The sequence below is a fragment of the Stenotrophomonas sp. HMSC10F07 genome, from assembly GCF_001807895.1.
Classification (GTDB): domain Bacteria; phylum Pseudomonadota; class Gammaproteobacteria; order Xanthomonadales; family Xanthomonadaceae; genus Stenotrophomonas; species Stenotrophomonas sepilia.
This window is the reverse complement of record NZ_KV791318.1, coordinates 1-54828: the sequence shown is the minus strand read 5'-3', so window position 1 is coordinate 54828 and position 54828 is coordinate 1. Positions and strand designations below refer to the sequence as shown.

Annotated in this window: 56 protein-coding genes and 1 pseudogene (1 of these 57 only partly in view); 19 read left to right on the top strand and 38 right to left on the bottom strand. The window is 67.5% G+C overall.

Going from position 1 to position 54828, the window contains the following annotated elements:
• Both yecR and HMPREF3114_RS01010 read right to left on the bottom strand, forming a co-directional pair.
• On the bottom strand, positions 1-231 hold the 5' portion of the coding sequence (yecR, locus tag HMPREF3114_RS01015; protein ID WP_053497767.1) for a YecR family lipoprotein. Its footprint begins 105 nt before the window's first position; only the first 231 of its 336 coding nucleotides appear in the window; its start codon is at positions 229-231; the stop codon falls past the left edge of the window.
• A gap of 182 nt (positions 232-413) precedes the next feature.
• Positions 414-989 carry an OmpO family porin gene (locus HMPREF3114_RS01010; protein WP_053497769.1) on the bottom strand — a complete coding sequence of 192 codons (576 nt, stop codon included), beginning with the start codon at positions 987-989 and terminating at the stop codon, positions 414-416.
• Between the two features lie 161 nt (positions 990-1150).
• Here HMPREF3114_RS01010 and HMPREF3114_RS01005 point away from each other — a divergent pair, with 161 nt between their 5' ends.
• The 3 genes from HMPREF3114_RS01005 (at position 1151) to HMPREF3114_RS00995 (ending at position 3476) form a co-directional block, all read left to right on the top strand.
• The gene (locus tag HMPREF3114_RS01005) at positions 1151-2146 is read left to right on the top strand and encodes a DUF2268 domain-containing putative Zn-dependent protease (protein ID WP_229766007.1); all 996 of its coding nucleotides are present in this window, start codon (positions 1151-1153) and stop codon (positions 2144-2146) included.
• A 212-nt stretch (positions 2147-2358) separates the two neighbouring features.
• Positions 2359-2631, top strand: coding sequence for a hypothetical protein (locus HMPREF3114_RS01000; protein WP_005420910.1), 273 nt, complete (start codon positions 2359-2361; stop codon positions 2629-2631).
• 158 nt (positions 2632-2789) lie between these two features.
• The gene (locus HMPREF3114_RS00995) at positions 2790-3476 is read left to right on the top strand and encodes a L,D-transpeptidase (RefSeq protein ID WP_053497771.1); all 687 of its coding nucleotides are present in this window, start codon (positions 2790-2792) and stop codon (positions 3474-3476) included.
• A gap of 15 nt (positions 3477-3491) precedes the next feature.
• Here HMPREF3114_RS00995 and arsH read toward each other — a convergent pair whose 3' ends face one another.
• The gene (gene arsH / locus HMPREF3114_RS00990) at positions 3492-4220 is read right to left on the bottom strand and encodes an arsenical resistance protein ArsH (RefSeq protein ID WP_053497773.1); all 729 of its coding nucleotides are present in this window, start codon (positions 4218-4220) and stop codon (positions 3492-3494) included.
• A 17-nt stretch (positions 4221-4237) separates the two neighbouring features.
• Here arsH and HMPREF3114_RS00985 point away from each other — a divergent pair, with 17 nt between their 5' ends.
• The 5 genes and pseudogenes from HMPREF3114_RS00985 to HMPREF3114_RS00970 all read left to right on the top strand — a co-directional run bounded on the left by HMPREF3114_RS00985 (position 4238) and on the right by HMPREF3114_RS00970 (position 7438).
• Positions 4238-4567 carry an ArsR/SmtB family transcription factor gene (locus tag HMPREF3114_RS00985; RefSeq protein ID WP_053497775.1) on the top strand — a complete coding sequence of 110 codons (330 nt, stop codon included), beginning with the start codon at positions 4238-4240 and terminating at the stop codon, positions 4565-4567.
• 1 nt (position 4568) lies between these two features.
• A pseudogene (gene arsN2, locus HMPREF3114_RS21335) lies at positions 4569-4988 on the top strand (arsenic resistance N-acetyltransferase ArsN2); the annotation flags it as partial.
• A 36-nt stretch (positions 4989-5024) separates the two neighbouring features.
• Positions 5025-5528 (top strand): arsenate reductase ArsC, encoded by a 504-nt coding sequence (locus HMPREF3114_RS21330; RefSeq protein WP_053497817.1) that lies wholly within the window; start codon positions 5025-5027, stop codon positions 5526-5528.
• A gap of 13 nt (positions 5529-5541) precedes the next feature.
• Positions 5542-6573 (top strand): ACR3 family arsenite efflux transporter, encoded by a 1032-nt coding sequence (gene arsB, locus HMPREF3114_RS00975; RefSeq protein WP_053497777.1) that lies wholly within the window; start codon positions 5542-5544, stop codon positions 6571-6573.
• 490 nt (positions 6574-7063) lie between these two features.
• Positions 7064-7438: a hypothetical protein gene (locus HMPREF3114_RS00970; RefSeq protein WP_053497779.1), complete on the top strand. Its 375-nt coding sequence runs from the start codon at positions 7064-7066 to the stop codon at positions 7436-7438.
• Positions 7439-7491: 53 nt separating this feature from the next.
• On the opposite strand, the gene HMPREF3114_RS00965 is transcribed toward HMPREF3114_RS00970, so the two are convergent.
• Positions 7492-8166, bottom strand: a complete 675-nt coding sequence (locus tag HMPREF3114_RS00965) for a hypothetical protein (protein ID WP_053497781.1) — start codon at positions 8164-8166, stop codon at positions 7492-7494.
• A gap of 136 nt (positions 8167-8302) precedes the next feature.
• On the opposite strand from HMPREF3114_RS00965, the gene HMPREF3114_RS00960 reads away from it, so the two are divergent.
• Positions 8303-8758 (top strand): YybH family protein, encoded by a 456-nt coding sequence (locus tag HMPREF3114_RS00960; RefSeq protein ID WP_053497783.1) that lies wholly within the window; start codon positions 8303-8305, stop codon positions 8756-8758.
• A gap of 123 nt (positions 8759-8881) precedes the next feature.
• Here the strand turns inward: HMPREF3114_RS00960 and HMPREF3114_RS00955 are convergent, their stop codons facing one another.
• The 5 genes from HMPREF3114_RS00955 to HMPREF3114_RS00935 all read right to left on the bottom strand — a co-directional run bounded on the left by HMPREF3114_RS00955 (position 8882) and on the right by HMPREF3114_RS00935 (position 11966).
• Positions 8882-9907 carry an NAD(P)H-dependent glycerol-3-phosphate dehydrogenase gene (locus tag HMPREF3114_RS00955; protein WP_053497785.1) on the bottom strand — a complete coding sequence of 342 codons (1026 nt, stop codon included), beginning with the start codon at positions 9905-9907 and terminating at the stop codon, positions 8882-8884.
• A 20-nt stretch (positions 9908-9927) separates the two neighbouring features.
• A complete protein-coding gene (gene secB / locus HMPREF3114_RS00950; protein ID WP_005407596.1) occupies positions 9928-10446 on the bottom strand; it encodes a protein-export chaperone SecB in 519 nt (172 codons plus the stop codon).
• A gap of 99 nt (positions 10447-10545) precedes the next feature.
• On the bottom strand, positions 10546-10983 hold the full coding sequence (locus tag HMPREF3114_RS00945) for a rhodanese-like domain-containing protein (RefSeq protein WP_053497787.1): 438 nt from the start codon (positions 10981-10983) through the stop codon (positions 10546-10548).
• Positions 10984-11040: 57 nt separating this feature from the next.
• Entirely contained in the window at positions 11041-11466 is a 426-nt protein-coding gene (locus HMPREF3114_RS00940; RefSeq protein ID WP_014035526.1) for a hypothetical protein, read from the bottom strand.
• Between the two features lie 32 nt (positions 11467-11498).
• Positions 11499-11966, bottom strand: a complete 468-nt coding sequence (locus tag HMPREF3114_RS00935) for a YiiD C-terminal domain-containing protein (protein WP_053497789.1) — start codon at positions 11964-11966, stop codon at positions 11499-11501.
• A 35-nt stretch (positions 11967-12001) separates the two neighbouring features.
• Between HMPREF3114_RS00935 and HMPREF3114_RS00930 the strand changes: the two genes are divergently transcribed.
• From HMPREF3114_RS00930 to HMPREF3114_RS00920, 3 genes are all read left to right on the top strand, one after another.
• Entirely contained in the window at positions 12002-12811 is an 810-nt protein-coding gene (locus HMPREF3114_RS00930) for a uroporphyrinogen-III synthase (protein ID WP_053497791.1), read from the top strand.
• A gap of 105 nt (positions 12812-12916) precedes the next feature.
• Positions 12917-13894 (top strand): uroporphyrinogen-III C-methyltransferase, encoded by a 978-nt coding sequence (locus HMPREF3114_RS00925; protein ID WP_053497792.1) that lies wholly within the window; start codon positions 12917-12919, stop codon positions 13892-13894.
• Between the two features lie 6 nt (positions 13895-13900).
• Positions 13901-15196: a heme biosynthesis HemY N-terminal domain-containing protein gene (locus tag HMPREF3114_RS00920; protein WP_053497794.1), complete on the top strand. Its 1296-nt coding sequence runs from the start codon at positions 13901-13903 to the stop codon at positions 15194-15196.
• Positions 15197-15347: 151 nt separating this feature from the next.
• Here the strand turns inward: HMPREF3114_RS00920 and HMPREF3114_RS00915 are convergent, their stop codons facing one another.
• Positions 15348-16643 (bottom strand): acetyl-CoA C-acetyltransferase, encoded by a 1296-nt coding sequence (locus HMPREF3114_RS00915; protein WP_005420942.1) that lies wholly within the window; start codon positions 16641-16643, stop codon positions 15348-15350.
• Between the two features lie 93 nt (positions 16644-16736).
• Between HMPREF3114_RS00915 and HMPREF3114_RS00910 the strand changes: the two genes are divergently transcribed.
• A complete protein-coding gene (locus tag HMPREF3114_RS00910; RefSeq protein WP_070488784.1) occupies positions 16737-17624 on the top strand; it encodes a hypothetical protein in 888 nt (295 codons plus the stop codon).
• A gap of 137 nt (positions 17625-17761) precedes the next feature.
• Here HMPREF3114_RS00910 and HMPREF3114_RS00905 read toward each other — a convergent pair whose 3' ends face one another.
• From HMPREF3114_RS00905 to glnA, 14 genes are all read right to left on the bottom strand, one after another.
• Positions 17762-18388 carry a superoxide dismutase family protein gene (locus tag HMPREF3114_RS00905; RefSeq protein ID WP_070488781.1) on the bottom strand — a complete coding sequence of 209 codons (627 nt, stop codon included), beginning with the start codon at positions 18386-18388 and terminating at the stop codon, positions 17762-17764.
• A 32-nt stretch (positions 18389-18420) separates the two neighbouring features.
• Positions 18421-18990, bottom strand: coding sequence for a superoxide dismutase family protein (locus tag HMPREF3114_RS00900; RefSeq protein WP_053497800.1), 570 nt, complete (start codon positions 18988-18990; stop codon positions 18421-18423).
• 93 nt (positions 18991-19083) lie between these two features.
• Positions 19084-20532, bottom strand: coding sequence for a nitrogen regulation protein NR(I) (gene ntrC, locus HMPREF3114_RS00895; protein WP_053497802.1), 1449 nt, complete (start codon positions 20530-20532; stop codon positions 19084-19086).
• A complete protein-coding gene (locus tag HMPREF3114_RS00890) occupies positions 20525-21586 on the bottom strand; it encodes a two-component system sensor histidine kinase NtrB (RefSeq protein ID WP_070488790.1) in 1062 nt (353 codons plus the stop codon). Before HMPREF3114_RS00890 ends, ntrC begins: the two co-directional genes overlap by 8 nt.
• A gap of 172 nt (positions 21587-21758) precedes the next feature.
• Entirely contained in the window at positions 21759-23804 is a 2046-nt protein-coding gene (locus tag HMPREF3114_RS00885) for a TonB-dependent receptor (RefSeq protein WP_070488778.1), read from the bottom strand.
• A 105-nt stretch (positions 23805-23909) separates the two neighbouring features.
• Positions 23910-24224 (bottom strand): hypothetical protein, encoded by a 315-nt coding sequence (locus tag HMPREF3114_RS00880; protein WP_053497806.1) that lies wholly within the window; start codon positions 24222-24224, stop codon positions 23910-23912.
• A 107-nt stretch (positions 24225-24331) separates the two neighbouring features.
• Positions 24332-25498 (bottom strand): murein transglycosylase A, encoded by a 1167-nt coding sequence (locus tag HMPREF3114_RS00875; RefSeq protein WP_070488787.1) that lies wholly within the window; start codon positions 25496-25498, stop codon positions 24332-24334.
• A 67-nt stretch (positions 25499-25565) separates the two neighbouring features.
• Entirely contained in the window at positions 25566-26312 is a 747-nt protein-coding gene (locus HMPREF3114_RS00870) for an N-acetylmuramoyl-L-alanine amidase (protein WP_070488776.1), read from the bottom strand.
• Positions 26313-26379: 67 nt separating this feature from the next.
• Positions 26380-26868 (bottom strand): hypothetical protein, encoded by a 489-nt coding sequence (locus HMPREF3114_RS00865; protein WP_070488773.1) that lies wholly within the window; start codon positions 26866-26868, stop codon positions 26380-26382.
• 51 nt (positions 26869-26919) lie between these two features.
• A complete protein-coding gene (locus tag HMPREF3114_RS21150) occupies positions 26920-27087 on the bottom strand; it encodes a hypothetical protein (protein WP_160313691.1) in 168 nt (55 codons plus the stop codon).
• 138 nt (positions 27088-27225) lie between these two features.
• A complete protein-coding gene (locus tag HMPREF3114_RS00860; protein ID WP_070488770.1) occupies positions 27226-27783 on the bottom strand; it encodes a hypothetical protein in 558 nt (185 codons plus the stop codon).
• 124 nt (positions 27784-27907) lie between these two features.
• Positions 27908-29338: an ammonium transporter gene (amt, locus tag HMPREF3114_RS00855; RefSeq protein ID WP_070488767.1), complete on the bottom strand. Its 1431-nt coding sequence runs from the start codon at positions 29336-29338 to the stop codon at positions 27908-27910.
• Between the two features lie 22 nt (positions 29339-29360).
• Entirely contained in the window at positions 29361-29699 is a 339-nt protein-coding gene (locus tag HMPREF3114_RS00850) for a P-II family nitrogen regulator (protein WP_004134334.1), read from the bottom strand.
• Positions 29700-30040: 341 nt separating this feature from the next.
• On the bottom strand, positions 30041-31450 hold the full coding sequence (gene glnA, locus HMPREF3114_RS00845) for a type I glutamate--ammonia ligase (RefSeq protein ID WP_005420964.1): 1410 nt from the start codon (positions 31448-31450) through the stop codon (positions 30041-30043).
• A 223-nt stretch (positions 31451-31673) separates the two neighbouring features.
• On the opposite strand from glnA, the gene HMPREF3114_RS00840 reads away from it, so the two are divergent.
• A complete protein-coding gene (locus HMPREF3114_RS00840; RefSeq protein ID WP_053499956.1) occupies positions 31674-32468 on the top strand; it encodes an undecaprenyl-diphosphate phosphatase in 795 nt (264 codons plus the stop codon).
• A 74-nt stretch (positions 32469-32542) separates the two neighbouring features.
• A complete protein-coding gene (locus tag HMPREF3114_RS00835; protein WP_005420968.1) occupies positions 32543-33367 on the top strand; it encodes an META and DUF4377 domain-containing protein in 825 nt (274 codons plus the stop codon).
• Positions 33368-33521: 154 nt separating this feature from the next.
• Here HMPREF3114_RS00835 and HMPREF3114_RS00830 read toward each other — a convergent pair whose 3' ends face one another.
• From HMPREF3114_RS00830 to HMPREF3114_RS00775, 12 genes are all read right to left on the bottom strand, one after another.
• Positions 33522-34133: a YbhB/YbcL family Raf kinase inhibitor-like protein gene (locus HMPREF3114_RS00830; protein ID WP_070488764.1), complete on the bottom strand. Its 612-nt coding sequence runs from the start codon at positions 34131-34133 to the stop codon at positions 33522-33524.
• Between the two features lie 10 nt (positions 34134-34143).
• Entirely contained in the window at positions 34144-36213 is a 2070-nt protein-coding gene (locus HMPREF3114_RS00825) for a tetratricopeptide repeat protein (protein ID WP_070488761.1), read from the bottom strand.
• 56 nt (positions 36214-36269) lie between these two features.
• Positions 36270-37259 carry a YheT family hydrolase gene (locus tag HMPREF3114_RS00820; RefSeq protein ID WP_050562730.1) on the bottom strand — a complete coding sequence of 330 codons (990 nt, stop codon included), beginning with the start codon at positions 37257-37259 and terminating at the stop codon, positions 36270-36272.
• 52 nt (positions 37260-37311) lie between these two features.
• Positions 37312-38103, bottom strand: coding sequence for a lysophospholipid acyltransferase family protein (locus tag HMPREF3114_RS00815; protein ID WP_053499952.1), 792 nt, complete (start codon positions 38101-38103; stop codon positions 37312-37314).
• 206 nt (positions 38104-38309) lie between these two features.
• On the bottom strand, positions 38310-39143 hold the full coding sequence (locus tag HMPREF3114_RS00810) for an MBL fold metallo-hydrolase (RefSeq protein ID WP_053499950.1): 834 nt from the start codon (positions 39141-39143) through the stop codon (positions 38310-38312).
• Positions 39130-40152 carry an NAD-dependent epimerase/dehydratase family protein gene (locus HMPREF3114_RS00805; protein WP_053499948.1) on the bottom strand — a complete coding sequence of 341 codons (1023 nt, stop codon included), beginning with the start codon at positions 40150-40152 and terminating at the stop codon, positions 39130-39132. Before HMPREF3114_RS00805 ends, HMPREF3114_RS00810 begins: the two co-directional genes overlap by 14 nt.
• Positions 40152-41171 (bottom strand): 3-oxoacyl-[acyl-carrier-protein] synthase III C-terminal domain-containing protein, encoded by a 1020-nt coding sequence (locus tag HMPREF3114_RS00800; protein WP_005420980.1) that lies wholly within the window; start codon positions 41169-41171, stop codon positions 40152-40154. Before HMPREF3114_RS00800 ends, HMPREF3114_RS00805 begins: the two co-directional genes overlap by 1 nt.
• Positions 41172-41176: 5 nt before the next feature.
• Positions 41177-41611, bottom strand: a complete 435-nt coding sequence (locus HMPREF3114_RS00795; RefSeq protein WP_005420982.1) for a hotdog fold thioesterase — start codon at positions 41609-41611, stop codon at positions 41177-41179.
• 10 nt (positions 41612-41621) lie between these two features.
• Positions 41622-43679 carry a phospholipase D family protein gene (locus HMPREF3114_RS00790; RefSeq protein ID WP_053499946.1) on the bottom strand — a complete coding sequence of 686 codons (2058 nt, stop codon included), beginning with the start codon at positions 43677-43679 and terminating at the stop codon, positions 41622-41624.
• On the bottom strand, positions 43676-44293 hold the full coding sequence (locus tag HMPREF3114_RS00785) for a YceI family protein (protein WP_005420984.1): 618 nt from the start codon (positions 44291-44293) through the stop codon (positions 43676-43678). The genes HMPREF3114_RS00790 and HMPREF3114_RS00785 overlap by 4 nt, the downstream gene beginning before the upstream one ends.
• 4 nt (positions 44294-44297) lie before the next feature.
• A complete protein-coding gene (locus HMPREF3114_RS00780; protein ID WP_005420985.1) occupies positions 44298-44774 on the bottom strand; it encodes a SixA phosphatase family protein in 477 nt (158 codons plus the stop codon).
• A gap of 49 nt (positions 44775-44823) precedes the next feature.
• Positions 44824-45453 carry a ParA family protein gene (locus HMPREF3114_RS00775; RefSeq protein ID WP_005420986.1) on the bottom strand — a complete coding sequence of 210 codons (630 nt, stop codon included), beginning with the start codon at positions 45451-45453 and terminating at the stop codon, positions 44824-44826.
• A gap of 123 nt (positions 45454-45576) precedes the next feature.
• Between HMPREF3114_RS00775 and HMPREF3114_RS00770 the strand changes: the two genes are divergently transcribed.
• Positions 45577-47061 carry an AAA family ATPase gene (locus tag HMPREF3114_RS00770; protein ID WP_005420987.1) on the top strand — a complete coding sequence of 495 codons (1485 nt, stop codon included), beginning with the start codon at positions 45577-45579 and terminating at the stop codon, positions 47059-47061.
• Between the two features lie 605 nt (positions 47062-47666).
• On the opposite strand, the gene HMPREF3114_RS00765 is transcribed toward HMPREF3114_RS00770, so the two are convergent.
• A complete protein-coding gene (locus HMPREF3114_RS00765; protein ID WP_014035497.1) occupies positions 47667-48302 on the bottom strand; it encodes a tetratricopeptide repeat protein in 636 nt (211 codons plus the stop codon).
• A 169-nt stretch (positions 48303-48471) separates the two neighbouring features.
• On the opposite strand from HMPREF3114_RS00765, the gene HMPREF3114_RS00760 reads away from it, so the two are divergent.
• The 3 genes from HMPREF3114_RS00760 (at position 48472) to HMPREF3114_RS00750 (ending at position 54019) form a co-directional block, all read left to right on the top strand.
• Positions 48472-52158, top strand: coding sequence for an indolepyruvate ferredoxin oxidoreductase family protein (locus HMPREF3114_RS00760; RefSeq protein WP_070488758.1), 3687 nt, complete (start codon positions 48472-48474; stop codon positions 52156-52158).
• Between the two features lie 181 nt (positions 52159-52339).
• The gene (locus HMPREF3114_RS00755; RefSeq protein ID WP_070488755.1) at positions 52340-52699 is read left to right on the top strand and encodes a helix-turn-helix transcriptional regulator; all 360 of its coding nucleotides are present in this window, start codon (positions 52340-52342) and stop codon (positions 52697-52699) included.
• Between the two features lie 33 nt (positions 52700-52732).
• On the top strand, positions 52733-54019 hold the full coding sequence (locus HMPREF3114_RS00750; RefSeq protein WP_053499942.1) for a type II toxin-antitoxin system HipA family toxin: 1287 nt from the start codon (positions 52733-52735) through the stop codon (positions 54017-54019).
• Here the strand turns inward: HMPREF3114_RS00750 and HMPREF3114_RS00745 are convergent, their stop codons facing one another.
• On the bottom strand, positions 54020-54634 hold the full coding sequence (locus HMPREF3114_RS00745; protein ID WP_053499940.1) for a DUF938 domain-containing protein: 615 nt from the start codon (positions 54632-54634) through the stop codon (positions 54020-54022).
• Positions 54635-54828: the final 194 nt, after the last annotated feature.

Sequence of the window (54828 nt, the reverse complement as noted above, 5' to 3'; positions counted from 1 at the left end):
CAGTTCGGCAGCGGGAAGGCCCCAGGTTGCACACTGGCGCGTTGCGGTCTGTTCGGCCGCCTGCCGGTTGGCTGGTGTCAGTTCGGGCGTCTTGCTCACCAGGGTCAGCACAACCCGGCCTTCCGAACGGTTGGCGCCTTTCAGATTCCATTCGGCGCTCGAACGCGCCTGCGCCGTTCCCAGCAGCAGCAGCAGTGCTGCCACAGCAGTGATCGCCTTCATCTTCATCATGTCCCTTGATCGTGATTGCGCTGGAATCCGCCGCGCCAGGCTCTGCAGGACCGCCCTGCGGCCCTGCACTCTACCGGATGCACAGAAAAGAAGAAGCCCGGCGCGAGGCCGGGCTTCGGTTGGCGTGTGGGAGAGAGAGAGAGTCACACGCCAGCACAACACGCTCTAACGACAGGCGTTTGTTACCAGGTGAAGCGCGGGCCCACGAACCACTCGCGGTCGCCGGCCTTGGCCAGCTTCACTTCGCCACTCAGGCCCCAGTTCTGGTTGAACTTGGCGGTGGCGCCGACGCGGCCGTAGAACTCGCCGTCCGGGTTGATACCGTGCTTCTTGGCGTAGTCCTCGTAGCCGGCCATCACGTAGCCTTCCACGTACGGGTTGAACGCGGTACGCACGCCGACTTCGGTCGAGTAGCCGTTGAAGTCCAGGCCGTGCTTCATGTCGAACTTCTGGTACGCGACACGGGCCACCAGGTCGGTGTTCGGTGCGATGCCGTAGTTGTAGCCGGCACCGATGCGCCACTGGTCGACGTCGTTCTTGAACTTGTCGGTCTCCTGCGCGCTGTAGTCGCCGAAGATGTGGAAGTTCGGGTGCACCGCCACGGAACCCTTCACCTTCCAGCCATCGGCGTCGCCGCCCTTGGCATCGGTGTTCACATAGCCGCCTTCAACGTAGTTGTACGACAGGCCATCGGTTGCCGATGCAGCGAACGGCAGGGCAGCCAGAAGACCCAGGGCGAGCAGCGAATTCTTGTTCATCGGGACACACCTTTAATTATTTTGGTTTCGTCGGCCGCCTCCCGGGAGGGGGAGAGAGAGGAGGCGGTCGACAGGTGTGAATTATCCGTTAGGGGGTCTAATCGACCCTGAATATTGAACTGACTGGTATATAAATAAGGCTGGCGTTCAGGGAACTCCTCATGCCGCACGCATCCATCGCGTCACTGCTGTTTCCGCTTCATGCCCGGCGCACAGTGCGGGCTTTGCTGCTCTTCGCCCTGCCGATGATGCTGCAGGTAGCCAACGCAGCCGAGCGTACCCGCCCTTCCGGGCGCATCGTGATTCAGACCGACGATGTCGCGCGCTTCTTCAGCGTGCTGGATGCAAGCGGAGGGAAGCCAAGTGCCGACGATCTGCAGCGCGGCTATCTGCATGCGGGTACGGATGCACTACGCAGCTTCACTGACAGCCGTATCGGCTCGATGGATCGTCTTGCCGATGCGATCCAGCACAAACCTGCGCTGTTTGCCAAAGCCCGTACCTGTGCGACGGCGCTGCCGGAGATCCGCGAGCGGGTTGCCAAGGCACTCGATCGGTTGGGCACGCTGCTTCCCTCCGCACGTTTTCCGCCGGTCACCGTGCTGGTGGGTCGGGGAAACAGCGGCGGTGTCACCACGCCCGACGGCGTGGTGATCGGACTGGAGGCGCTGTGCAACGCCGACTGGATGCAGCCCGACATCGGCGATCGTTTCGTGCACCTGATCGCCCATGAGTACGTGCACGTGCAGCAGCCCGGTGCGAGCGTCGATGTCGCGCAGCCCACCCTGCTCTATCAGACGTTGCTTGAAGGCGGCGCCGAGTACGTGGGCGAACTGATCTCGGGGCAACCGGCCAACGCGCATCTGCGTCGTTGGACGCAGGGCCGCGAATGCGCCCTGGAACGCCAGTTCGCCCGGGACAGCGCCGGTACTGATCTGACGCAATGGCTCTACAACGGAGCCGGCGACGAAACGCGCCGCGGCGATCTTGGCTACTGGATCGGCTACCGCATTGCCGCTGACTACGTTGCCCGCGCCGATGATAAAGCCGGTGCCGTTGCCACGCTGCTAGCGGTGCGTCCGGAAAGTGCGCCGGCACTGCTTGCCGCAAGTGAATGGCGCCCGGCGTGTGGGCCAGTGGAAAACGGGAAGGAATGAGGCCGTCTTCAGGCTGATGAATTGGGCGATTCGAGCAACCGCAAGGCCATCGCCTCTGTGCACATCAGCTCGCCTGATCTCACTCGTTAAGCTTTACTGATGAATACATTTCACAATCCTTCCACGTCTTCCAATTTCAGCTGAAAGCGCTTGTCAGCGTGGGGAACAAACGCCGCTATATTCCAGCTTCCCCAGACGAAGGAGGGAGTGCAATGAACCTGAACCCGCAACACATGAAGACGGCCCGCGCACTTGCTGTCGCGCTCATCGCCACCGTGAGCCTTGGCGCTTGTGCCACCTACAAGGACGAGTTCGCAACCATCAACTCGCGCCTCGATCAGCTCGATGTAAAGGTGCAGGGCGCTGCACAGAGTGCCGAGTCCGCCAACCAGTCGGCACAGCAGGCCAACCAGCGCCTGGACCAGATCGAAGGCCGCGTGCAGCAGCTTGAAAGGGCACCCGTCGGACGCAAGCCGCGCGGCTGATCGCTCCCTCACTGTTTGAATTGATCCACCTCTGTATCGGGAACCAGTGGCCCTCGCCGGCCACTGGCGTCCTTCCACCTCAGATCTGCATTGCCAGGAGCCGTCCCATTCGTACCTCCTCCTCCCCTGCACACCGCGCCCTGCACGCCACTCTGGCCGTGGCACTGGCCGTTGCATGCAGCGGCGTAGCCAACGCCAGGGACAAGGACGCACCCGCACCACCGGCGGCCGCCGTTGATGAACTTCCGCCCGACCAGAGCGTCTCCGAAACAGTGATCGAGCTGGCCGGCTGGGTGGTCGCCAGCAAGGACAATCAGGGTTATCCGTTCGCGATCATGGACAAGGCCGCCGCGCAGGTCCTGGTCTTCGGCGGCGACGGCAAGCTGCGCGGCGCCGCGCCGGCACTGTTCGGTTCGGCCATCGGCGATCATTCCGCACCCGGCGTCGCCAAGCTTGCCCTGAGCGCGATTCCCGGCCACGACCGCACCACGCCTGCGGGCCGCTTCATTGGCGCCTATGGCCCTTCCGACGATGCCGGGCGCGTGCTGTGGGTGGACTACGATTCCGCCGTGTCGATGCATCCGCTGCCACCGGGCAGCCCGAAGGAAAAGCGCGCCGAACGACTGGCGACGCCGACGCCGGACGACAACCGCGTCACCCACGGCTGCATCAACGTTTCGCCCGGCTTCTACGAACAGATCGTGCAATCCACGTTCCAGAAGGGCGGTGTGTTCTACATCCTGCCGGACAAGGATTCGATCGCGAAGACCTTCCCCGCGTTCGCGCAGAGCCGTGGCGATGCAAAGGACGAGAACAGCAAGGGCGCGCAGCGCGCGAGCAGGTAGCGCGCGTGCTGGAACTCAGGAAGCCGTAGCCCCTGCAGCCCGCGCCAATGCCGCGGCGTGCGCGTCGCCCTTGCGCTCGCTGTAGCGGTCCACCAGGTAGTCCGACCGGCCCCGCGTCAGCAGCGTGAACTTCACCAGTTCTTCCATCACGTCCACCACCCGATCGTAGTACGGCGAGGGTTTCATCCGGCCGTCGTCATCGAATTCCTGCCAGGCCTTGGCCACCGACGACTGGTTGGGGATGGTCAGCATGCGCATCCAGCGGCCGAGCACGCGCAACGTGTTGACGGTGTTGAACGACTGCGAGCCGCCGCTCACCTGCATCACCGCCAGCGTCCTGCCCTGCGTCGGCCGCACGCTGCCATCTTCCAGCGGCAACCAGTCGATCTGGTTCTTGAACACGCCGGTGACCGTGCCATGCCGCTCGGGGCTGACCCAGACCTGCCCTTCGGACCACTGTGACCATTCGCGCAGTCGCTGCACTTCGGGGTGATTCCTGTCCACGCTGTCCAGCATCGGCAGCGCATGCGGATCGAACACCCGGGTTTCGCACCCCAGGTGGCGCAGCAGCCGCTCGGCTTCCAGCGCCAGCTTGCGGCTGAACGACTGGGGCCGCAGCGAGCCGTAGAGCAGGAGAATGCGTGGCGGCCCCAGATCTGACGCGGCGAGCTGGTGATGATTGGGCTGGGGCAATGACGATTCCACCAGGTTGGGCAGGTCCAGGCTTGTGATTGGCTTATTCATTCGATTATTCTAGAAATATGGAAACGTCGAATGCAATCGCTGCCCTGACCGCCCTCGGGCATGCCACGCGTCTGGCTGCCTTCCGGCTGCTGGTGGAGGCCGGCCCGGCAGGGCGCATGGCGGGCGACATCGCCACGGCCCTGCAGGTGCCTCCAGCCACGCTCAGCTTCCACCTGAAGGAGTTGGTGCAGGCCGGGCTGGTGGAGAGCGAGAGCCAAGGCCGCCACGTCTGCTACCGCGCCAACTTCGATGCGATGAACGGGTTGATCCAGTACCTGACGCACAACTGCTGCGCGGGCTCCCCGGATGAACGGTGCGCGGTGAGCGAACCGGCATGCAGGTGCTGAGATGAAACCCGACCCGGTGATTCGTGCAGGCACGCGCGACGACCTGTGCTCCATCCGCGACCTTCTGCAGCAGGCGCAGTTGCCCGTGGCCGATCTGGAAAGCAGCGAGGTGGCGTTTCTCGTCGCAGACCTCGACGGCGTTCCCGTGGGTGCCGTTGGATTGCAGATCTTCGGCGCGTCGGCCCTGCTTCGCTCGCTGGTGGTGTCCGACGACCGACGCAATACCGGCCTTGGGCGCGCGTTGCTGTCAGCGGCCGAGGACATGGCCCGCCGCATGCAGGTCTGGGAACTGGTGCTGCTGACGACGTCGGCAGGCCCGTGGTTCGCGCGGCACGGCTATGCCGGATGCGATCGCGCGCAGATAGCGGAGGCGATCCGCAGCTCTGCCGAGTTCACTGGTCTCTGCCCGGCCAGCGCGCTTTGCATGTCCAAGCCACTCACTGACCACGGAAGCCACATGACCCGCAATGTCCTGTTCCTCTGTACCGGCAACAGCGCCCGCAGCGTGCTGGCTGAAGCCACCCTGCGGGCCTGGGGCGGCGATCGCTTCACCGCCTTCAGTGCCGGCAGCCAGCCTACCGGTCAGGTCAATCCATTCGCGCTCGCCCAGTTGCAGGCCGAAGAAATGCCCGTTGAAGGTCTGCGCAGCAAGTCGTGGGATGAGTTCGTGGAGGCGGCCCCGATGGATCTGGTGATCACCGTGTGTGACGCGGCCGCTGCCGAAGCCTGCCCCGTGGTGTTCGGCGACTTCATCCGCAGCCATTGGGGCCTGCCCGATCCGGCCGCCGTAGCAGGCAGCGATGCCGACAAGGCCGCAGCCTTCGCTTTGGCCCATGCCATCGTGAAAACGCGCCTGCGTGCGCTGCTCGCACTGCCCGAATCGGCGTGGTCTGAACGCGAAACGCTGCAGCACGCGCTGGACCGGATCGGCCAGTTGCTGCCGACCGACGGCGCGCAGTGACGGTGCCACTGCCATGAGCCTGTTCGAGCGACACCTGACGCTGTGGGTTGGGCTGTGCATTGCGATGGGCACGCTGCTGGGCCACGTCCTGCCCGGTGCTTTCGCGGCGCTGGCCTCCGCCGAAGTGGCCAAGGTCAACCTGCCGGTTGCGGTGCTGATCTGGCTGATGATCATCCCGATGCTGCTGAAGGTCGACTTCACTGCGATGCGCCAGTTGCAGCAGCACTGGAAGGGAATCGGCGTCACGTTGTTCATCAACTGGGCGGTCAAGCCGTTCTCGATGGCGCTGCTGGGCTGGCTGTTCCTGCGCCATGCCTTCGCCGACTGGTTGCCGCCGGGGCAGATCGACAGCTATATCGCCGGGTTGATCCTGCTGGCGGCCGCGCCCTGCACCGCCATGGTGTTCGTGTGGAGCAACCTGTGCCGCGGTGATGCCAACTTCACCCTGAGCCAGGTGGCGTTGAACGACGCGATCATGGTGGTGGCCTACGCGCCGGTGGTTGCACTGCTGCTGGGCCTGTCGGCGATCAGCGTGCCGTGGGACACCCTGCTGTTGTCGGTTGGCCTCTACATCGTGGTGCCCGTGCTGGTGGCCGCGTTGCTGCGGCGCTGGATCCTTTCGCGTGGCGGCGAGGCGAGGCTGCAGCGTGCGCTTCGACGGCTGGGCCCGCTGTCGCTGTCCGCCCTGCTGCTGACGCTGGTGCTGCTGTTCGGGTTCCAGGGCCAGCAGATCGTGAAGCAACCGCTGGTGATCGCGCTGATTGCCGTGCCGATCCTGATCCAGGTCTATTTCACTTCGGGCCTGGCCTACCTGCTCAACCGCCGCCTGGGCGTGGCACATTGCGTGGCCGGCCCGTCAGCACTGATTGGCGCCAGCAACTTCTTCGAACTGGCGGTGGCCACCGCGGTGGGACTGTTCGGCGTGCATTCGGGGGCTGCGCTGGCGACGGTGGTAGGCGTGCTGATCGAGGTGCCGGTCATGCTGTCCGTGGTGCGGATCGTGAACCGTACTCAGGGCTGGTATGAGAGACGCGAAGAGCACTGACACACCGGAGTGCGCCGAAGTCGATTTGCGTTCTTCGCCCCGCACTGTCGTCATCGGCCTGGTGGGGTGCCCGTACGCCACGTCATCAACTTCGACCCATGTCGCATATTCCCCATGCCGCTACGGCCGTTGCGGCGCCTGCGTCTGCGACGGCTTAACAGCATGCAAAAATGCCAAAAGCGTCTTTGATCCAGCGTTGAATGCAACTCTTCTGATTGGCGTTGCGCAGCGACGGCGGTACAGATGGTGGGCCGCCGGAAAATGGGTGGCCGGGCCTCGAAAACCCGTCAGATCACGAACGTTGTTTGCGCTTGCCAGCCGGCGTCACCCCGCGTGGCGCCGGCTGGCATTCCGTCTGCCGGCTATGGCGGGCGGAGCGTGGAGGCCTTGCGCCTGCCGGTCTTGTTCGTGATCTCCCGGTTTTCGAGCCACGTCTCCGCCCGCCACCTCTATGTGGCGGTTACCGTCTGTCCTGCACGGAGCCCTTGCCATGAGCACACCCGAATCCTCCCGACTACGCACGCAATACGTGCCCGCCAACGCGGACGCGCCTTCGGAAGCACCGCACCAGCAGGATCCTCTCGGTTTCATCGCCACCCTCGACCGCATCGGCAAGGGCGCCGCCGCCGACGGCCAACCCTGGCCCGAACGTCATCAGATGCCGGGCCGCCGCATGGCGCTGGCCGACGCGGATTGCGCATTGACCGGCCTGCGCGTGGCGCTGGAAATGCTGCTGGCTGCCGAGCGCGTGCGCCAGAACGGTCCCGACGAGGAGTACGTGGGCGACCGCGTGATGGAGGGCCTGATGATGGCCAGTCTGTCGCTGACCGCGCAGGTCAGCGCACGCATGCGGCCAGAAGGGTAACGCGGGAACATCGCCTGCCGTTGCGCCGGGCACGGCCCTGCGCGGGCGCGACATCACTCGCAGAGCGTGCTGTCTTCCTTCAGCGCGGCATCCTGCAGTGGCTGGCGCTGTTCGATCTGCTCACGCTGTTCCGCCGTCGGCTCGCCCAGCCACCACACACGGCAGCGCGCGGTAAGACGGCCGACCAGCTTCGCCTGCGTGGGTGAGTACAGCATCGCCAACGCGGTGCCGGGGCAGTCGTGGGCCTGGCAGGCGGTGTAGAACCACCACGGCTCGCCCTGCAGCACCAGCAGCTCGCCAGGGCCGCTGGGTCCGCTCAACAGGCGCTTGCGCAGCGACGGCATATCCTTGTCAGTGGATTCGGCGTCCTGCGTGCCCTTCATCAGCGCATCGAACGCGGCCAGCACCTTTGGGTCCTTGCGGCCGCAGTCGTCCACGGTACTGCCGCCGACCAGGGTGAAGAAGTGGGTCGCCAGCGGATTGTCCGCGCAGGTCAGTTCGCCGCCGGCGCCCGGGTCTTCCGGTTCGCCCTCGCTGTCCCACACCGCGGGGTCCACGCTGTCTTCGATGGACGGTTCCTTCTCGACCACCGTGGCCGTGGCGGCCGGTGTTTCGGTGGCCGGCGCGGGCGCTGCCGCAGGCGCGGCCTCGGCCGCCTTCTCCGGTGCCTGTCCGCAGGCTGCCAGCAGCGCGGCCATCATCGCCATCCCTGTGATTCGCATCTTCATCGCATGTCCTTGTCTGATCTGCGCTGCATCCACCGAATCGGCGGCCGCGTGATTCTAACCAGCGGCGCGCTAGGATGCGTCTGAAGCCTTCCCATCATCGCCAGGGCCTGGACGCATGCGCCGCACACGACTCGCCATGATCTTCTGCAGTGCCCTGCTGCTGGCATCGCCGGCAATTGCCCACGATGCAGAAAACGCGAAGCCTGCGCAGCCTCTCCCGGACGCAGCCCTGCCCGCACCGCTGGACCGTGTGCTGCGCAACTACGAGCAGGCGTGGCGCGGGGGTGATGCCAGGGCACTGGCTGCGCTCTTCGCCGAGGATGGCTTTGTGCTGCAGAGCAACCAGCCACCCGTGCGCGGGCGCACTGCGATCGAGGCTGCATATGCCGGACAGGGCGGCAGTCCGTTGCGGTTGCGTGCCTTGGCGTATGCGGTGGAAGGGAACACGGGCTACATCATTGGTGCCTACCGCTACGGCAACAATGTTGGGGACACCGGCAAGTTCACGCTGACGCTGAAGCGTGTGGGCGATGGGCCGTGGTTGATCTTCTCGGACATGGACAACACCAGCGCGCCGCCACGGGCGCGGTGATTGCTGCCACCGGGCGCCAACCAAGGTTGGCAGCTACCAAAAGCGGGTTCGGCAGTAGATCCACGCCATGCGTGGATGGGCCGCGCACAAAAAAACCCCGGCGCGTGGCCGGGGTTTTTCGATTCACTTGAACAGCGTGTCCGGGTATTCCGGTTTCTGTTCCCGCGCCAGCAGTGCGCGCAAGCCTTCTTCGGGGGTCTGCTCGCCATGCAGCACGGCACGCACACCGTCGGAGATCGGCAGGTCGATGCCATGACGGCGCGCCTGTCGCATCACTTCGTCGGCGGTCTGCACCGACTCGACCACCTGGCCGATTTCGCGCACAGCGTCCTGCAGCGTCTGGCCACGGCCCAGGGCCAGGCCCAGGCGGCGGTTGCGCGACAGGTCGCCGGTGCAGGTCAGCACCAGATCGCCCAGGCCGGCCAGGCCCATCAGCGTTTCCGGCTTGGCGCCGATCGCAGCGGCCAGGCGCAGCATTTCGTTGAGGCCGCGGGTGATCAGGCCGGCACGGGCGTTGAGGCCCAACTGCATGCCATCGGCCACGCCGGTGGCCACCGCCAGCACGTTCTTCATCGCGCCGCCCAGCTCGGCACCGACCATGTCGTCGCCGGTGTAGGCGCGGAACGCCGGGCCATGCATCGCCTCGGCCACCGCCTGCGCGAACTCGGGCACGTCGCCGTGCACGGTGATCGCGGTCGGCAAGCCCTGGGTGACTTCCTTGGCGAACGACGGCCCGGTGACGACGGCCAGCGGCACATCCTCACCCAGCACTTCGCGCGCCACTTCATGCAGGAAACGGCCCGAACCGGGTTCGAAGCCCTTGGTGGCCCAGGCCACGCCGGCACCGGCCGGTCGCAGCGGCGCCAGCGCACGCACGGTCTCGCCGAACGCGTGCGACGGCGTCACCACCAGGATCCAGGCCGCGCCCTGCACCGCCGACGCCAGATCGGTGGTGGCACGCAGGCTGTCCGGCAGCGGGATGCCCGGCAGGTAGCGCGGGTTCTCGTGGCGCTGGTCGATGGCCTCGACCACGGCCGCGTCGCGCCCCCACAGCACGGTCGGGTGACCGTGCCGTGCGAGCAGGCTGGCCAGGGCGGTTCCCCAGGAACCGGCGCCCAGCACGGCGATCTTGTCAGCGGGAGTGCTCATCCGTGACGTCGCGACAGGAATCAGGCGTTGCCGGCCGGCTCGGAGTCAGCCAGCGACGGTGCGTCGCCCTGCTCCTGGCGCTGGCGCAGGGTTTCTGCGTACAGGCCTTCGAAGTTGATCGGCTGCAGGAAGAACGGCGGGAAGCCGCCGGCCTGGATCAGGTCGCTGATCAGCTGGCGCACGTACGGGAACAGGATGTTCGGGCACTGGGTGCCGAGCAGCACGTCGATCGACTGCGGGTCCAGGCCGACCAGGCCGAACACGCCGGCCTGCTTCACTTCGGCCACGTAGGCGGTGCGCTCACCGGCCTGGCAGGTCAGGGTCACGGCCAGCACGACTTCGAAGGCGTTCTCACCCAGGCGCTGCACCTGCTGGTTCAGGTTCAGCTGCAGCTCCGGCTGCACCTGGTCATTGAAGATGGTCGGTGCGTTCGGCGACTCGAAGGAGACGTCCTTGACGTAGATCTTCTCGACGGTGAAAGCGGGGCCGGTAGCGGCATCGACCGGCGCAGCGGCGCCGTTGGTGATCTCTTCGGACATTTCCAGTAACTCCAATGAATGCAATGAAAACGATGGTCGAATTACTGCGATGGGGGCGGCATCAGGCCCATACAAGGCCGGATCCGCCACCTGCGGCAATCAGTTGCGGCCCTTGACCAGCGGCAGCTCGGCCTGCTGCCAAGCGGGAATGCCGCCGTCGAGCACGTAGACCTTCTCGAAACCGGCCTTCTTCAGCGCCTTGGCGGCGGTTTCCGAAGCGTTGCCGCTGCGGCACACCAGCACCACCGGCGACTGCTTGGCATTGGCCACCAGCTTGTTTTCCGGGCCGAAGGCACTGGCCTGGGCATTGCGGCTGCCGGCAATGTGGCCCTTCTCGAAGTCACCGCTGGCCGACAGGTCGACCACCACCGTGCCGCCCGCGTTCATCAGCTGGGTCAGTTCGGCGGGCTTGATGCCCTTGAAGCCCCGGAACAGGCGGCGGATCTCGGTGACGATGATGGCCACGGTCAGGCCGACCAGGGCCGCGGACAGCATCGGGTTTCGGCCTGCAAAGGCCAGCAACTCTTCGTAATTCACTCAGGTCACGGGTCGATTAAGCGGGCGCCGATTGTCGCACAAGCCGGACGCGGCCCGTCACTGCCCCTTCCACAGGTCCGGCAGGCCGGCGGTCTGCCACCAGCGCTTGGCCTCCGGATCCCAGCGCCAGCGCTCGACCACGACCACGGTGCGCTCGGCCTGGGTGTTCTGGTTGATCACCCCGATTTCGACCCGGCGCTCGACCAGGCCACCGTCCAGCGAGGCGCTGCTGCGCTCGCGATAGGACGACACGCGCAGCTGCGCATAACGGTTGAGCTCGAACTCGGTGGGCGGCTTTTCCTTGCGCAGCTTGGGGTCGAGGTAGCCGATGGCATCGTCCATGCTGCCCCAGCGGATGGTCGCCCCGTAGGCGATCTGGGTCTCTTCCAGCAGCTTGCGCTGCTTGCGGCTGAGGTCGTCGGCCGAGGCCACGGCGCTGGCCAGCAGCAGGGAACAGATCAGGAACTGGATGAGGCGGCGCATCAGTGGTTTCCCCGGAACGTCAGCCTGCCATCCTACCCTTTGGCGAAGGCAACGAAGCGACCGCTGAATTCGGCGGCCGGCTTGCCATCGGCACCGGGCTGGGTGGCGATGATGCTGATGCGGGCCTTGCGGCGCTGCCGGAAGGTGTTCAGGAAGGCATCCCAGCCGGTGGCTTCGGCGGCTTCGGCACGGGCATGCAGATCCTCATAGACCGGCGCCAGGTAGCGCAGGTTGCTGTCGGCCACATAGACCTCGGCATCGTGCCCGGCCAAGCGCAGGCGCAGGCTGACCAGCGCCCAGCCGGACAGGGTCAGCACCGAGGCCAGGCTGCCGCCGAAGGCGTTGCCCTTGTCATTGACGTTGGCCGCCAGCGGCGCGGTGATGCGCAGCACGCCATCGGCATAGCCGTCGAGCTGGATCTGCATGGCGCGGACCGCCGGCATGCAGTCCAGCACGTCCTGCAGGGCGGCCAACGAGGAAGTCAGGGCATCAACGGACATCGGAGCAGCGACCACGACAACGAAGGGCCCGCATAATGCAGGCAATGGTCGACCATACGATACCCACTGGCGCCACCCGTTCCGGCCCACGCTGGACCCTGATCTCGCTGCGCCCGCGGGGCCAGAACGTGGCGCTGCGCCGCGCCGTTGCCGGGCTGGGCGGGAATGTCCTGGCCCTGGCGCCCTGGCGCCTGCAGCGCCTGCATGGCACGGCTGTGGTGCGCCAGCTGCAACGCGCGCTGAACTGCGACCGGGTGGTGTTCACCAGCCCGGCCGCCGTGGCCGCAGCCGCGTCCCTGCTGCCGCTGGCCGACGTGCAGCGCAGCCCGTGGCTGACCGTGGGCGAAGGCACTGCGCGCGCATTGCAGGCACACGGCATCGCCGAGGTGCACGCGCCGCAGCGGATGGACAGCGAGGGGCTGCTGGCGCTGCCGGTGCTGGCCGACGTACAGGGCCTGCGCATCGGCCTGGTGACCGCCCCCGGCGGGCGTGGCCTGATTGCCGCGCAGCTGCAGGCGGCGGGCGCCACGATCGAACGTGCCGATGTCTACCAGCGTCGCCTGCTGCGACTGCCCCCGCGAACGCTGGCGCGATTGGCGCATTCAGCACAGCCGTGGGTGCTGGCGGTGAGCAGTGGCGAAGCCCTGCAGCATTTCTGGCAACAGCTTCCGCCGGCCGGGCAACAGCGCCTGCGGGCGTCTGCCCGCGTGGTGGTTGCCAGTGACCGCCTCGGCGAACAGGCGCAGGCGCTCGGCCTGCAGCGCATCACACGCAGCGCCGGCCCCACCGCTGCGCAGCTGGTGGCCGCCGCACACGCCACGCTCACCGTCCCGGCAGCGACCTGAACAGGGACGTGGATCACGCTTGCCGCTGTCGTCGGCAACGGTGATGCTGTGCACAACGCAGCCTGCCGGCACCCCGACCGGCGCCGTTGCCGACAAGGAAGCCCGATGAACGATACGCCGCCCGCACCCCCTCCCCGTCGACCCGTGCGCTGGCTGCTGCCGCTGGCCGCCGTGGTCGTGCTCGGCGCGGGCGGTTATGCCGGCTGGTACGTCTGGCAGCAGCAACAGCGCGAACAGGAAGCGCAGGCACAGACCACGGCCGTACAGCTGAAGGGCCTGGAGGCCACGCTGGATGCGCTGCGCCGCGACCAGCGTGCGACCAGCCAGCGCCTGCAGGACGCGGCGACCACCAACCGCGTGCTGCGCGACGAGATGCTGGGACTCTCGCAGCGCAGCGCTTTGCTGGAAGAGAACCTGGCCAAGCTGGCCGACAGCGCCAACCAGGGCCGCCAGGCGGTGCAGCGCGACGAGGCCGAGCTGCTGCTGACCCAGGCTGCGCAGCGTCTGAACTACGCCGACGACGTGGACGGCGCACGCCGCCTGTATGCACAGGCCGCCACCGCGCTGGCCGATCTGCCCGACGCCGACGGCCTGAACCTGCGCCAGGCGCTGGTGCAGGAGCGCGAGGCACTGGATGCGCTCGGCAGTGGCCCGCGCGTGCAGTCGCTGCAGCGCCTGGATGCTGTGGCCCGGGCGTTGCAGGGCCTGCCCTCGCAGATCACCGGCACGACCGGCAGCAGCACCGCCAAGCCGTGGTGGCAGGCCACGCTGGCACCGTTCGTGGACATCACCCCGAGCCGCCAGAACGGCCCACTGACTGCCGCCGAACAGCGCAACGCCGACGATGCCCTGCAGCTGGAACTGACGTTGGCGCGTGCCGCGATCGAGCGCGGCGACCGCCCGGGCCGAAACACCGCATTGGACCGCGTGGAGCACTGGGCACAGCGGCGCTGGCCGGATTCACCGGCCCTGCGCGCACAACGTGCTGAACTGAAGGCCCTGCGCGAACTTCCGCTGCAGGCCAGCGACGCTGTTCTTGGCAGCACCCTGCAACAACTGCGCACCCAGACCGACCGGAGGTAAGCCCGCATGAAACCCCTGCAATCCCTGGTCGTGCTGTTGCTGGCCGTGGCCATCGGCGTGGTCGCCGCGCAATGGCTCGGCGCCGATGACCTGAACCGCTTCGGCGAAGTGACCCTGCGCTACGGCGGCTACGACTATCACAGCAACCTGCCGAAGGTAGCGCTGCTGGCAGTGATCACGGTGCTGGTGCTGTGGCTGCTGTGGAGCCTGATCGCTGCACCGTTCCGTGCCTGGGGCCGCTACCGCCGCAAGCAGGGCCGGGTGCGCCTGATCGACGGCCTGCAGGCCTACGAGCATGGCCAGTGGCAGCGTGCGGAGAAGCTGCTGGACGGCGCCGCCAGGGACCCGGAAGTGAGCGCGGTGGCACTGGCCACTGCCGTGCGCAGCGCGCAGGCACGGGCCGACGGCCCCGCCGGAGACGCGCTGCTGCAGCGCCTGGGTGAAAGTGACGCCACCCTGCAGGCACTGCTGCGCGCCGAACAGCTGCTGGCGCGCGATCTGCCGGTCGATGCGATCAACGCGCTGGACGTAGCGGCGATCCAGCCGCTGCCACCACGCGGCCTGTGGCTGCGTACCGAAGCGCTGGCACAGGCCGGCCGCGCCCACGAAGCGTATGGCCAGCTGGGTGCGCTGCGCCAGAGCAAGGTGCTGCCGGCCGACGCGAACAGCGAACTGGAGGCACGCCTGGCCGCACAGGCGCTGCTGGAAGCGGCCGACGTCAACGCGCTGGCCGCACAGTGGGAGGCCACCCCGAAGGCGCTGCGCCCCACCCCGGACGTGGTGGGCGCCTATGCCAGCCGTGCGGTGGCGCTGGACTGGGATGAGCCGGCGCTGCTGGCGCTGGAACAGGCACTGGACCAGCGTTGGAATGACGATCTGGTGGCGCTGTATGGCCGCCTGCCCGCCGAGCGCCTGGCCACCCGCCAGGCCAATCTGGCACGCTGGCGCAACGTGCACGATGACTCGGCCGCCCTGCGCCTGGCACAGGGCCGCGTGGCCCTGGCCCAGCAGCAATGGGATGCCGCCGATGCGTTCCTGCACGAGGCCATTGCCGCTGGCGCCGGGGCACCGGCGTGGGAAGCGCTGGGTGAGCTGTTTGCCCAGCGTGGCGAACACGCGCTGGCCGCGCAGTGCCTGGCCAATGCGCTGCGCCTGCAGCGCGGCGAGGACAGCGTGGAACTGGTGCGTGGCACCGAGACGCCGCTGCGCGCCACGGTGGAGGAGCAGCCCATCGTTGCACAGCCGCCGGTGTATGACGCCAACGAAGAGCGCGACGAGTTCGGCAACCCGCGGTTGCCCTGATGGGTAGTGCCGGCCGCTGGCCGGCATTCACCGGTGAATTTGGCACCGTGCCAAGCAAGCTTGGCACCCACCAGAGCAACAGTCCGAGCAACAACGAAAACGCCGCCCATTGGGCGGCGTTTTCATATGTGGAACCCGGTAGTCGCAGCGATCAGCGTTCGACGATCGCCACCACGCCCATGCCGCCGGCGGTGCAGATCGACACCAGCGCACGGCCACCGCCGCGTTCGGCCAGCTGCTTGGCTGCCGTGGCGATCACGCGTGCGCCGGTAGCGGCGAACGGGTGGCCGGTGGCCAGCGACGAGCCCAGCAGGTTGATCTTGTCCGGGTCGATGCGGCCCAGCGGCGCGTCCAGGCCCAGGCGGTTGCGGCAGTAGTCCTCGCTCTCCCACGCACGCAGGGTGCACAACACCTGCGCGGCAAAGGCTTCGTGGATCTCGTAGATGTCGAAGTCCTGCAGGGTCAGGCCGTTGCGCTTGAGCATCTCCGGCACCGCGATGGTCGGTGCCATGAGCAGGCCTTCGCCGTGCACGAAGTCCACCGCGGCCACGTGCGCGTCACGCAGGTAAGCCTGGGGTTCATGGCCATGCGCGCGTGCCCACTCTTCGCTGGCCAGCAGCACTGCAGCGGCACCGTCGGTCAGCGGGGTGGAGTTGGCGGCGGTGAGCGTGCCACGCCCGGAAACCTTGTCGAACGCCGGCTTCAGCGTGGCCAGCTTTTCCAGCGAGGTGTCCGGGCGCAGGATGTTGTCGCGCTCGACGCCACGGAACGGTGCGATCAGGTCGTTGAAGAAGCCACGCTCGTAGGCGGCGGCCAGCTTCTTGTGCGACGACACCGCCCACTCATCCTGCGAGTCGCGCGAGATGTTCCACTCCTTCGCCATGTCCTCGCAGTGGTCGCCCATGCTCTTGCCGGTGCGCGGCTCGGCCACGCCCGGGAACTCGGGCTTGAGCTCGGAGAACTTGAAGCCGGCGGTGAGCGCACGGATCTTGTCGCCGGTGCTCTTGGCGCGGTTGGCCGCCAGCAGGCGTGCACGCAGTTTCTTGCCGTAGACGATCGGCACGTCGGAGGTGGTGTCCGAACCACCGCCGATGCCCGATTCGATCTGGCCCAGCGCGATCTTGTTGGCCACGGTGATGATGCTGTCCAGCGAGGTACCGCAGGCACGCTGCAGGGTGATGCCCGGGGTCAGCGGCGACAGGCCGGACGACAGCGTGGCTTCGCGGCCCAGGTTCCAGTCGCTGGAGTGCTTGATCACTGCACCCATCGCCACTTCACCCAGCTGCTGACCATGCAGGCCGAACCGTTCGACAAGCGCACCCAGCGTACGGACCGACATGCCGAGGTTGCCGACATCCGAATACGCGGTGTTCTGGCGGCAGAACGGAATGCGGACGCCACCGAGGATGGCGACGGGACGAGCGTTGGGCATGGAGATACCTGGCATGGATGAGGGTGTCTGCAACATGGCCTGCACGACGGAGCAGGCATAATGGAGCCAAGTGTAGCTGCCGCCCTGTGATGGGCCAACCGTGGAACCATGAGCAAACCCGACCCCGCGATGAATGCCCTTGGCGTGCTGGCCCTGGAACTGGCCGGCGGCGAAATCCCCCGCCAGGCGGTGCTCAGCGCTGAACAGGCCGGTGAACTGGCCGAACGCGTCGGCCGTGACCTGGCCAAGCTGGTGCCACAGGTGGCCGAGCTGGACCTGGTGTTCGCCGCCGCGCATTTCGACCCGGCCGAAGTGCTGCGTCCGGGCTGGCCGATCCATCGCCGCCTGGAAGAACTGCAGATGCGTGCCCCGGGCCGCAACCAGGGCCCGCGCCTGCTGGCCTTCGGTACCGATGCGGAAGGTGACGTGCCACTGCCGTTCCAGGCCGATGCCGCGCTGGTGGGCGGTGGCCTGCGCGTGGTGCCGTTCCTGCTGACCGGCAACGACGTGGCCACCACCAGCGCGGTCGCCGATGCGCTGGAAGAAACCTTGCTGGCCAACGGCATGGCGCACGCCGACACCGCGCTGATGGCGCAGAACACCTTCGGTGCCCGCATCGAGCACGCGCGCTATTTCACCGTGAACGACCTGGCCGCGATGATGTCGATGCAGTACGACAACCAGGGCCTGGCCGCACTGTGGCCGCTGATCGAGACCGCGATCATGGCGCCGGGCGAGGACGAGTGGCTCAATGCCGCGCCCGAGCCGCTGCTGCGCTATACGCATGGCGAAGCACGCATGGCGTTGTTCGACCCGGCCGGTTGGTGCGCGCACTACAGCCACAGCAAGAACGACTGCGATCGCCTGAAGGGCATCTACGAGCAGTTCCTGATGCGCCAGCGACAGATGGCCGCGGTGCTGGAAGCACATGGCGTGCCGGTACTGTTCGTGCACTGCGAAGCCGGGCAGGACGCGCGCGAGCTGCTGGCGCGCTGACAGGAAGCGGCCGCCGCGTGTTGTAGCGCCGAGCCCATGCTCGGCTCAGGCCGCCGGAAGAGCAGCCGAGCGTGGGCTCGGCTCTACAGAAAGCGATGCAAAGAAAAACGCCGGCTTGTGCCGGCGTTCTTTGTTTCTTACGGGGCCTTCTGGATCACCGCACAGGCCAGGCGCGCGCCGGCATTGCCGGTCGGCTGGGTCTTGTAGTCGTCCGCATCGGCGTGGACGATCAGGCCGCGGCCGATGATGTCGAAGTCATCACCCTTGCCGATGTTGACGTTGCTCGACACCGGGCCGTCGATGGTGGCCACGCCCTTGTCGTCGGCCTTGATGTTGGGCATGTCGCCGCCGTGGTGCGGATCGGTGGCGACGTTGCCGTGATCCTGCTTGCCCGGGTTGAAGTGGCCGCCGGCGCTCATGCCGTCCGGTGCGCTGCAGTCGCCCTTCTCGTGGATGTGGAAGCCATGTTCGCTGCCCGGTTTCAGGCCGGTGATCTGGCCGGTCACGTGGACCTTGCCATCAACCACCTTGAAGGTGACGCTGCCCTTGGCCTCGTTGCCCTGGGTCGGTGCCAGTTCGGCCGTTGCCGAAGCATCGCCCGTCGGTGCAGCCGCCGGTGCCGGCGCTGCAGCCGGTTCGGTGGTGGCGCCGTCAGCCGGCGCGGCCGGCGGGGTTTCAGTCTGCGGCGCGGCGGGCTGCTGGTTGCAGGCCGCCAGGCCCAGCGCGGCGATGGCCGCAAACAGCGAAGTGTGGATCAGACGCATTGGAATCTCTCCCTCGATGATGCCTGCAGTGATCAGCGGACGACCCGGATCACGCCACAGGCGATGCGGACGCCGGCATTGCCGGCGGGCTGGCTGCGATAGTCGTCGGCGTTGGCATGCACGACCAGTGCGCGTCCGGCGATATCGGTGGCGGCGCCTCCGCCAAGGGTAACCCCCTTGAGGTGGATATCGACGTTGGCGCGGCCCTGGGCATCGGCACGCAGATTGTCCATGTCGCCCAGGTGGTGCTTGCCGGTGCCGGCGCGGCCATGCGCAGCACCACCGGGATTGAAGTGATTGCCGGCACTGCTGGCATCCACCGCACTGCAGTCGCCGCGCTCATGGATGTGGAAGCCGGCCTGCTGCATCGGCTGCAGGCCACCGACCAGGCCGGTGATGTGGATGCCACCGGGCTCCACCATCAGCGCGATGCGGCCACTGACGATGCTGGCCGAGGCCGGTGCGAGATTGGCCTCGCCCTGCTTCGCAGCACTGACCACGGTCGGCGGTGGCGGCGTGGGTTCGGCCTTCTTCGGCGCACTGCCACAGGCAGACAGCAGCACGGCGGCGGACAACGGCAGGATGGCAAAGGGCAGACGCATCGAAGACTCCTTGCAGGTGACACTAAGCATTGCATCGTCCATGAACGATCAACGGTTCGGCAAGCCGGTGCGAGGATCGCGTGCAGGGACCGTTCAATGGCCCCCGCGACGGCGCCCGGCGCCCAGCTTGCGGGTAAGGGTATTGCGGCCGAGGCCGAGACGGGCAGCGGCTTCGGCGCGGCGGCCGTGGGTGATCTGCAGCGCGGCCTCCAGCAGGGCATGGTCGACCCGCTCGCGCACCTGCGCGTGCAGCCCTTCCACGCCTTCGGCCAGCTGACGGCGCGCCCATTCGGCCAGCAGCGCTTCCCACTGCCCCGGATCGGCTGCGCTGGTACTGCTGCGGCGCCCGCGCGCGCGGTTCAGCGCGGTATCGACATCGGCCACGCCGATGGTGTCGGCGGCGGCCAGCGCGGCCATCCGCCAGCACACGTTTTCCAGCTCGCGCACATTGCCCGGCCAGTCGTGCTCGCGCAGCGCCTGCAGGGCCGCGGCGGTCAGGCGCTTCGGCGGCGTATCCAGCTTGCGTGCGGCGGCAGCCAGGAAGGTGCTGGCCAATTGCGCGATGTCCTCGCGGCGCTCGCGCAGTGGCGGCAGCTGCAGGCGCACCACGTCCAGGCGGTGCAGCAGATCTGCGCGGAACTTCCCGTGCGCGACCAGTCCCTCCAGATCCTGGTGGGTGGCGGCCACCACGCGCACGTCGACGCGGATCAGCTCGCGGCCACCGACGCGGAAGAACTCACCCTGCGCCAGCACACGCAGCAGGCGGGTCTGCAGCGGCAACGGCATGTCGCCGATCTCATCCAGAAACAGCGTGCCACCGTTGGCCTGCTCGAAGCGGCCGATGTGGCGGCGCTGCGCACCGGTGAAGGCACCGGCCTCGTGGCCGAACAACTCGCTTTCCAGCAGCTCGGACGGGATTGCAGCGGTATTGAGCGCGACGAACGGACCCAGCGCGCGCGGTGATTCGCGATGCAGCGCGTTGGCCACCAGCTCCTTGCCGGTGCCGGTCTCGCCGGTGATCAGCACCGCCAGCGGTGCCTGCGCCAGGCGACCAATGGCGCGGAACAGCGCGCGCATCGGCGGCGTATCACCCACCAGTTGCGGCGGCTGGTCGCTATGCGCTTCCGCCGCAGGTGTGGGTGCCGCGAGTGCCGGTGCAACGGCCGGCAACACCCGCTGCGCCAGTGCCACCGCATCGTCCAGATCGAACGGCTTGGACAGGAATTCATGCGCGCCACCGCGGAACGCACCGGCCGTGCTGGCGACATCGGTATAGGCCGACATCACCACCACCGGCAGCTGCGGCAGCGCGGCCTTGAGCTTGTCCAACAGCACCAGGCCATCGTCGCCAGGCATGCGCACATCGGTGAACAGCAGCGCCGGCGGCGCGCCTTCGCCCAGGGCCTGCAGGGCAGCCGCAGCGCTGTCGAAATCGACAACCTGGTAGCCCGCCTCGCGCAGCGCGGTGCACAGCACGAAGCGCACGGCACGATCGTCATCGACCACCCAGATGCGCTGCGGGGACGAAGAAGACTCAGACATCGCGCGGGGCCTCCTCGGCCGGGGCGGCGCCACTGACGATCGGCAGCAGCAGAGTGAACACGGTATGGCCCGGGCGCGAGCGGTAGGTCAGCGTGCCGCGGTGCTCGCGCGCCACCTGCTGGGCCAGCGCCAGGCCCAGGCCAGTGCCTTCGGCGCGGCCACTGACCAGCGGCAGGAACAGGTGTTCGGCCAGTTCCTCCGGCACGCCACGGCCGTCGTCGGCGATCTCCAGGCGCAACGCCAGCGTGTGCAGCTGCTCGGCGATGCGCACGCCATGCTCCACGCGGGTGCGCAGGGTGATGTTGCCGGCGCCGGCCTGGATCGCGTTGCGCACCAGGTTCCACACCGCCTGGGTGAGGCGGTCGGCGTCGCCGTGGAATTCGGGAATGCTGGGGTCGTAGTCGCGCTGCAGGCGCACCGCCCAGCCGGCCTCGTTCTCGGCCAGGCGCAGCACGCGCTCGAGCGCGGCATGGATATTCAGTTCCGCATGCGGCGCGGCCGGGGCCGGCGACAACAGCTGGTCGAGCAGGCCGTTGAGGCGCTCGATCTCCGAGCCGATCAGCTCGATCAGTTCGCGTTCGCTGGCATCGCGCTGGGCCGCGCGGCGGGCCAGCAGCTGGGCCGCGCCCTTCAACCCGGCCAGCGGGTTGCGCAGCTCATGGGCCAGCCCCTTCAGCGCTGCACTGAGCGCGCTGGGCAGGGCCTGGGTCGGGTCGAGCCCGGGGAATTCATCGACCGGATGCGCCTCCAGCAACCAGCCGCCATCGTCGCGCCGGCTCATCCAGCCCTCGGCGAAGCGCGGCGCCTCGCCGGGCACCGCCAGCGCCAGCCGGTTCAGGCGCAGGCTGTCGCGCTCATCGCGTGCCAGGAAGTGGGCCAGGGCTTCGCCCTGCACTTCCAGTGCGGCCAGTGGCTGGCCCAGCAGGCGGCGACCGCTGACGCCCAGCCAGCGCCCGAAGGCCGGGTTGCAGCCGATGATGCGGCCATCGGCCGCTGCCCAGGCCAGCGGCGTGCCCAGGGCATCGAGGGACGGCGGGGGGGCGGGGTCGGACATTGCACCAATGTAGTGCAAAACGCGGGGTTCGGGGTCAGAGCCCTTTCCAGGCGGAAAGGGATCTGACCCCATGCGCTGCGGGGTCCGGGGTCGGATCCCTTTCCGCCTGGAAAGGGCTCTGACCCCCTGCCGCAGGTCGAGCAAGCTCGACCACGACCCCATGCGTGGCCGGTTACAGCTTCATGTTGAGGCCGACGAACACGCTGCGGCCCGGTGCCGGCGAGAACATCGGGCGGGCGCTGTCCCAGAAGAAGCTGTCGTACCAGGCGTAGGCGTACTCGCGGCCGGTCACGTTCTTCAGCTGCAGGTCCACGCTGAAACGCGGGGTGAGCTGGTAGGCCGCGCTGAGGTCGAGCACGGCGAAGCCGCCGAACTTGCCGGCCACGTTGCGCTCTTCCAGGTAGTAATCGCCCTGTGCACGTGCCTGCAGGCCCAACCGCAGCGCATCACAGGCGCGGTAATCCACGCCCAGGTTGCTGATATGGCGCGGGGTGGCGGCCACTTCGCGGCCCTGCAGTGAAATGCTGGCATCGCGGTCGTCGCGGGTGATCTTCGCTTCCTGGTAGGCGTGCGACGCCCACACCGTCCAGTCGTCGCCCAGCTGCATGCTCAGCTGCGCATCCACGCCGCGCCGGCGGGTCTTGCCCAGGGTGACCGTCGTACCGGTAGCCGGCATGTTGGATACCTCGTTCTCTGCATCCTGCTGCCACACCGCCAGGCGTGCCTGGCTGCCGGCAAACGGCTGGAACTTCAGGCCCAGCTCCATGCCGGTGTTGTTGGACGGCTGCATCGGCGCCTGCCCCGGGGTGAGGTAGGCCGGCGCCGTGGAGCCGGTGAGCACCTGGAAGGTGCGGCCCCAGTTCGCGTAGACGTGGGTGGCCTGGCCCAGGCTGTGGATGATGCTCAGCTTGGGCTGGCCGATGCTGCCGTAGTCCTGCAGGCGGCCGCTGAGGCCGTTCATCAGGTGGGTGCGGCCACTGAAACGGTCGACGCGGTAGGCCGGCACGATCTTCCAGGCCTCGACGGGCTGGTAGACGGCCTGCACGTAGGCGCCCCAGTTGTCGAAGCTGTGGCGATCGTTGTTCTGCACCCGTGCCGGTGGCTGGTTGAAATCGGTGGGTTCGGCGTAGGCGTAGCGCTCGCGGAGGTAGCCGTTGTCCTGCTGCTCGTAGTTCAGGCCACCTTCGACGGTGAGCGTGGGGCTGGCCTGCCAGGTGAGCGTGCTGAGCAGGCCATGCTGCCGCTCGTCCCATACGCGGCGCTGGCGCGGCAGGTTGCCGGTGGGCAGGTCGCTGAAGGTCACGCGACGGTCGTCTTCGTAGCGGTTGTAGTACAGCCGCGTGCCGAAGGTGATTGCGTCGGACAGCTTCATGTCCAGGTGCGCGGCAAGCTGGCGCATGTCGCGGTCATCGCCATCGTTGCCGTTGCGCAGGTCGCTGCCACGGCGGTGCGTGCGCAGCTCGTCGGCGGTCATGAAGCCGGGTTCGTCGGCTTCGTGGTGGTACGCACGCGCGGTCAGGCCCACGCGCAGGCCGTCGTCCAGCGAGCCATAGAACCACTTGCCGCCCAGCGAATATTTCTTCGAGGTGTCGTGGTCGCGGTAGCCGTCGCTGGCCTGGGTGCCGACGAAATAGTTCTGGGCGAAGCCATTGGCTTCACGGCCGACTGCCAGCTGCGCATCGCGGGTGTTGTAGCTGCCGTAGGCCAGGCGCGCGTCGGTGTAGCTGCCACCCTGGCGCGTACCGAAGTTCACGTTGCCGCCGATGTTGTGCAGGCCATAGCGCGGATCGTTGGTACCGCGCACTACTTCGATGTAGCTGATGTCGAGCGGGAACAGCATGTCGATGAAGCGCTGGTTGCCGCTGTTGACGTTGCTGGGGATGCCATCGATCAGCGTCTTGATGGCATTGAGGTAGCCCTCACCGTTGAAGGCGCGGAAGCTGATCTTGCCCGATTCAGCACCCTGCCGGGTTTCGGTGAGCTGGATGCCGGGCATCTGCCCGAGCAGTTCCCAGCTGTGCGAGACGTTGCGGTTTTCAATCTGGTCTGCACCCAGGACGTCCACCGAGGTCAGCACCTGGTGCGCACTGAGCTGGCCTTCGCCGTGCTGATGTACCTGCACCTTGCCGAGGGTGAGCGCGGCGTCGGCAGACTGTGCGAGTGCTTCAGGGGCGAACGGTGCGGCCGCGAGGGCGGCCACCAGGGTGGGAGTCTTCATGGGAAAGGGACGGTTGCGATGAAATGTAATCATATAACATTTCATGTGCCCGCTTTTGCAGCGTCGAGCAAGGCTCGGCGCTAAAAGGGCGGGTGCCGGAAGGGACTACACCGGGTAGCCGGTGGCTTCCCGTGCCTTCTTCCAGGCGGCTTCGAATTCACGCGCGGAGATTTCGTCGTCCTCGTCGAAATCCAGGAACGACACCGGCTGGTCGGCCAGCAGGAAGCGGTCGTCGCTGTGGGCATGCTCGTCGGCCCAGACCATCCTGGTGCCGTAGATTTCCACCTGCCGCACGATCTTCTCGCCGCGCGCCTCCATCAGCACGTTGCCCTTGCCCAGGCCCGATTCGGCCCAGTGCTTGTAGTACTTCTTTGCGGCGGATTTCGCGCCGGATTTTGCGTTGTGCTTTGCGTAGGTCATTGCAGGAGCCCTGGCCGCAGGCGCGGCCGGAAAGTACGGAATGGCGCCATTATCAGGCATCCGGGGTCAGAGCCCTTTCCTTTGGAAGGGATCCGACCCCTGCTGGTTCAGTTCGGCAGGGGCACGCCCTTCGGCCACAGCATCCAGATGTTGCCCTTCTGCTTCATGTCGCCGGCCAGCTTGCCGGCGGCGTCGCCGCTGCCCCAGTACAGGTCGGCGCGCACTTCACCGGCGATGGCGCCGCCGGTGTCCTGCGCGGCCACCGGGCGCACCACCGGGCTGCCGTCCGGGCGCGTGGTGGACAGCCACAGCAGGCTGCCCAGCGGCACCACGGTGCGGTCCACTGCCACGCTGTAACCGGCGGTGAGCGGCACATTCAGTGAACCGCGCGGGCCTTCCGGGCTGTCCGGGGTGCGCACGAAGAACACGTAGCTGGGATTGCTGCGCAGCAGTTCCGGCACGCGCGCGGGGTTGGCCCGTGCCCAGGCGCGGATGGCGTCCATGGTGACGTCTTCCTTCTTCAGCTGGCCCTGGTCCACCAGCCAACGGCCGATCGCACGGTAGGGGTGGCCGTTCTGTTCCGCGTAGGCCAGCCGCACCTGCTTGCCATCGGCCAGGCGCACGCGGCCGGACCCCTGGATCTGCAGCAGCTGCAGGTCCATCGGGTCGGTCAGCCAGGCCAGCACCGGCGCCTTGGCGCCCTTGGCCGCGATGGTGCCGGCGTCGTCATAGGGCTTGAGTACTTTGCCTTCGACGCGCCCGCGCAGGCGCTTGCCCTTCAGTTCCGGGTAGAGGCTCTCCAGCTGCACCACCACCAGATCATCCGGCGTGCCGTACACCGGCACCGTGGCCTTATCGGTACGGGTAAGACTGCCGGGGTAGATCGGCTCGTAGTAGCCGGTAATCAGCCCGTCGGCCTGATGGCCACCGGCACGTAGCGCGTAGGCATCGAGGTCGCGCTGCAGGAACTGGCGGATCGCGGCCGGGTCCATGTCTGACACCGCGGCGGCGGTGGCGCAGGGTTTGGCCCAGACAGCGTCGTTCTTCAGGCGGGCGCAGCTGCTGCGCCAAGCCACGAAGCCGGCCTGCAGATCAGCATCGGAGACTGCGGGCAGGGCTTTCCAGTCGACCTTGGCGTAGGTGGCCGCCGGCGGCGAGGTCGGCGTGGGCGCTTCGGAGCCTGCGCGCGGAGCGGTGGTGGAACAGCCTGCGAGCACCACCGCTGCCAACAGGGTCCAGTGCGTGCGCTTGAAGAAGGTAGCGGAATCGATCATGCCGCCATGGTGGAGTGCCGGCCGCTGGGCGGCAACCCAGCGCGGGGTCAAGCGTTCATGCGCGGGGTCACGGCATCTGCAGCAGCAACGAATGCAGGATGCGGGCGTCCTCGGCATCGAGCGTCTTCGGCAGGTCGTCGCGGCCACGGAACCGGCGGTGGAAGGCGGCGACGGTGGCTTCGCGGTTGTCGAGCGGATAACCGAAGCGGGCCAGCGCATTCCACGCGTCGAATCCTTCCGGTGCCGCGCCGTCGGCCGCGCGCGGCCACACGCCGAAGCCGGCCTCGGCCAGCTGCTGCCATGGGAAGAAGCGGTTCGGATCCTGCTTGCGCGTCGGCGCCAGGTCGGCATGGCCGATCACCTGGCGCGGCGGGATGTTCAGGCGCGTGGTGAGGTCGCGCAGCAGCACGATCAGCGATTCGATCTGTGCCGCACTGAACGGGCTGCGGCCATCGTTGTCGAGCTCGATGCCGATCGAAGCCGAGTTGAGATCAGTGATGGTGCCCCAGCGCCCGGCGCCGGCATGCCAGGCACGGCGCTCATCGGCGACGAGCTGGTAGCGATGGCCATCGGCGCCGATCAGGTAGTGTGCACTGACCGGTCCACCGCTGTTGGCGGTACGCAGCGTATGCAGGCTCTGCTGCACCGACTTCTGCTCGGTGTGGTGGATGACGATGATGACCGGCGTGCGCGCGTTCTGGTTGGGTGACGGCACCCAGGTGGCGAGCGGGTTGTGCTGCACCGGCGCGGTGGCGGTGCAGGCCGCCAAGGCCAACGCTGAGAGGGCGGACAGCAGCAGGCGAGGGAGACTCATGGTGTGATTCTACCCACAGGCGATGAAGAGTTGCGGTCGCGAGATCCCGGACCAGCACGTCCCGACTTCAGTGTTCGGGGTCGAAGCAGCCGCCGGCCTGAGTGAACCTTTGGACGGCGTCCTCCCCCTCTGTCTCGTACTCGATGGCGAACGGCATGGGCGGACGATGCTTCTTCTGCGGATTCATGCTTCGAAACACTGCATAGCCCTCAAGCACAGCCAATATCTGGGGTCGCGTCAACAAGACGACGTCCTGGGAGTTCCATCGCGAATACACCAGGAAGAAATCGGCTGCCCGCAGGACCGCATGCCCCTCTCCATAGTGGACGCATGCGCTGCCCTCGTCACCCTTTGTGGGCGCAGCAAAGGCACTGCGGGTCCGCAGTTCGCTGCCGCGGCCGAGATGGCCGAAGTCTCCATCCAGCCACGCTGCGATTTCACCGACACCCCGCCCCTGCCCGTGGTGGATGACCGGCGCGTCACCGATCTTCTCTTCTCCGGAAGGAACGTGGCAATCGCCGGTCCAGTAGGGGAAAAGAACTGCATGGATAGTCATTCGAAACCCATTCCCTGGTACCGCAACGGAAACCCCTGTCCCACTTCCGGTCTACCCGACCTGATCAAAGATCACGTCAGTCACGCCTGCCCGCTCAAGGCGTGACTTCACTTCCTCACTGGCGATCAGTGCAGCACCGAAGTTGTCCACATGATCCACATCACCCAGCACCCATTTGCTGCCAATGCCGATGCATGGACGGAGACTGAAATAGTTCACGCCTGCTCCTTGCGCACTGGTCGCCGTTCGGAATCTGGGGCGACACCCGCCCCGGCAATGGGACAGGTCATCGTGATCCAGAGCATAGCTTGAAGGAAAAAGGCATCTTCTACGAGAAGCCGTTCCGCAAAAGGCGCTTCAGGCGATGGGGAACAGCGGCCCACGACTCCAGGGCACTCCGGCATCGGAGAACATCCGTTCGATCTCATCCTGGAATCCTGGATGAAATGTCGTCTCACCGCTCGACTGCGAACGGAGGTAACGCGAGACCAGATCCAGGCACAGCTCCGTCGCTTCCATGTAGGTATCCAGCCACAGCAACTGCCCCTCGTCGGAAAGCTGATCTGGGCGGACAACCGAGAGCTTGTGGCAGAAGGCATCGATGCTGGGAAGCCCGAGCTCCGCAGGCAGGCCGTAAGTTAGCCGCCACAGACCGGCGGAAAGGCAGCGATAGGTGAGCTCCACGGCGAAGCTCCAGCGCTCTGGATCTGCTGCGCCAGCCACGCCGCCCACGAATGCATGCGGACTGTAGTCGTCCAAGGTCAGCAGGTAGACATACCATTCGATGTCTTCCATCACTGCTGCGGATGTCGCCTGGATCACACCTGCTCCGTTCTTTAGTCCATCGAAGTCGTTGGAGGCGAACACGCACGCCTGCAGACAGCCATTGAAGCAGGAACGGTAGAGCCACGCCATGCGTGGCTGAGTCGCCGGCAGTGCCAAGCAAGCTTGGCACCCAGCAGAACAGTAGAAGTGCCGACCAACGGTCGGCATCCACCATGGCGGTGGCAGGCGGCCCCGCAGGGCCGCCCGTCATGCATCAGGCCTCGTAGGCAGACTCGCCGTGCGAAGTCACATCCAGGCCGGTGCGTTCGGCCTCTTCGGTCACGCGCAGGCCGACCACGACCTTGACCACCAGCAGGATGACCGCGGTCATCACCGCCGACCACGCCACGGTCAGGCCGACGCTGACCACCTGCACCCACACCTGATGGGCGATATCCAGATCGGCCTTGGTACCGCCCAGCGACTGTGCACTGAACACGCCGGTGAGAATCGCGCCGACGATGCCGCCAACACCATGCACACCGAACACGTCGGCCGTGTCGTCCACTTTGAGCAGACGCTTGAGGCCGGTCACGCCCCACACGCACACCACGCCGGCGACGAAGCCGATCACGATCGCGCCGAGCGGGCCGACCGTGCCGCAGGCCGGGGTGATGCCGACCAGGCCGGCCACCGCACCCGAGGCCGCGCCCAGTGCCGACGGCTTGCCCTTGCCGATCGCTTCCACCAGCGTCCAGCCGAGCACCGCGGCAGCGGTGGCCAGCACGGTGTTGAGGAAGGCCAGCGAGGCCACCGTATCGGCGGCGGCGGCGGAACCAGCATTGAAGCCGAACCAGCCCACCCACAGCAGCATGGCGCCGATGTAGGTAAACGGTACGTTGTGCGGCTTCAGCGCGGTCTGGCCGTAGCCCAGGCGCTTGCCGACGAACCACGCGCCGACCAGGCCGGCCACGCCCGCGTTGATGTGGACCACGGTGCCACCGGCGAAGTCGATCGCGCCCAGTTCACCCAGGTAACCGCCACCCCAGACGATGTGCGCCATCGGGATGTAGCTGAGGGTGAACCACAGTGCCGAGAACAGCAGTACCGCACGGAACTTGATGCGCTCGGCAAAGGCACCGACGATCAGCGCGGTGGTGATGCCGGCGAAGGTCGACTGGAAGGCGACGAACAGGTAGTCCGGCAGGCCCTTGATCGGCGTGTTGCCCACCGAGTCGGGCGTGAAGCCCTTGAGGAAGGCGAATTCGGTGAACGAACCGAAGAATGGATTGCCCGCGCTGAACACCGCGCTGTAGCCGTAGGCCACCCACAGCAGCAGCACCAGCGAGAACACCACCAGGATCTGGCTGAGCACCGACAGCACATTCTTCGAACGCACCAGCCCGCCGTAGAACAGGGCCAGGCCCGGCACGACCATCAGCAGCACCAGCAACGTGGAGGTGAGCATCCAGGCGACGTCGCCACGATCATAGGCGGCGGCCGCTTCGGCCACGGCCGGCGCAGCGGCGGTGGCGGCCGGATCGTGCAGCGGCTCGACCGCCACGCTTTCGCTCGGCAGCGGCGACACCTGGGCCTGGGCGTGGGCGCTGCCCGGCCAGGCACCGGCGGCCAGCGCGCTGAGCAGCATCAGCAGGCACACCAGGTGGAACCGGGCTTGCCACCCGGTGAGAAGGCGCATCTTCATGGGGGGAATCTCCGGAAGGGGGTTACAGCGCGTCGGCACCGATTTCGCCGGTGCGGATGCGGATGACCTGTTCAACGGCGGTGACGAAGATCTTGCCGTCACCGATCTTGCCGGTGCCTGCCGACGACTGGATCGCTTCGATCACCGCGTCGGCACGCTCGTCGGTGACCACCGTTTCGATCTTGATCTTGGGCAGGAAATCGACGACGTACTCGGCGCCGCGATACAGCTCGGTGTGGCCCTTCTGGCGACCGAAACCTTTCACTTCGGTCACGGTGATGCCCGACACGCCTGCATCGGACAGGGCCTCGCGGACCTCGTCGAGCTTGAACGGTCGGATGATGGCGGAGATCAGTTTCATGCGCATGTCCCGAGGGTGGATGGGGCCAGCGCGCCAGCGCGCGTTGGCATCAGGCAACCACGGGTCATCAGGTGATGACCGTGGCTGTTGCACCGGACACGTACAGGGCCGGGACGGCCGTGCCTCTCTCCTTGCACGACCGACGCGGGAGGGAGGGCGGCCCTGGTCGCGTATCCGGTCTCTCTTGCCCCTGTTTCAGCGGACCGGCAGTCCGCTGTACTGCAGCGGGCCAGCGACCCGCTCTACAACGGCGGGCCTGCGCCCGCCTTGCGGCTCCCCAGCCGCGAGAACGGACGCGATGGCGGCGGGCGGGAGGGGGGACCCACCGCCATCGCGCCCGGTCAGCTGGCGTAGTACAGCTGGTATTCCAGCGGGTGGGTGGCCGCGCGGAACTTGGTCACTTCCTGCATCTTCAGCGCGATGTAGCCGTCGATGAAGTCATCGCTCATCACGCCGCCGGCCTTGAGGAACTCGCGGTCCTTGTCCAGCGCTTCCAGCGCCTGGTCCAGCGAGGAGCAGACCTGCGGGATCAGCTTCTCTTCCTCCGGCGGCAGGTCGTACAGGTCCTTGTCGCTCGGTGCACCCGGGTCGATCTGGTTCTTGATGCCGTCCAGGCCGGCCATCATCAGCGCGGTGAAGGTCAGGTAGCCGGACTGGATCGGATCCGGGAAGCGCATTTCGATGCGGCGCGCCTTCGGGTTGGACACCCACGGAATGCGGCACGAGGCCGAACGGTTGCGGGCCGAATAGGCCAGCATCACCGGCGCCTCGAAGCCCGGCACCAGGCGCTTGTAGCTGTTGGTGCCCGAGTTGGCGAAGGCATTGATGGCCTTGGCGTGCTTGAAGATGCCGCCGATGTACCACAGCGCCAGCTGGCTCAGGCCACCGTAGCCGTCACCGGAGAACAGGTTGGTGCCGCCCTTGGACAGCGACTGGTGCACATGCATGCCGCTGCCGTTGTCGCCGACGATCGGCTTGGGCATGAAGGTGACGGTCTTGCCGTTGCGGTGCGCGACGTTCTTGATGACGTACTTCATGCGCAGCAGCTCGTCGGCCTTCTGCACCAGGGTGCTGAACTTGGTGCCGATCTCGCACTGGCCCGCAGTGGCCACTTCGTGGTGCTGCACTTCCACTTCGATGCCGACCTGTTCCAGGGTCTTGCACATTTCCGCGCGCAGGTCGTGCAGGGTGTCGGTCGGCGGAACCGGGAAGTAGCCGCCCTTCACGCCCGGACGGTAGCCGCTGTTGGCGCCGTCATACTTGGCGCCGCTGTTCCACGCCGCTTCTTCCGAGTCGACCTTGAAGAAGGTGTTGCCCATTTCGTTGGCGAAACGGACCGAGTCGAAGATGAAGAATTCCGGCTCCGGGCCGAAGAACGCGGTTTCGGCGATGCCGGAGGACTTCAGGTAGGCCTCGGCACGCTTGGCGATGCCGCGCGGGCAGCGTCCATAGGCCTGCATGGTGGCCGGATCGAGGATGTCGCAGCTGATCACGATGGTCGGATCGGCGTAGAACGGGTCCACGTAGGCGCTGGACGGGTCCGGCAGCAGCACCATGTCCGATTCGTTGATGCCCTTCCAGCCGGCGATCGAGCTGCCGTCGAACATCTTGCCTTCTTCGAACAGCGACGGTTCGACGATGCTGACCGGGAAGGTGACGTGCTGCTCGACGCCACGCATATCCACGAAACGCAGATCGACGAACTCGATCTGGTTGTCCTTGATCAGCTTCTCAACGTTTTCCACGGACATCGGTACGACCTCGGATGGGGATGAATGCCTGCTGAGGTACAGCAATGACCGTGCCAACTTTTCGATACCCGCAAGTCGTTGATTTCAATATGGCTGCCCCGCGCCGGTGCAGAACGGTGCGCACCAAACCGGTGCGCCCGCCAACAGACGCACCCGTTTGGTGCAGCAGGGATCGTCTATCCTCTCGACCTTCTTCCTTCCGCCGCGCGTGCCCGCACCGTCCATGTCCGACCTGCTCTCCGCCCTGCTGCTGGGCATCCTCGAAGGCTTGACCGAATTCCTGCCGATCTCCAGCACCGGCCACCTGCTCATCGCCCAGCACTGGCTGGGTGCCCGCTCGGACTTCTTCAACATCGTCATCCAGGCCGGCGCGATCGTGGCCGTGGTGCTGGTGTTCCGCCAGCGCCTGCTGCAGCTGGCCACCGGCTTGAACCAACGCGAGAACCGTGAGTACGTGTTCAAGCTGGGCGCTGCGTTCCTGGTCACCGCCGTGGTCGGCCTGGTGGTGCGCAAGGCCGGCTGGTCGCTGCCGGAGACGGTCAGCCCGGTGGCCTGGGCACTGATCATCGGTGGCGTCTGGATGCTGCTGGTGGAGGCCTACACCGCGCGCCTGCCCGACCGCGACCAGGTGACCTGGACAGTGGCGATCGGCGTGGGCCTGGCGCAGGTCGTGGCCGGCGTGTTCCCCGGTACCTCGCGCTCGGCCTCGGCGATCTTCCTGGCCATGCTGCTGGGCCTGAGCCGTCGCGCCGCTGCCGCCGAGTTCGTGTTCCTGGTCGGCATTCCCACCATGTTCGCCGCCAGCGCCTACACCTTCCTGGAAATGGCCAAGGCCGGGCAGCTGGGCAGCGAGAACTGGACCGACGTGGGCGTGGCCTTCCTTGCCGCGGCCATCACCGGCTTCGTCGTAGTGAAGTGGCTGATGGGCTACATCAAGTCGCACCGGTTCACCGCCTTTGCGATCTACCGCATCGCGCTGGGCGCCGCGTTGCTGCTGTGGTTGCCTTCCGGCAGCTGAACAGCGCCGGCCGCACGGTAACCCCATTGCCGGCCCCACCCCGTTTTCCCCACGGTTCCCCAAGGAGAATCACCATGAACCGCAAGCTCACCCTGCTCCTCCCGCTGGCCCTGATGGCCGCCTGCAGCCAGACCCCGGCCCCGGCCGGCAATGGCGGCGACGACGTGGCCCCGGCCGCGACCAAGGCAGCGGACCAGCAGACGCTGGCGCACCTGGATGCGCAGCGCCTGCAGAGCCAGCACTGGCTGCTGCAGCAGGCCACCGGCGCCGACGGCAAGCGCATCGACGCGCTGTTCGCCCGCGAAGACAAGCCGGTCACCCTGGACTTCGCTGATGGCCGCCTGTCGGTCAGCAACACCTGCAACCGCATGGGCGGCGGCTACACCCTGGCCGACGGCAAGCTGACGGTCAGTGCGATGGCCTCGACCATGATGGCCTGCACCGACAAGGCGCTGATGGCGCTGGACGAAGCCGTGTCGAGCCGCCTGCAGGGCGAACTGAAGGCCGAGCAGGATGCTGATGGCAAGCTGACCCTGACCAACGCCAAGGGCGACGTGCTGGTGTTCAACCCGGAACCGACCGCTGAAACCCGCTACGGCGGCGCCGGCGAAACCGTGTTCCTGGAAGTGGCCGCCAAGACCGAGAAGTGCTCGCACCCGCTGATCCCGGACTACCAGTGCCTGCAGGTGCGCGAAGTGAAGTTCGACGACAAGGGCCTGAAGCAGGGTGAGCCGGGCAAGTTCGAGAACTTCTACGGCAACATCGAGGGCTACACCCACGAAGACGGCGTGCGCAACGTAGTGCGCGTGAAGCGCTACGAAGTGAAGAACCCGCCGGCCGATGCGCCGTCGCAGGCGTATGTGCTGGACATGGTGGTCGAGTCGGCCATCGAGAAGTGATGTAGAGCCGACTGTCAGTCCGCTGGCACTTGAAGGGCGGCCGCAAGGCCGCCCTTCTTCGTTGTGCGTCGTAGAGCCGAGCCCATGCTCGGCTGCTGTCTATCGGGAAAAGCAGCCGAGCATGGGCTCGGCTCTACAGAAGCACATTGCCCGCTCAGGCCAATGCGGGGTTCAAGGTGTAGGTACCGTGCAGCGTCGCTTCGGCCAGCACGTGGCCGTGCATGGCCCGGTACGCGTCGGCGGCGGTGAAGCGTGCCGGCAGCTGCAGCGATGCCACGTCCAGCGCGAACACGCGGAAGAAGTAGCGGTGCACGCGCTCGTCGTTGAACGGCGGATAGGGGCCGTCGTAGCCCAGGTAGTCACCGGCCATGTCCGGGTTGCCGGCGAACCAGCCGGTGAAGTCGTTCAGGCCCTGGCGGCTGCCGGCCGGCCCGGCCGGCGTGGTCTTGCCCTTCACCACGAAGCCGTCGCTGCAGCTGCCTGCGACAATCTCGCGCACCGAAGCCGGAATATCGGCCATCACCCAGTGCACGAAATCACAGCGGGGCTGGTCGCGCGGCACGCTCATGTCGGTGCGGCCGACCGTCTCCGGCACGGTCGGCACGTCCGGATCGACGCATACCAGCAGGAACGAACGGGTGCCCTCCGGCACATCGCTCCAGGCCAGGTGCGGATTGCGGTCCGGTGCGAAGCCCGCCGCATCGCCTGCGGCGAATTCGCGGTCGATCGGTGCACCGTTGGTCAGGCTGTGGCTGCTCAGTTGCATCGGCGTGTCCTCACTCTTCCGGGTAACCCAGGCGCACCGCGATCGGGGTGAGCTTGGCGAAGGCGGCGCTCATCACGTCGCGGTAGTTGCGCCAGTGGCCCGGCGGGAAGCGCGGCGCGCCCAGCTGCGCGGCCGGCGGCATCGGCCGCTCGAACAGTCGGCCCAGCAATTCGGCCATCGCCTGCGGATCGTTGCCGATCTGGTCGATGCGCAGCAGCACCTGCGGATACAGATCGTCCTCGTGCAGGGCGGCGACCTGGGCCAGCGCGCGCGCCAGCCATTCGCTGGCTTCGGCCAGCGAGGTCATCGCCAGCGGTGCGGCGGCACCGTAGGCCACCCAGTCCAGCAGCATGTCGCGCGGGTCGCGCAGCACCACCAGCAGGCGGCCCTGCGGCAACTGCGGGCGCAGCGCCCACAGCAGCGCGTTGTCCCACCACAGCAGCCAGTCGATGATCGCGTCGTCCTGCACGCCGCGCGACGGCAGCTGTTCGCGCCAGCGCTGCACCAGCCGCTCCGGCGTCAGCACGCCGGAGGCGAGGTCCTGCAGCGTGTGGTAGTTCTGGAACGCGTCGTCGGGTGCGTTGGAGGTATAGCGGTCGCTGCGCAGCACCGGGCTGGCCGCGGCCAGGCCGGTCGCCACGCGCTCCACGCCCGACCCTGGCGCGCCCCACAGGAAGATCGGCGCGGAGCTGGCATCGCCGTCGATCTCGCCCTTGTCCGGCCAGCTCGGCGGTGCCTTGGCCTGCGGCGGCAGCGGCAGGCGCTGTGGGGCCTGGTCGGCCTGCAGGGCCAGCCAGGTCTGCAGCGCATCTTCGTGCTGCCCGGCGCGATCCTGGATCTCACCCAGCCAGGTGCGCAGGTCGGCGCGGTGGCCTTCCGGTGCCATGTCGATCAGCGCCTGCACGCGGGCGACCGCGGCGGCCGGATCGCGCTGCAGCAGGCCTTCGACCAGGCGGGTTTCGCCGCTGACGCGGCCCGGTTCGAGGCTGACGATGCGCTCGGCGATCGCTTCGGCCTGGGCGTGTTCGCCCACCATGTCGTGCAGGCGCAGGCGCGCTTCCAGCGCAGGCAGGTGGCCCGGCATCGCGTCCATCCAGCGCTCGACCGTGGCGGCGGCGGTGGCACTGCCGACCTCCTCCACCGCCAGGCGTGCCAGCCACAGGTCGTGCAGCTGCGGGTGCTGCTCCAGGGCGGCATCCAGTCGTGCGCGGGCCTCGTCTTCGCGACCCAGGCGCTGCCAGGACATCAGCAGCAGCTGCAGCACGTCGCGGTCATCAGGCAGCGATTCCAGCAACGGCAGCAGGTGCTCCAGCGCCTGCAGCGGCTGGCCGCTGCGCAGTGCCAGTTCGCCGGCCAGGCGGCGCATCGAAGGCGTATCCAGGCCTTCCTGCTGCAGCGCGATCTGCATCGCCTCTGCCGCAGCTTCCAGGTTGCCCTGGCGCATGGCCAGCTGCACCACCAGGCCATGCAATGAGGCGATGGCCGGGTTCAGTTCCAGCACGCGCCGGAACGCCTGCTCGGCGAAAGCCAGCATGTTCTTGCCCAGGTAGGCGAAGCCCAGTGCGTAAAGCACGCGGATGTCGTTGGGCAGGGCCTGGTTGGCGGCCGACAGCAGCTTCAGCGCGCGATCGGCATCATCGCGGCGCAGCGCGATCATGCCATCGATGGTCAGCAGCTCCGGGTGGTCCGGTTCGACACGCGAGGCCAGCGTGGACAGGCGCTGCGCTTCATCGAAATCGTTGCGGCCGATCGCCAGGTGGGCCTGCATCAGGTAGGCAGCGAATGCGTTCGGGTCCAGCCCGGTGGTGCGCGTCAGTGCTTCGCCGGCGCCGTCGAATTGGCGCAGGGCCAGCAGCAGGCCGGCGTGCTGCAGGTGCAGCTGGGCGTTGTCCGGGGCCAGCTGCAGCGCCTGCTGCAGGGCCTCCATCGCGTCCTCGGCCTTGCCCTGCTGCTGCAGCGCAAGCGCCAGCCAGCGGTGGGCCTCGGCCTGGCCGGGTTCATCACGGGTCCACGCCTGGGCCAGCTGCACGGCCTGGTCGGCCTCGTTCTGGCGCAACGCTTGGATGATCTGGTCTTGCATGGCGGTCCGGTTCAAGGGCAAACCCGCATTGTAGCGGCCTGCGCGCCCGTGCCGGTTCAGCCTTGCAGCACGCGCTGCAGGCGCTGCGCCACCCAGCGCTCGGAGAAGCCGTCACCGCGCCAGTTTTCCAGGAAGCCACAGTGTCCGCCCCAGCTGGCGGTTTCCAGATGCGCCTGGTGCGGCAGCTGCCAGTCGCTGAAGGTCGCGTAGGGGATCACCGGGTCGTCCTGCGCCATCAGGATGTCGGCCGGCACCTGCAACGTGGACAGGCGATCACCGGCAATCGAGTAGCCATCGAAATAGGCCTGCAACGAACCGAAACTGGTGTGGCGCTCGACCAGCCAGGCGGTCAGCGCGCGGATGTCCAGTTTCAGTACGCGGTCGTCGCAGTCGCTCAGTTCGGGGAACAGGTCGCGCTTGCGCCGCAGTGAACCGGCCCACTTGCGGCGGAAGTACCAGTCGTACATTGCCGGGCCGTTCTCGATGCTCTCCATGGTCAGCGCCGGGTCCAATACCGGGCATACCGAGGCCACGCGCAGCAGCGGCACGCCGGCCGCTGGCGCGCGCAGGGCCAGGCGCAGCACGAAGTTGCCGCCCAGCGAGTAACCGGCGGCCACCAGCGGCAACTGCGGCCAGCGCTGGGCGATATCGCCCGCGGCATGCACCACTTCGTCGATCAGGTTGGAGTGGAAGATGCCAGGGTTGAGATGATGGGTATTGCCGTGGTCGCGGAAATTCAGCCGCACCACGTCGAAGCCCTGTTCGAGCATGCGCGCGGCCGCCATGCGCATGTAGCTGGATTCGGCGCTGCCTTCCCAGCCGTGCAGCAGCAGGGCCATGCCTTTGGGTTCGCGGCCTTCGATGTGGCTGTGCCAGCCTTGCAGGCGCACGCCATCACCGCCGTCGAGGATCAGTTCTTCGCTGATCGCACCGGTCGCGGCCAGCAGCAGCAGGCCGCGCTGCAGGCGCATGCGGCTGGAGCTGAGCATCGACTGCAGGTGCGGATTGCGCAGCCAGCGCGGGGGCTGGTAGTCAGCCGCGTGCAGCGTCGGCGTGCCGGCGTCCAGGACGGGTGGCGGGATCAGGGCCACCGCACCCTCACTCGGTGCTCATGGCCGCCACGATGCGCGCGCGCGACGTCTCCGCGATGCGCCGACGGCCTTCCAGGTCCTGCGCACCGATCGGTGCCAGGAAGTGCACTTCTGCACGCCGCGCCGGCTCACCGAGCAGGCGCAGGAAATTGGCGAAGAAACTCTCGCCGGGGCCGAACGCGACAATGGTCTGCGCATCGCCCTTGAGCCCGTACACCAGTGCCACCGGCTGCACCGGCACGCCGGTTTCAACCGCGGCCTGGAAGATGCGGGCATGGAACGGGCCTACTTCGTGGCCGCCGCGGGTGCGCCCTTCCGGGAACACGCCCACCGCCTTGCCTTCGCGCAGGCGATCGGCCATCACCTGCATCACGCCACCGAGCGATTCGGTGTTGCCGCGCTGGTGGAAGATGGTCTGGCCACGCGCGGCCAGCCAGCCGACCAGCGGCCAGCTGGCGATCTCGCGCTTGGCGACGAAGCCCATCATGCGCTGGCTGTGCAGGATGCAGATGTCGACCCAGCTGACGTGGTTGGCGACGAACAGCACGGCGCCGGGCAGCGGCGTGCCGATCTGCACCAGGCGGAAGCCGAAGATCCACATCAGCCCGCCCTGCCACCAGTTGACCACTTTGGCCCCCAGGGTCGCCTCGCCCACGCGCAGTTCGCCCCACGGCCGAAGCATGCCGATCAGGATGAGCGGCAGGAACACGATGATGTGGACCAACAGCAGCGGTACGCGGTACAGGTAACGGCACACACGCGCCACGCCGCCGCGGGGGGCCGGAGTGGGGGAAGTCATCCGCGCACGATACCGGAGGGCCGCAGCCGCTGCCAGCCGATTCTGGCCATAAGTCCTATTGACCGCGGCCATGGACGGGAACACGGTGTCCTGTTGGCGGGGCTGTTGGGGGGCGTAGAGCCGGCCTTGCCTTGGCATTTTGTAGAGTCGAGCCACGCTCGACTGCTCCTGGCGCCACATCAACAGCCGTCGAGCATGGCTCGACGCTACGCGGTCGCGGCCGGCCGCCATTGCCCGCAATGGGCCGGTACCAGCTGCAGGTCGCTGACCTGGCGCTGGGTGTGCTGCAGCCGCTGCAGGGTCTGCCGGTAGGTGCCGGTGTGGCCGAGCAGGGCGGTGACCAGCCACGGCGGCGGCACGCCATCGGTGATGGCGGCGCTGGACCAGGCGGCGTCGGCCACCAGGAACACCGGGCGGCCATCGCCCGCTTCGAACAGCAGCCCGTGCTGGCCCACCGCATGGCCGGGCAGCGGCACCGCCAGCAGGCTGCGGTCGCCCAGCACGTCGCGGCCACGGCCGAAGGCATCGAAGGGACGCGGCAGGTCCACCTCGGGCAGGCTCTCCAGCCAGCCCATGCGCGGCGCCGCATCGCGGGTCAACGCGGGCAGCAGACCCACGCTGAGCGCACGCAGGCGCCCGCGCGCGGCTTGGTCCTGCCACGCAGCGCGCGAACACAGCAGCGGCACGTCGGGGAAATCGAGCACGCCACCGACGTGGTCACCATGCAGGTGCGAGAGCACCACCAGGCCGATGTCGGCCGCGCCGATGCCCCGCTGCTGCAGCTGCGCGCGCACGCTCTGGCCCGGGCCCAGGTGCACTGGCGTGACCCAGCGGTAGAGGCGCTCGGGGAAGCGCGCGGTGGCCTGCAGGAACGCGTCCGAATAGCCGGTGTCGAACAGGATGAGGCCGCGCAGCGGATGCCGCAGCAACGCCACCAGCGCCGGGAATTCGCAGCGGTGCCAGCTGGCTCCCTGGCGCACGGCACGCTGCGGGTGCACGCAGTGGCCGGCCTCGATCAGCTCCCACTCAAGCCGTGCCATCGCTGCCCCCGTGCTGCGTCCAGGTGTGCTGCTTCCAGTGCGTGGCGAAGGCCTGCAGCGCGGCCTGCACGCCGGTGCGCGGGTCGTAGCCGAGGTCGCGCCGCGCGGCGCTGATGTCCAAGGTCTGCGAATAGCCCAGCACACCCACGCCATAGCGGGTCAGGCGCGGCTCGGGGCGGCCCGGGCGCAGGCGGGCCACGGTCTCGGCCACACCGGCCGCGGCCAACGCCAACGTTCGCGGCACCGGCCGCAGGCGCACCCGCAGGTCCATCGCTGCGAACAGGCCGTTGACCAGCGCATGCACGTGCAGCGGGGTGCCGGCGCTGATGTTGTAGGCGCGCCCGCTGCAGCGCGCGTCCGCCTGCAGCGCCAGGCTCACCGCCTGCACCGCATCGTCGATGGGGGTGACATCAATGAGCGCGCGGCCGCCATGGATCAGCGGGAAGCGGCCGCTGGCCGCCACCGCCAGCAGGCGTGGCAGGATCGCGCGGTCGCCGGGCCCGAACACCGCACGCGGGCGCAGCACCACGGTGTGCAGTCCCTGCCGCGCGGCAGCGGCCACGGCCAGTTCCGATTCCCATTTGCTGCGCGCGTAGTCGGTGATCCAGCGCCGTGGCGGCTGGAAGCGTTCATCCAGACCGTACTGGTCGGCGAAGCGGAAATAGATGCTGGGCGAACCCAAGTGGACCAGGCGGGCAACACCGGCCGCCTGCGCGGCCTGCAGCAGGCGCGTGGTGGCCAGCACGTTCGCCCGCTGGAATGCGGCTGCCGTTCCCCAGGGTTGCGACATCGCCGCGCAGTGCACCACCGCATCGCAGCCCCGCAGCAGCGGCGCCAGGGCATCCTCGGCAAGATCGGCAGCAACCACCTCGATACCGCGCGCGGCCAGCGCCTGCAGCCGAAGCGCATCGCGCCCGCTGCCGCGCACCTGCCAGCCCTGTGCCGCCAACGCCAGCGCGACATGCTGGCCGATGAAGCCGCTGGCGCCGGTGACCAGGACTCTGGCCATCAGTAGCGCAGCACCGCGCCGCCCAGCGCCAGGCCGGCACCGGTACCGATCAGCAGGGCCTGCCCACCGCGCGGCAGGCGACCGTCGATCAGGGCCTGGTGCAGGGCCATCGGCAGCGACGCGGCCAGCTGGTTGCCGTGCTCGCGCAGGATGCGCACCAGCCGCTGCGGCGGCAGGCCCAGCACGCGTTGCAGGTGATCCAGCGCCTGGCCGCTTGCCTGGTGCGGCACGATCACATCGCACGCGGCCAGGCTGGTGCCGGCACTGTCCAGCAGATCCTGCAGGAAACCGGGCAGGCGCCGCGCCGCTTCGCGGTACAGCGCCTTGCCCTGCATCTGGAAATGATGGGCCGCGCGGTAGGCATCAATATCGTCGAACAGGCGCATGCCGGTGCCGCAGGTCGGCACCTGGCACAGTTCGGCACCGTCGCCATAGGTGCGCAGGCGGGTGGCCAGCAGCGCCGAGGCCTGGCCGTCGCCGGCCCGCTCGACCAGCATCGCCACCGCACCATCGCCGAACAACGGCGCGGTCAGCGGGTCATCCGGGTCAAGCCCGGCACTGGGAATGTCGCTGCAGACGATCAGCACGCGCCGGTAGCGGCCCAGCGCCAGCAGGCTGCCGGCCATTTCCAGCGCCACCACGAAGCCCAGGCAGGTGGCGTTGACGTCGAAGGACGGCACGCCACTGTCGCCCAGGCCGAGGGCGCGCTGCACCAGCACGGCCTGGCAGGGAATGGCCTGTTCCATCACCCCACAGGCGGAGAGGATGCAGTCGATGTCGGTGGGTGCCAGGCCGGCCTGCTGCAGGGCCTGGCGCGCGGCCTGCGCGCCCATCCAGGAGGCCCGCTCATCGGCCGCTGCATGGCCGCGGCTGGCCACGCCGCTGTGCCGTTCGACCCAGCCGTCCGGCTTGTTCCAGCGCTGGTCGAAGTGCTGCGACGGCACCCGCAGGCGCGGCAGGCAGGCACCGCTGGCGATGATCCGCAGCGGCAGCACGGCGGGAGCAGGCAGCCCGGACATCTGCCTCAGCCGTGGCCTGCAGCCACCACCGCCAGGGTCAGCCGCGAAATGCACACCAGCCGGCCCTGTTCGTCTTCGATGCGGATCTCCCACAGCTGCGTGCTGCGGCCCACGTGCACCGCACGCGCAGTGCCGGTGACGGTGCCGCTGCGCACGGCGCGAACGTGGTTGGCGTTGATCTCCAGGCCCACGCAGACCTGCTTGGCGGTATCCACGCAGAGGTTGCCGGCGCTGCTGCCCAGTGTTTCGGCCAGCACCACCGAGGCGCCGCCGTGCAGGATGCCGTACGGCTGGCGGGTGCGTTCGTCGACCGGCATGGTGGCCTGCAGCCAGTCATCACCGGCTGCGGTGAAGGCGATGCCCAGGGTATCGATGGCCGTGCCTCGGCTGAGCGCATTGAGCTGGTCGATGGAAACAGCGTCGCGGAACACCTGGGTCATGCAAGCACCTTCAGAGAATGGGGACGAGGCCGGCGCCGAATGCGGTCAGCATGCGCACCAGCAGCCACTTCGGGCCGACGTTCACTTCGGGGAAATCACCGACGGGCACGTAGCAGCGATGGAAATCCGGGCTCTGCCGCGGCAGCGGTTGCGGGCAGTCCGGGCCGGGCTTGAACTCGTAGTCGGTGGCATAGCGCCACGGCCAGAAGTCGAGGATCGGCAGTGCTTCGGAGGCCTTGCCGACGCTGTAGTTGAGCCCGGACAGCACCGGCGGCTTGGCCCGCGGCGCCACCGTCCACGAGTTCTGCGGGTGGGTATCGCGCAGGATGCTCTCGGCCAGCTGCTCGGCGAAGGCCGGGTCGTCGATGATCACCGCACCTTCGGTGTTGTAGTTCTCGCTGCGCGGATCGAAGTTGTGGGTGCCGACCACGCCGATGCGGCGGTCGACCACCAGCGACTTGGCATGCAGGCCCATGCGCGCGCCCTTGCGGGTGACCGGCAACGGCTTGTTGACCGCCTTGCTGCCCAGGAAGGAGGGCCGGGTCTCGGTGCGCAGCAGGCGGGTCTCGACCTCGCTACCGGCCGCGCGGCGGCGCTCGCGCGCGTTCTGGTAGGCACTGCCGGTGCGCGGGTGGTTCACCGGCCCCTGCTTGCCGGTGGGTGCCGGGTGCTCATCGCGATCGCGGCTGTCGCCGGCATTGCTGCCCGCGGCGCTGCCGCCAATCAGCGGATTGCGCCCGCCGTCGTCGTCACCTCCGGGCGCGGCGATCGGATCAGGCAACAGGTTGCGGTAGTCGACCGGTGCATCCAGCGGGAACGGCTTGTATTCGAAGATGTTGAAGCCCAGTTCGCGCATGTTGCGCCGCTTGTACTTGTACGACAGCGCATACACGATCGGGTTGTCGGTGGCCGCCAGGCTGTTGCTGGACACCACCACCCGCGGCGGCTGCGGGCGCTTGCGCAGCTCGCGGAACAGCTTCTGCGCCGGCTTGGACAACACCAGGTACGGCGTCTGCAGGATCACCTCCTCCTGCGCGCCGGCGATCAGCGCATCCAGCTGCGGCTCGGTCACGTGCTGGCCCGCCAGTGGCGCATCGGCCTTCTCGCGCCGGTGCTTGCGCGGCAGGTCGGCGACATAGCGCACCGAGGCCACCGGCAAGGCGGTATCGACGAAGGAACGGCTGACGAAGTCCATGTCATTGGCTTCGGCACTGACCCGCTGCACCCGCTCGGGGCGGCGGAAGCTGGCCGGCGGCAGGGTCGGCACGCCCTCGCGCAGCAGGGTGCGGCCGACATCGTTAAGGCGCTCGGCCGGCACGCTGCGCCTGGCATGCCAGAAGGCATCGAAGTTGGCGGCCATCGCCCGCGCCTCCGGGCCGGCGATCAGCACGTCGCGGTCGCGGAAGTTGTACTCGCGGTCCCAGTCGTAATAGTCGTCCTGGTAGTTGCGGCCACCGACCACGCCGATCGCATCGTCGATCACCAGCAGCTTGTTGTGCATGCGCTGGTTGAAGCGGCGGAAGCAGCACAGCACGCTGCCGGCATAGTCGAAGTAGTTCAGCCGGGCCTTGCCGAAGGTCGGGTTGTAGACCCGCAGCTGGAAGTTCTGGTGCGCGCCGGACAGCGCGCCGAGGATCTGCAGGTCGGAGATCGCCGAGAGCTGATCGATCAGCACGCGCACCTTCACCCCGCGCCGCGATGCAGCCAGCAGCTCGTCGATGACCAGCCGGGCGCTGTCGTCCTTGTCGAAGATGTAGGTCTGCAGGTCGATGCTGCGGGTGGCGCTGCGCAGCAGGTTCAGGCGCGCCACCAGCGCACCTTCGCCCTCGTCGAGCAGGGTGGCGTAGTGGCGCGGCTGTTCGGGAGTGGATTCGGTGAACGCCCGGCCGGCCAGCGCACGCAGCGGTGAGTCCTGCGCGCAGCGGTCGGCGCGCTGGCAGCCGACCACGGTCGAGCGCGCCTGCACGGCGATCGCTTCGGCACGGTCGCGCTCGGCATGCGAAAGCGATGCACAACCGCTGCCCAGCAACACCGTTGCCAGCGCCAGTATACGCAGCAGGAGGTTCACGGTTTCGGCGCCTCGCTCAGGCGCGCACGTAATACGAAGGTCACTCGGTCACTCAGGGCTAGCTGCCAGCTGTCCATTCCATACCGGCCTCGCTGCACGGTACCGCGGCTGACGACATCGCAATCATAGCCGGGTCGGGCGCACTCCGCCTTCTCGACCCGCAGCGACTCGGGGTGGCTGACGCCGCGCAGGGTCAGCCGGCCGTTGATGTCGCCCCCCTGTTCCACCGTCTCCGGCCAGTACGGCAGCGAGTCGAACTCGACCACCGGATGGCGCCCTGCATCGAAGAACTCTTCGCCGCGCATCCAGCCGGTGTAGCGCGCCTTGCCAGGGATCTCCACCGAACGGGTGAACATCTTCAGGTGCACCTGGTGGCGCCCGTCGGACAGGATCTCGATGCGCCCCTCGAAGTGCGGGAATACGCCTTCGATGCGCTGGCCGAAACGGGTCCGCACCTCGAAACCGATCCGCGAGCGCTGGGTATCCAGGCGCAGTACCCGCGGCGCTTCGGCGGACACCGGCGGCAACGGGGTTGGTGGGGGCACAGCCGCCCAGGCCGGGCCAAGCGCCAGCAACGCGGGCAGCAGGAAGCGGCTGCGCCGCGCCTGGCTCATCGGATCACGGCCACCAGAACGCGTTCAGGCTGGCCACGCCCGGCTCGATCGAGACCTCGCGCGGGAAGCCGAGGACGGCCACGCCGCCCGGCGGCATGCCCCGGTAGTCGCTGCTGGTGCCGTCGGTCATCAGGGCCACCAGCTGCTCCAGGCCCGGGTTGTGGCCCACGATCAGCACCCGGTCCAGGTCGCGACGTTCGTCCACCAGCGCCGCCAGGGTGCCCGGGGTGGCTTCGTAGATCCGGTCTTCCAGGCGCTTCTCGACATAGCCGATGGCCGTCATCACCGCTTCCAGGGTCTCACGGGTACGTCGCGACGGCGAGCACAGCACGCAGTCCGGCAGCAGGTTGTTTTCCTTCAACCACTTGCCGGCGGCTTCAGCTTCGGCCAGCCCCACCGGCGACAGCGGCCGGTCGAGGTCGGCCTGGCCGGAAACGGCGGGTTCGGCATGGGCATGGCGCAGCAGGATCAGTTCACGCATCGCGGGTTTCCATGGAGAAGAGGATGCAGCGGGAGAAGTGAGGCAGGCATCAAAGCTTGAGCCAGGACAGCAGCGGTTCCCAGTCCGCCTGGTGTTCGCGCACCTGGGCGGAGCGATAGTCGAACAGGCTGCGGCCCAGGCCGGTCATGACCACGTAGCTCTGGCTGTCACGCAGCTGCGCGACCACCGGGTACGGCCATTCGGCCAGCATCTGCAATGCCTGCTGCGAGGTCTGCGTCCAGGGTTTGGTGCGGTTGAGGACCAGCCCTACCGGCAGCTTGCGGCTGTGCACGCGCGGGTTCTGGGCCAGGCTGTTGAGGAAGCCGACGATGGCTTCGATATCCAGCGCCGAGGGCAGCACCGGCACCACCACGGCGTCGGCCGCGTCCAGGAAATGGGGGATATCGTCGGCCAGCGCACCGGCGGGTGCATCGATGATGACGGTATCGGTACCGTCGGGCAGCTTCTGCGCCCACTGCTTCTTCCGATACACATCGATGGGGAGCACCGCGCTTTCCAGCCCGGCACGCCGTTGTGCCCAGCGGGTGCTGGAGCCCTGCGGGTCGGCATCGGCGATCACCGTGGCCTTGCCCTGCAATGCCGCGTACGCGGCCAGGTGGGTGGCGACGGTGGTCTTGCCCACCCCGCCCTTGGAACCGGCCACCAGGATCGTCTTCATGCCAGCCTCGCTTCCGGGTACGTGCCCCGAGCGTACACCGGCGGTGGTGACGGGAGGTAGCGCCGTGCTGAACCAGTGGCCATCGCCTTTGCTATCGTGGCGCCCCCGAAGGATCGAACCGGCATGAGCGAACTGCAGGACCTGAGCGCACTGATCCGCGCCAATACCCCCCTGATCGTGATCGAGACCCAGGATGAGGGGCGCATCGTTGAACTGTTCCGGCAGACGCTGATGCACGTGTGGCGGGCCCTGCACCGCTGGTCCATCACCGAGGGCCTGCGCCGCATCGACCTGGACCGCGAGGATCCGCCGGTCGGCCCGCCCGATGCCAGCGCCGCGCTGCAGATGATCCGCCAGGCTGATCAGCGCGGTGTCTACCTGCTGCTCGATTTCCACCCCTACCTGGGCTATGCCAGCCACCAGCGCGCACTGCGCGACCTGATCCAGCGCCGCCACAGCGAACCGCACGTGCTGGTGCTGATCGGCGCCAAGGTCGAGCTGCCGGCCGAGCTGGAAGCACTGGCGGTGCGCTTCAATCCGCGCCTGCCCGATGCCAATGCCCTGCTGAAGATGCTGCGCGAGGAGGCCGACGCCTATGCGCGCGAACACGGCGGCCGCCGTGTCGAGGTCGACAGCGAGGCGGTGAAGAAGATCCTGAAGAACCTGCAGGGCCTGAGCCTGGTCGATGCCCGCCGCATCGCCCGCCAGCTGATCTACGCCGATGGCGCGCTGCGCGACGACGACCTGCCGCAGCTGGCACGGCTGAAGTTCGAGCTGCTCAACCGCAGCGGCCACCTGTTCTTCGAGCACGACAGCGCACGCTTCGGCGACGTGGCCGGCGCCAACCGGCTCAAGCGCTGGATCAGCCAGCGCCGGGTGGCCTTCATCGCCGGCTCGGCACCGGCCGGCCTGGACCCGCCGCGCGGCATGTTGCTGCTGGGCGTGCAGGGCTGCGGCAAATCGATGCTGGCCAAGGCCACCGCCGCCGGCTTCGGTGTACCGCTGCTGCGCCTGGACGTGGGTGCGCTGTACAACAAGTACCACGGCGAGACCGAGGCCAACCTGCGCCAGGCGCTGGCCTCGGCCGAGCAGCTGGCGCCCTGCGTGTTGTGGATGGACGAGATCGAGAAGGGCCTGGCCAGTGGTGGCGAGGACGGTGGCGTATCGCGCCGCGTGCTCGGCTACCTGCTGACCTGGATGGCCGAACGCAAGGCGCCGGTCTTCATCGTCGCCACCGCCAACCAGGTGCACGAACTGCCGGCCGAGCTGCTGCGCAAGGGCCGTTTCGACGAGATCTTCTTCGTCGACCTGCCCACCCCCGAAGTGCGCGTGGAACTGCTGCGGCTGCATCTGGGGCGACGCCAGCTCAATGGAGACGACTTTGCACTGCCGGCGTTGGCGGCCGCGGCGAATGGTTTCTCCGGCGCGGAGATCGAGCAGGCGATCGTGGCCGGACTGTACGCAGCGCACGCCGAAGGCCGGCCGCTGGACACCGAGCTGCTGATGAACGAGATCCGCGCGACGAGGCCGCTGTCGGTGCTGATGGCCGAGCAGGTCGAGGCCTTGCGCGCGTGGGCGTCGGGGCGGACGGTTTCCGCGGACGATTGAGGTTCCCGCGAACGGCGCAGCCCCTCGTGGTTGGTCGCTCAAAGCGACAGTCGTGGTTGGCCGGGTGGGTAGGCTGCGCAGGGGGCGCTGCAAGTACGTCCCTGCGCAGCCTACCCACCCGCCCCCTGACAGTTTCCGGGGGCGTCGGCCACGGAGAAGAAAAAAGATGATCAAAAGCAAAAGCCGGTCGTCTGGCCGCTTTCTGTAGAGCCGAGCCCACGCTCGGCTGCATTTCGATCAGATATCGAATAGTTGATTCCGATGCGGATTCATCCACGCATGGCGTGGATCTACCCACCGCCGCCGATAACCTGTCGGGGTCGAGGCGGTCTGGGGCTGCAGGACCGTTGGCGCCATGAATGGCGCCATCGAGCCCCCATGGGTGAGGGCGCTTTGCTTGCGAAGCACTGCTTCGCAAGCGCCCGAACGCCCAGCCTCCAGCGGCTGGGCCGGGCCGCGGAGCGGGGTTTACGGCGTGTCCTGCAGCCCCAGACCGCCCCGACCAAGCCACAGATAGCTCAGAGCCTGCTGTTGCTGTTGCTGTTGCTGTTGCTTCGGCCGTTGCCTCTGCGGGTGCCGGGTGCAACCCGGCGCAACCCCCTCCCTCAGGGCCAGGCCGGCGGGGCAGCCGCCCACGCCTGCTGCACTTCCGCCAGCGAGGCACGCTCGTCGTCGCGCCACAACGGCAGCAACTGCGCATAGCGGCTGCTGTCGCTCCATTGCGTCGGCTCGGTACGCACTGCGGCGGCGTACCACTGCACCGCCTCCTGCTTCTGCCCGGCCCGCCACAGCGCCAACGCATAGGTCGGTGGCAACCAGCCCGGCTTGCTCAGCGAACCACCGGCAGCGGCCTGCCATTGCTCCAGGGCGGCTTCGGGCTGGCCCTGACGCAGCAGGTCCCAGCCGTAGTTCCAGCGCACGCCACGGCCCAGGCTGCCCTGCACCGGCGCATCCTTCAGCGCTTCGCGATACAGCTGTTCACCCAGTTCGGTACGGCCCTGGGCAATGGCTACCGACGCCAGCTGCACGGTGGCCTCCACGGTACGCCGGCCGCGCTCGCGCTGCTTGAGCAGCTGCGCCACCAGCGCATCCCCGTCGGACTGGACCACGATCATGGGCACGGCGGCCGCATCGCTGTCGAAGTAGAACTCCTGTGGTGCCGGCACCGCCGGCGCGGCCCACACCGGGGCCGTTCCCGAGACCAGCAACATGCTGCCCAGGATCTTTCCTGCAACTGACATCCCTTCTCCCCAGGCCGCAACCGCAGCCTCCCTCTCTCTCCCCGATCCTAACCCCAGCATGGCCGCCGGCGCGAGTGCCGGGGCGGCCGGGCCTCGCTGCTACAATTCGCGCCTTTCCCGCCGCGTGCCTGCACGCGGCCGGTGCCAGCCGATCCTGACCGGGCCAGCCATGACCAGTACCGCGCAACTCACGTCGCCCTCCTCCACCGACCTGATCGACCGTGACTACACGCTCGACCACAAGTACACCCGCAACGAGGGGCGGATCTATCTGAGTGGCGTGCAAGCGCTGGTGAAGCTGCCGCTGATGCAGCGCCTGCGCGACGCGCACGAAGGCATCGACAGCGCCGGCTTCGTCAGCGGCTACCGCGGCAGCCCGCTGGGCGGCTTCGACCTGGAGCTGTGGCGCGCACGCAAACACCTCGACGCAGCCAAGGTGAAGTTCACCCCCGGCCTCAACGAGGACCTGGGCGCCACCATGGTGTGGGGCACCCAGCAGACCAACCTGTTCCCCGGCGCCAACGTGCAGGGCGTGTTCGGCATGTGGTACGGCAAGGGCCCGGGCGTGGACCGCTGCGGTGACGTGTTCAAGCACGCCAATGCCGCCGGCACCTCGCGCTACGGCGGCGTGCTGGCACTGGCCGCCGATGACCATGCCTGCCGCAGCTCGACCCTGCCGCATGGCAGCGAGGACGAGTTCGTCAGCGCGATGATGCCGGTGCTGAATCCGGCCGGTGTGCAGGACATCCTCGACATGGGCCTGCTGGGCTGGGCGATGAGCCGCTATACCGGGCGCTGGGTCGGCTTCAAGACCATCGCCGAGACAGTCGAATCGTCGGCCTCGGTCGAGGTCGACCCGATGGCGCGCCGCATCGTGCTGCCGGAAGACTTCGAGATGCCTTCGGGCGGTCTCAACATCCGCTGGCCGGACCCGCCACTGGACCAGGAAATGCGCCTTCACCGCTATGCGGTGAAGGCCGCACAGGCATTCGCCCGCGCCAACGGCATCGACAAGGTGGTGATGGACGCGCCGCGCGCGCGGCTGGGCATCGTCACCACCGGCAAGAGCTACCTGGACGTGCTGCAGGCGCTGGAGTACCTGGGCCTGGATGAAGCCGCCTGCGCCGACATCGGCATCCGCGTGTACAAGGTCGGCATGACCTGGCCGCTGGAGCCGCAGGGCATCGCCCGCTTCGCGCAGGGCCTGGAAGACATCATCGTGGTGGAGGAGAAGCGTGCCTTCATCGAGCGCCAGATGAAGGAACAGTTCTTCAACTGGCCGGCCAGCTGGGGCCAGCGCCCGTCCATCGTCGGCAAGTACGACGAGAGCGGCGAATGGATCCTGCCGTCCACCGGCGAGCTGACCCCGGCCACCATCGCCGGCGTGATCGGCCGCCGCATCCAGAAGTTCTTCAACAACGCATCGATCGAGCAGCGGCTGCAGTGGATGCAGGAGAAGGAAGCCGAGCTTGCGTTGCCGCGCGCCAGCTTCCCGCGCGTGCCGCATTACTGCTCGGGCTGTCCGCACAACACCTCCACCAACGTGCCGGAAGGCTCGCGTGCGCTGGCCGGCATCGGTTGCCATTACATGGTGACCTGGATGGACCGCAGCACCGACACCTTCACCCACATGGGCGGCGAAGGCGTGACCTGGGCCGGGCAGGCGCCGTTCACCGATACCCCGCACGTGTTCCAGAACCTGGGCGACGGCACCTACTTCCACAGCGGCTCGCTGGCGATCCGCCAGGCGGTCGCCGCCGGCGTCAACATCACCTACAAGATCCTCTACAACGATGCGGTGGCGATGACCGGTGGACAGCCGGTGGACGGTCCGCTGAGCGTGCCGGACATCGCACGACAGATGCGTGCCGAAGGCATCCACACCATCGTGGTGCTGTCGGACAACATCGGCAAGTGGACCGGCCAGCGCGAGCACTTCCCCAGCGACGTCGAGTTCCATGACCGCAGCGAGCTGGACGAAGTGCAGAAGCGCCTGCGCGAAGTGAAGGGTGTTTCGATCCTGATCTACGAACAGACCTGCGCCACCGAGAAGCGCCGCCGCCGCAAGCGCGGCAAGCTGGAAGACCCGCAGAAGCGGGTGATGATCAACTCGCTGGTCTGCGAAGGCTGCGGCGACTGCGGCAAGAAGAGCTTCTGCGTGTCGGTGCTGCCGAAGGAAACCGAGTTCGGACGCAAGCGCGAGATCGACCAGTCCAACTGCAACAAGGACTATTCCTGTGTGAACGGCTTCTGCCCCAGCTTCGTCACCGTGCACGGTGGCCAGCCGCGCAAGGGCAGCAAGCGCGATGCGTCCACGCTGCTGGACAACCTGCCGGCGCCGACCCTCCGCGGCAGCCTGGAACAGCCCTGGAACATCCTGATCACCGGCGTCGGCGGTACCGGCGTGGTGACCATCGGTGCGCTGCTGGGCATGGCCGGCCACCTGGAAGGCAAGGGTGCAACCGTGCTCGACCAGACCGGCCTGGCGCAGAAGGGCGGCGCGGTAACCACGCATATCCGCATTGCCCGTCGCCCTGAAGACATCCATGCCGTGCGTATCGCCGCTGGCGAGGCCGACCTGGTGCTGGGCTGCGACATGGTGGTGGTCAACGATTACTGGGCGCTGTCGAAGGTGCGTGCCGGCCGTTCGCAGGTGGTGCTGAACACCTACGAAGCGATGCCGGGCACCTTCACCACCCGCCCGGACATGCAGTTCCCCGCCGCCGACATCATCGCCGGCGTGCGCGTGGCACTGGGCGGCCAGGAGCCGCTGCTGCTCGATGCCACCCAGCTGGCCACCGCGCTGCTGGGCGATGCCATTGCCGCCAACCTGTTCATCCTCGGCTACGCCTGGCAGCAGGGCCTTGTGCCGCTGTCGTTCGATTCACTGATGCGCGCCATCGAGCTCAATGGCGCCGCCGTGGCGATGAACCAGCAGGCGTTCGCCTGGGGCCGCCTGGCCGTGGTCGATCCGCAGGCCGTGCAGCAGGCGGCCGGCCTGGTGCGCAACCGCCATACCGATACCGAATCCACCCCGGGCCCGCTGCATCCGCTGCCGCCAGGCGAGTGGGAGGGCAATGAATGGGGTGCCACTGCGGCACCGCGCAACACCGCCGACGAACGCGAACTGCGTGGCCTGCCCTCGCACGGTGGCGACGTGGCGTTCCTGCCGCTGGACGACGCCCGCCTGTCGCGCTCGCTGGATGAAATGATCGAGCGCCGCGCCGCGTTCCTGGTCGAGTACCAGGATGCCGCCTACGCCAAGCGCTACCGTGACCTGGTAGCGCGCGTACGCGCCACCGAAGCCGACCGCATCGGCGGTTCCACTGCGCTGACCGAGACCGTGGCGCGGTACCTGTTCAAGCTGATGGCCTACAAGGACGAGTACGAAGTGGCGCGCCTGTACACCAGCGGCGACTTCCAGCGCCGCCTGCAGCAGCAGTTCGAGGGCGACTACCAGCTGCGCTTCCATCTGGCACCGCCGCTGTTGGCGAAGAAGGACGAGCAGGGACGGCTGTTGAAGAAGGAATACGGCCCGTGGATGTTCAAGGCCTTCGGTCTGTTGGCGAAGCTGAAGTTCCTGCGTGGCGGCCGCTTCGATGTGTTCGGACGCACCGAGGAGCGCCGCATGGAGCGCAAGCTGATTGCTGATTACGAGGCGACGGTGCAGATGCTGCTGGACGGGCTGGAGGATGACCGTCTGTCGCTGGCGGTGGAGATTGCCAGCATTCCCGAGCACATCCGCGGCTTCGGCCATGTCAAGGAAGCGCATTTCGAGCAGGCCAAGGCGCGCGAAGCGGCCCTGCTGGCGCAGTGGCGCAATCCGAAGGCGCTGCATATCGTGCAGGTGGCGTAACCGGCAGCAGGGCCCTACCGGCCCTTGGCCGACTGCCCGAAAGGATCTAGAGCCGGAAGCGCTGGCGATCCATGCCAGCGAACGTCGACATTTCAGAAATTGTCGCCGTTCCATGACATTCTCGAAATGTTATCGAACGGCGACTTTTGATTAAATGTTGCCGAGCGCATACATTCCGCCTATGGACATCCTGCGAACGTCCCGAGACCTGGGCCTGGTCATCCGCCAGCGTCGCAAAGCACTCCGTTGGGATCAGGCCCAGCTGGCCGAACGCGTAGGCGTCAGTCGGCAATGGGTCATCGAAATGGAGAAGGGCAAGCCACGGGTGGAGCTGCAACTGGTGCTGCGGACGCTCAACGTCCTCGGCCTGATACTGGCTACGGGCACTGTCGAGGGAATGGCCTCCTCCGCTGCATCGTCGGAAATGCCTCTGGAACTGCCTGATATCGACACTATCGTGGATGGCAACGGGCTGCGCCCGGACGAGCACCGCGCGACTGCCATGACGTTGGGGCGTAGAAAGCCCCACAAGGCCGTCTGACAGCCCCTTCCTCCCGGACATCGTGCCTCCCGCATGGACCTCAACGTACTCCTTTCCAACAGACTGGCTGGATACCTGGGACAGGATGCACATGGCCATCCGACATTCCGGTATGCAGACAGTTGGCGCCAGACGCCGGGCGCCTATCCCTTGTCACTTGCACTTCCATTGACAGAGAACAGCGCGCCCGCTGCCACGCTCTCTGCGGTCCTGTGGGGGCTGCTGCCCGACAACGAGGCCCTTCTGCAGCGATGGGCTTCCCGGTTCCAAGTTTCGTCCCGCAACCCGGTCGCATTGCTGTCACATGTCGGTGAAGACTGTGCCGGTGCGGTCCAGTTCGTACGACGCGAACGGCTCGCCGCCGTACTTGCCGGTGAGGACGATCGGCAGGAGGCGCTGTCCCTCCATGAGGTCGCCCAGCGCCTTCAGCGGATCCGAGTGGACCAGATTGCAGCGCGGCAACCCGATGATGTCGGCCAGTTCAGCCTGGCCGGGGCGCAACCGAAGATCGCCCTGATGCAACGCGACGACGGAGGTTGGGCAATTCCGGCCGGTCGCATCCCCACCACGCATATCCTCAAACCCCCCAGTGGCGACTATGACGGATTCGTGGAGAACGAGGTCTTCTGTCTGCGCCTGGCCAGTCAACTCGGCATGTCGGCTGCGTCCACTGAAATGATCTGCATGGAGGACGCACAGGCCATTGCGGTGACGCGCTTCGACCGCGTACGAACAGCACAGGGTTGGCAACGCGTTCACCAGGAAGACTTCTGCCAAGCGCTGGGTGTCATGCCACACATCAAGTACCAGAACCAAGGCGGACCGGGGCCGGCCGATCTGGCGCGCGTGCTTTGGGAACATTCCAGCAAGCCGCGAGCGGATGTCGAAAGGCTGCTGCAGGCACTGCAGTTCAACTATCTCATTGGCGGCACCGACGCGCATGCCAAGAACTATTCGCTGCTGATCGGCGCACAAGGAAACGTTCGCCTTGCCCCGCTGTATGACATCTCAAGTGCACTGCCCTATGCACACCTGCAGCAACGCAAGATCAAGATGGCCATGAAGATCGGCAGCCATTACCGCTGGTGGGATGTCCGCCTGGCGGATTGGGAGGCCACCGCTGATGGAATGACGCTGGACCCGCAGAAAGCACTGTCGGGCCTGTTCGACATGGCAACACAGCTGCCCGGCATCGCCCGGGCGTTGCTTGCGGAACTGCAGGCAGAGGGCATGCGCCACCCGGTTCTGGAACGTTTAGTGGATGGCATCAGTGCAAGCTGCCAGCACTGCCTGCGGCAATTCGAACAATCCGCTACCTGATCACCCCAACCGCCACAGCAATAGCCGGTTATTGGCCGGCATTGCCACGTCACCCAACCGGGTGAACCCGTTGTCCGCCGCCAGCGCCTGCACCGCTTCGCTATCGCGGATACCGCTGCGCGGGTCGCGCGCCTTCAGCCAGGCATCGAACTGCGCGTTGCTGTCGCTGGTGTAGCGGCCGCCGTAATTGAACGGGCCGTAGACCGCCAGCAGCGCACCGTGGCGCATCAGCGGCGGCAGCGCGGCGAACAGCGCCCGCACGTGCTCCCAACCCATGATGTGCAGGGTATTGGCAGTGAACGCCGCATCGAACGAGCTGCCCTCCGGCAGGGTCAGGCCCACTGCCGGCGGCAGTTCCACCTGCAGCGCCACGGGCGGCAGCAGGTTGAGCAGAGCCGCCTCGGCGCGCCACGCCTCGATGCCAGGCAGATGGTCCGGATGGTCGCTGGGCTGCCAGCGCAGCCACGGCCAGCGCTCGGCGAAGAAGGCTGCGTGCTGGCCGGTACCACTGCCGATCTCCAGCACCCGATGGCGGTCGCCCATCCACGGGTCGAGTGCGGTGGCGATGGGTTCGCGGTTGCGCTCGCAGGCTTCTGAATGCGGCTTGCTCGACATCAGGACGGTGTCCAGGCGGGGTCGGCTCCATTGTGCACGAGGGGGTGTCTGCAGGGCTTGCAGCCCTGCACCCGCAGGAGCCGGAGCCTGAGCCAGAGCAACGTCAAAAGCTGGCATTCCGTGGGTTGGCGGGGTGGGCCCGGTTGCGGGGGACGCCGTAAACCCGTCCTTGAAGTGACCCCCGAGACTTGGAC

Bases quoted from the DNA above. Each gene is read 5' to 3' on its own strand.
- HMPREF3114_RS01010 (WP_053497769.1), bottom strand. From the start codon at position 989: ATGAACAAGAATTCGCTGCTCGCCCTGGGTCTTCTGGCTGCCCTGCCG.
- HMPREF3114_RS01005 (WP_229766007.1), top strand. From the start codon at position 1,151: ATGCCGCACGCATCCATCGCGTCACTGCTGTTTCCGCTTCATGCCCGG.
- HMPREF3114_RS01000 (WP_005420910.1), top strand. From the start codon at position 2,359: ATGAACCTGAACCCGCAACACATGAAGACGGCCCGCGCACTTGCTGTC.
- arsH (WP_053497773.1), bottom strand. From the start codon at position 4,220: ATGAATAAGCCAATCACAAGCCTGGACCTGCCCAACCTGGTGGAATCG.
- HMPREF3114_RS00985 (WP_053497775.1), top strand. From the start codon at position 4,238: ATGGAAACGTCGAATGCAATCGCTGCCCTGACCGCCCTCGGGCATGCC.
- HMPREF3114_RS21330 (WP_053497817.1), top strand. From the start codon at position 5,025: ATGACCCGCAATGTCCTGTTCCTCTGTACCGGCAACAGCGCCCGCAGC.
- arsB (WP_053497777.1), top strand. From the start codon at position 5,542: ATGAGCCTGTTCGAGCGACACCTGACGCTGTGGGTTGGGCTGTGCATT.
- HMPREF3114_RS00970 (WP_053497779.1), top strand. From the start codon at position 7,064: ATGAGCACACCCGAATCCTCCCGACTACGCACGCAATACGTGCCCGCC.
- HMPREF3114_RS00965 (WP_053497781.1), bottom strand. From the start codon at position 8,166: ATGAAGATGCGAATCACAGGGATGGCGATGATGGCCGCGCTGCTGGCA.
- HMPREF3114_RS00960 (WP_053497783.1), top strand. From the start codon at position 8,303: ATGATCTTCTGCAGTGCCCTGCTGCTGGCATCGCCGGCAATTGCCCAC.
- HMPREF3114_RS00955 (WP_053497785.1), bottom strand. From the start codon at position 9,907: ATGAGCACTCCCGCTGACAAGATCGCCGTGCTGGGCGCCGGTTCCTGG.
- secB (WP_005407596.1), bottom strand. From the start codon at position 10,446: ATGTCCGAAGAGATCACCAACGGCGCCGCTGCGCCGGTCGATGCCGCT.
- HMPREF3114_RS00940 (WP_014035526.1), bottom strand. From the start codon at position 11,466: ATGCGCCGCCTCATCCAGTTCCTGATCTGTTCCCTGCTGCTGGCCAGC.
- HMPREF3114_RS00935 (WP_053497789.1), bottom strand. From the start codon at position 11,966: ATGTCCGTTGATGCCCTGACTTCCTCGTTGGCCGCCCTGCAGGACGTG.
- HMPREF3114_RS00930 (WP_053497791.1), top strand. From the start codon at position 12,002: ATGCAGGCAATGGTCGACCATACGATACCCACTGGCGCCACCCGTTCC.
- HMPREF3114_RS00925 (WP_053497792.1), top strand. From the start codon at position 12,917: ATGAACGATACGCCGCCCGCACCCCCTCCCCGTCGACCCGTGCGCTGG.
- HMPREF3114_RS00920 (WP_053497794.1), top strand. From the start codon at position 13,901: ATGAAACCCCTGCAATCCCTGGTCGTGCTGTTGCTGGCCGTGGCCATC.
- HMPREF3114_RS00915 (WP_005420942.1), bottom strand. From the start codon at position 16,643: ATGCCAGGTATCTCCATGCCCAACGCTCGTCCCGTCGCCATCCTCGGT.
- HMPREF3114_RS00910 (WP_070488784.1), top strand. From the start codon at position 16,737: ATGAGCAAACCCGACCCCGCGATGAATGCCCTTGGCGTGCTGGCCCTG.
- HMPREF3114_RS00905 (WP_070488781.1), bottom strand. From the start codon at position 18,388: ATGCGTCTGATCCACACTTCGCTGTTTGCGGCCATCGCCGCGCTGGGC.
- HMPREF3114_RS00900 (WP_053497800.1), bottom strand. From the start codon at position 18,990: ATGCGTCTGCCCTTTGCCATCCTGCCGTTGTCCGCCGCCGTGCTGCTG.
- ntrC (WP_053497802.1), bottom strand. From the start codon at position 20,532: ATGTCTGAGTCTTCTTCGTCCCCGCAGCGCATCTGGGTGGTCGATGAC.
- HMPREF3114_RS00890 (WP_070488790.1), bottom strand. From the start codon at position 21,586: ATGTCCGACCCCGCCCCCCCGCCGTCCCTCGATGCCCTGGGCACGCCG.
- HMPREF3114_RS00885 (WP_070488778.1), bottom strand. From the start codon at position 23,804: ATGAAGACTCCCACCCTGGTGGCCGCCCTCGCGGCCGCACCGTTCGCC.
- HMPREF3114_RS00880 (WP_053497806.1), bottom strand. From the start codon at position 24,224: ATGACCTACGCAAAGCACAACGCAAAATCCGGCGCGAAATCCGCCGCA.
- HMPREF3114_RS00875 (WP_070488787.1), bottom strand. From the start codon at position 25,498: ATGATCGATTCCGCTACCTTCTTCAAGCGCACGCACTGGACCCTGTTG.
- HMPREF3114_RS00870 (WP_070488776.1), bottom strand. From the start codon at position 26,312: ATGAGTCTCCCTCGCCTGCTGCTGTCCGCCCTCTCAGCGTTGGCCTTG.
- HMPREF3114_RS00865 (WP_070488773.1), bottom strand. From the start codon at position 26,868: ATGACTATCCATGCAGTTCTTTTCCCCTACTGGACCGGCGATTGCCAC.
- HMPREF3114_RS00860 (WP_070488770.1), bottom strand. From the start codon at position 27,783: ATGGCGTGGCTCTACCGTTCCTGCTTCAATGGCTGTCTGCAGGCGTGC.
- amt (WP_070488767.1), bottom strand. From the start codon at position 29,338: ATGAAGATGCGCCTTCTCACCGGGTGGCAAGCCCGGTTCCACCTGGTG.
- HMPREF3114_RS00850 (WP_004134334.1), bottom strand. From the start codon at position 29,699: ATGAAACTGATCTCCGCCATCATCCGACCGTTCAAGCTCGACGAGGTC.
- glnA (WP_005420964.1), bottom strand. From the start codon at position 31,450: ATGTCCGTGGAAAACGTTGAGAAGCTGATCAAGGACAACCAGATCGAG.
- HMPREF3114_RS00840 (WP_053499956.1), top strand. From the start codon at position 31,674: ATGTCCGACCTGCTCTCCGCCCTGCTGCTGGGCATCCTCGAAGGCTTG.
- HMPREF3114_RS00835 (WP_005420968.1), top strand. From the start codon at position 32,543: ATGAACCGCAAGCTCACCCTGCTCCTCCCGCTGGCCCTGATGGCCGCC.
- HMPREF3114_RS00830 (WP_070488764.1), bottom strand. From the start codon at position 34,133: ATGCAACTGAGCAGCCACAGCCTGACCAACGGTGCACCGATCGACCGC.
- HMPREF3114_RS00825 (WP_070488761.1), bottom strand. From the start codon at position 36,213: ATGCAAGACCAGATCATCCAAGCGTTGCGCCAGAACGAGGCCGACCAG.
- HMPREF3114_RS00815 (WP_053499952.1), bottom strand. From the start codon at position 38,103: ATGACTTCCCCCACTCCGGCCCCCCGCGGCGGCGTGGCGCGTGTGTGC.
- HMPREF3114_RS00810 (WP_053499950.1), bottom strand. From the start codon at position 39,143: ATGGCACGGCTTGAGTGGGAGCTGATCGAGGCCGGCCACTGCGTGCAC.
- HMPREF3114_RS00805 (WP_053499948.1), bottom strand. From the start codon at position 40,152: ATGGCCAGAGTCCTGGTCACCGGCGCCAGCGGCTTCATCGGCCAGCAT.
- HMPREF3114_RS00800 (WP_005420980.1), bottom strand. From the start codon at position 41,171: ATGTCCGGGCTGCCTGCTCCCGCCGTGCTGCCGCTGCGGATCATCGCC.
- HMPREF3114_RS00795 (WP_005420982.1), bottom strand. From the start codon at position 41,611: ATGACCCAGGTGTTCCGCGACGCTGTTTCCATCGACCAGCTCAATGCG.
- HMPREF3114_RS00785 (WP_005420984.1), bottom strand. From the start codon at position 44,293: ATGAGCCAGGCGCGGCGCAGCCGCTTCCTGCTGCCCGCGTTGCTGGCG.
- HMPREF3114_RS00780 (WP_005420985.1), bottom strand. From the start codon at position 44,774: ATGCGTGAACTGATCCTGCTGCGCCATGCCCATGCCGAACCCGCCGTT.
- HMPREF3114_RS00775 (WP_005420986.1), bottom strand. From the start codon at position 45,453: ATGAAGACGATCCTGGTGGCCGGTTCCAAGGGCGGGGTGGGCAAGACC.
- HMPREF3114_RS00770 (WP_005420987.1), top strand. From the start codon at position 45,577: ATGAGCGAACTGCAGGACCTGAGCGCACTGATCCGCGCCAATACCCCC.
- HMPREF3114_RS00765 (WP_014035497.1), bottom strand. From the start codon at position 48,302: ATGTCAGTTGCAGGAAAGATCCTGGGCAGCATGTTGCTGGTCTCGGGA.
- HMPREF3114_RS00760 (WP_070488758.1), top strand. From the start codon at position 48,472: ATGACCAGTACCGCGCAACTCACGTCGCCCTCCTCCACCGACCTGATC.
- HMPREF3114_RS00755 (WP_070488755.1), top strand. From the start codon at position 52,340: ATGGACATCCTGCGAACGTCCCGAGACCTGGGCCTGGTCATCCGCCAG.
- HMPREF3114_RS00750 (WP_053499942.1), top strand. From the start codon at position 52,733: ATGGACCTCAACGTACTCCTTTCCAACAGACTGGCTGGATACCTGGGA.
- HMPREF3114_RS00745 (WP_053499940.1), bottom strand. From the start codon at position 54,634: ATGTCGAGCAAGCCGCATTCAGAAGCCTGCGAGCGCAACCGCGAACCC.